We start from the raw sequence: 51411 nt of genomic DNA on the forward strand, positions 1-51411 counted from the left end.
CGCGCCGTAGCCGTCGCTACGGCAAGGAGTTCCAACGCCGCATCCGCGGGATGCAGCGCGGGCCGAATGCCTACGGGACTTCTGCAACGGTACACTAGGGCCACCAGACCACGCCGACCCCCAGCCGGGTCGACGTGGCGTCGATGTTGAGACCCCCGACCGAAACCTGTCCGACCTCGACTTCGGTGAATTCGCCGCCGCTGACCCGGAGACCGGCGTCCAGCGCGAACGACTGCTTGACGTACACGGACAGACCGCCGCCCACGGTGAACGCGGCGCCGTTGAAGTTGGTGTCCGGGACATCCTGTCCATCCACCTGGGCTTCGTCCACGCCCACCACCCGTGAGCCGATCGCGGCTTCGAGGTAGGGCACCCAGCGTCGGAGGGAGTTCGCGAAATGGAAGCGGGCTCCAAAGTCGACGTGGGCCATAGACCACTCGCCCGTCAGGTTCGGCGCGTTCTCTGCCGTGACCTGCGCCCCGTCGAGGGCAACGTACAGGGTCACGATACGATTGATCCCGTATCCGAGCTTGAGGCCCAGGCCGCCACCGTTGTCGGCATCCCCGTCTTCCACGGATAGCGATGCGCCCTGGAGCTGGACCCCCAGACTGAAGCCGCGGGTCGTGGATTGCTGGGCCGCGAGCGGACCCGCCGCTAGCATCAACGCGGCGACGAGCAGCGCCGGAAGGCGATCGCATTTCGACATCTTCGTCCCTCGATTCACGTTGGATCTCCGACCAAATCTCGCGCAGGCGGTCGGACTCTGACGATGCCTCTATAGCAGGGTCAGGGCTGGTCGCCGCCAGCCGGTGCCCTGAGCCCGTCCAGCGTCCGTTGCTGGGCCGGCGTCAAGACGTTCTTGATCCTGATGAGCAACTCCAGGTTCGCCTGCTTGATCTCCTTCTCCGTGTCCAGCAAGCGCTCCATCTGATCCAGAGCGCGATCCTGGTCGATGCGGTCCTCTCCGAGCGTCTCCTTGAGCGTCTCGATCTCGTCGAGGAGCTGCCACTGCAGACTCATCACCCGCCCCTGCAACTCCTGGATCATGCGGCTGATGGCGTCCCGTTGTTCGTCGTTCAGGTCGATGGCGCGCCGATGCTGCATGATCAGCTCGGGCGCGTACAGGACCGATTCCAGCGGATTCGGATCTTCCGCCTCCTGCCCCAGGGCAGGTGCTGGAGCCAACCCGACACCAACGACGAACAGTAGTCCGCGCAGCCTTTTCATAGCCGAAATCCTCATGGTCAATTCACTCTGCGAGTCAGGCCCGAGACGCCGAACACCGTCGACACGTCTCCGACGCGAGGAATCGTCGTGACGATCTCGCCGCCGGGTACGGCGAGGAGCGCGTCCGTCGGGGACCGGAATGCCCCCAGGAGCGGATCGCTCGCGTACGCCGTCACAACCTCCTCGAACCCCTCATCCGAGATCGGCGCCCGGCCCACCAGCATCACGGCCGCGGTGGCGGCCGCGGCCAATAGGCCGCCGGTCAATAGCAATCGCTTCGTCCGCACGGGCCGCGCTCGCCGACCTTCAGCCCGGGCCCGGGCCGTCAGGGTCGGGAAGTCGGGCGCCGCCTGCGCGTCCTCCGTGCGGAGCTCGTCGAAGAGCTCCCTGAGATCACGATCCGGTCGCTGGTCGTCCACCCGTCTCGTCCTCCGTCAGAAGGGCACGCAGCCTGTCTTTGCCCCTCGCGTAGTGGGTACGCGCAGATCCCAGTGAAACCCCCATAACCTGCGCCGCCTCGGCAATGGAGAGGTCCTGGTAGAACACCAGGTGCAGCACCTCTCGCTGCTTCTCTGAAACTTCCCCCAGAGCGGCCACAAGCCTGCGGCTCGACTCTGCCCGCTCCAGCCTCGCCTCCACATCCTCCGGAGGGGTCTGGACGTCATCTCGTACGAGGCGCAGAGCGCTCTGGCGGTGCGACCTCGCCCGCCGGTACGACTCCAGCGCGGTTCGGCGAATGACGCCGAACAACCAGGTCTTGAACGCGGAGCGCCCGCCAAAGCGAGCCTGCCCCGAGACCACCCGCAGGTAGGCCGTCTGGAGCACGTCCTCCGCTTCAGATCGGTCCCAGCCGCAGCAGTTGAGCGCCCAACCGTAGCTATCTCCATGCAGCCGCTCCAGCTGGGCTTCCAGCTCGGTCGGTGTCATGCGTCCGACGACCTTTCGGAGTTCGTTCCGCTCCGTGTTCGGTACGTGAGTGACTCCTGGTGCGCATTCATATGACAGCGGCGCCGGCAGACGCTACGCGTGTCAACCCGTCGAGCGCCACCGGGATCGTAGGGCTTCAACGCAGTCGGACACCCGGGATCGAGAGAGATGAACGAGCAACCTGGAGTTGTTTTTCGCGAAAGCCGGCTCGGCCACCTGGCGATGGCCACCCTGCCGGTCTCGCTGCTATTCCTGGCGGCGTCCGTTCCGGCCGCGCCCGTCGCAGCGCAACGTGACTCGACCTCACCCGCCGATGTCACGCTGTCCTTGGTCGTAGGCGTGGAGCGTGACGGCTCGGTCACCGAGGAGTGGGTGGACGTTCTCGGCGTCTTCCACTCCGAGGCCGAGCTGCCGGCGATGCTGGAAGATCGGCACCCGCTGACCGACGACGAAGCCGCCTGGGTGGCGCTGATTCGCAGTCATGAGGGCACGTGGTCGAGCGCCGTCGATTCCCTGCGCGTACCGTTCGGCTCCGTCGCGCCCCCGCCGAGGGTCCTCGTCGTCATGGGCAACGTGGGCGGCCAAGACGGCTTCGCGCCGTCGGACACTACAATCGCCTTCGACGTGCGCCGCCTGGCGAAGCTTTACGGGGGAGCCGCCGAGGCGTCGAACGCCAACCGCATCGACAGGTTCTTCGCCCACGAGTTCACCCACCTCCTGCACAAGGCATGGCGCAAGGAGCATCCGATCGACCTGGTTACCCCGCTGGACCGGGCCCTGTGGGAGTGCCTCAAAGAGGGAGTCGGCAACTACAGGTCGCTGTCCGCGCGTTGGGTGACCCCGCGGGGGGACCTGACGACGCGAGCGCGGGAGACGCTCGACAGACTCCAGATCGTTTTCGTCGAGAGGCTTGCGGCTCTGGAGCACGCCTCCGACGAGGACGCCGAGGCGCTCCTCGAAGGCCTGTCGATGGGACCGTTCACCGAGAAGTGGGGCGCGCTCACCGTGGCGCTGTGGCTCGCCCAGGAGGCGCGCGGAGAAGACATCCTCCTGAAGCGGTGGATCGACGCCGGCCCGAGTGGCATACTCACGCTGGCCGGCAAGTACCTGCCGGAGGAACTCGAGGCGCGGATGCCGCGACCGCGGCGGTAGGCTTCGCGCCCTCTCCGGCGGTTTACGAAAAACGCTTCGGGAGGGTCCCGAATGGGCGCTGAACGGCAGCCGAAGGACTGGTCGAGCACGGTCGCCCTGGTCGCCAACCTGGCGATCCTCGTCGGCCTGGTATTCGTGATCGTGGAGCTGCGGCAGAACCAGAAGAACCTGGACGCCACGGTGCAGATGTCGCTGGCTTCCGCCTACCAGGAAGTCGCTAGCAGGGCCGTCGAGAACCCGCAGTTCGCCGAGACCATCTTCCGCATGTTCTCCACCCCCGACAGCCTGACGGAGGTCGAGCTGGTACAGGCGATCAACTGGACCAGCGAGTGGGCGGCGATCGTGTTCGCAGCGAGCGAGCTGAGGGCGACGGGTGCGATCAGCGAGGAGACCTGGCTACAGCACGCTTCGAACTTCTCCCTCTTCCTGAAGGACGACTGGTTTCGAGACTTCTTCCGAGCTCAGTTCGCGGTCTCGTACCCGGCTGAGTTCATGGCCGAGCTGGACAGCCTCGCGGCGGTGACTCAGGGGCACTGAACGAACATCGCGAGCCGGCTCCCCCTGCCCCTCCTCGGCTGGCCGCACAATCGTCAGGTGGATAGGTTTATGGAGCCTAGCGAGCCGACCCCAGCTTTAGGAGATACCCATGATTCGATCCGCCCTGGCCACCATCGCCGTGCTGCTGCTGTTCCCCCTCGCCCTCATGGCCCAGGACGACCAGATCGCGAGCGCCATGAGCGCCGGGCCTGCGTCGCTGTCCGCCGACGCGACGATCCTGGACTGGGAGATGAACACGCTGCGCGAGGGCACCAACGGCTGGACGTGCCTGCCGAACAACGCGGCCACGGAAGGCAACGACCCTTGGTGCGTGAACGACGCGTGGCTCGACTTCCTGCACGCCTACATGAACAAGACCGAGCCGACCTACGAGAAGGTCGGCATCGGGTACATGCTCATGGGCGACACTCCGGTCAGCAATACGGATCCGTACGCCACGGAGAAGACTTCCGATGAGGACTGGGTCGTGGGCCTGGGGCCGCATCTGATGATGCTGGTTCCCGACCATTCCATGTTCGACGACCTGTCCACCGATCCTTACAACGGCGGACCCTGGATCATGTGGCCCGACACGCCATACGCACACATCATGATCCCGCTCGGTTGGGACGCCGAAGAAGGCGAGTAATCGGCATCCGGACGCGTGAATCACGCGGGGCGGTCCGGTGCGGGCCGCCCCGTTTTTTTGCGCCCCTACCCCTCGCTTATCGAGCGAAGGTACTCCCGGTCCCACGCGGCGATCACGCTTTCCAGCTCCGAATAGGGGCCCGGCGTGTAGGCGCGTGAGGAGATGCCCTGCTGCGACAGGGCGCTGACGTCCCAGTCCTGCTGGTTGGTCATGTTCCAGAACTCCACCGCGCCGCTCGGGTCGAAGTCCGGCGCCGCCATCGCGTCGGGGTGGAAGAGCCAGTCGCAGACCACCCGCGTCCGGTCCGTGGCCAGCCGCTCTATCCGGTGGATCAGCACGTAGTCGGGGTGCAGGCTCAGCAGCATGCTCGGGTAGATCGTGTAGTACTGGACCTGGTTGAGCGCCTCGCCGCTCAGGTCCCCGAGGGAGGGCGCGCACGTTCGTCCGCTCATGGTCATGCTGCCGCCCTCGATCGCCATCCGCATGGGGCCGCCTAAGAACGGCCCTTCCTCCAGGTCATTCGAGGCGTTCCTGAAAGGGGTGAGCCGGTTCAGCGCCGGGTGGAGGCTCGGACAGTGGTAGCACTCCGAGTAGTTCTGGAAGATCAGCTTCCAGTTGGCGGGGATCTCGTAGGTGATGCTGTGCGCGATCTCCAACTCGTCCATCGTCCACGAGCCGAACTTGCCGATCAAAGGCGCGAAGGCCCGCTCGAAGGGCGCGGGGTCCCGCGCCAGGTTGACGAAGACGCAGCCCTCCCAGGTCGCCACCGCCACGGGCTTGAGCGGGTAGTCCTCCCGGCAGAACGACTCGACCTCGTCCATGAACGGCGCGCCGACGAGCGCTCCGTCGAGCCCGTAGGTCCAGGCGTGGTAGGGGCACTGGATGGACTTCGAGAGCTGGCCTTCGGGCTCGGTGAGCAGGCGCGTCCCCCTGTGCCGACACACGTTGTGATGCGCGCGCAGCTCACCCGCGCCATCCCGCAGCACGATTACGCTCTCCGACTCGACCTCGCGCAGGAAGTAGCTGCCGGGGCCAGCGAGCTCGCTCGTCCGCCCCACGTAGATCCAGCGCAGGAAAAAGACGTTCCTGGTCTCGGCCTCGTAGACGTCCTCGCCCGTGTAGTACCTGCCGGCGAGGGTCTTCGCGTCATGGGCTGTGCGGGTAGACATGGAGTTCACCTGACCACGTGATCGGCGCGGCAATTTGCCGAGAATACAGGCCTCCGGTACACTGCGCCATGCTGAGGATCACCCCCTTCCACGCGCGCACCGCGCGCCTCAGTCAGGCGCAGAATTGGCGCCGCTGGTCGGGCTATCTCGCGGCGAGCTCCTACGAGCTCCGCCACGACCGCGAGTACTGGGCGATCCGCAACTCGGCCGCCCTGATCGACGTCTCTCCCCTGTTCAAGTACGGGATCGAGGGACCGGACGCGGAGCGACTCCTGGACCGCGTCGTGACCCGCGATGTCACCAGGTGCAAGCCGCATCAGGTCCTCTACACGCCGTGGTGCGACGACGCCGGCAAGGTGATGGACGACGGCACGCTGGCACGCCTCGGGGACGACTCGTTCCGGCTCACCTCGGCCGAGCCGAACCTGCGCTGGCTTCAGGACAACGCGCTCGGCATGGACGTGTCCATTCGGGACACCTCCGACGACCTGGCCGCGCTGGCGCTCCAGGGGCCCAACGCCCGCCGGATCCTGCACGACGCGGCCGGCGGGGTCGCCGACGACCTGCGCTACTTCCGGCTCACGAAGGGCGAGATCGGGGGCGTGCCGGTCGAGATAACGCGCACCGGCTACACCGGCGACCTCGGCTATGAGATCTGGGCGGAGCCCGCGCGTGCGGAGGCGCTCTGGGATGGTCTGATGGAGACCGGGGACCGACATCGTATCCTGCCCGCGGGCATGCTCGCGCTCGACCTCGCCAGGGTGGAGGCGGGCCTGGTGCTGATCGGCGTGGACTACGTGCCCGCGCACCGGGCACTCATCGAGGACCAGAAATCCTCGCCGTTCGAGTTGGGGCTGGGCTGGACGGTCGATCTCGGCAAGGACTCGTTCCTGGGGCGCGACGCTCTGATCGCCGAGAAACAGCGCGGGCCCGAGTGGCAATTCCGCGGTCTCGAAGTGAGCTGGGATTCTCTCGAGGCGCTGTACGGCGAGGTCGGGCTGCCGCCTCAACTCCCCGCGCAGGGCTGGCGTTCGAGCGTACCCGTATACAGCGGCACGACGCAGGTCGGCTACGCCACGAGCGGGTGCTGGTCTCCGCTGCTCAAGAAGTCCATCGCGCTCGCGCACCTCCAGTCCGGACACGCCGGGATCGGGACCGACCTGCGCATCGAAGTCACCGTCGAGCACCATCGCCAGAGGGCCGCGGCGCGGGTGGTCGAGACGCCCTTCTTCGATCCGGAGCGAAAGCGCAGCACGCCGGCGATGCCCGGGTGAGCGCGGCCTCGTACGACGCGATCGTCGTCGGCGGCGGACACAACGGGCTGGTCGCCGCGGCCTACCTCGCGCGCGCCGGCAAGTCGGTCCTGGTCCTGGAGAAGAGGCACGTGCTCGGCGGCGCCGCGGTCACCGAGGAGGTCAATCCGGGCTTCAAGTACTCGGTGCTCTCCTACGTGGTGAGCCTGCTGCGGCCCGAGATCATCCGCGACCTGGAGCTGCCCAAGCACGGACTCCGGATCCTGCCGCTGGAGAGCACGTTCACGCCGCTCCCGAACGACGACTACCTGGTGCGCTGGGGCGATCACGATCACACCCGGCGGGAGATCTACAGGCACTCGCCGCGGGACGCCGACGCGTACGACGACTTCGGCAAGCTGATGTATCAGCTCGCGGTGGCCGTCAAGCCGATCCTGGCCACGATCCCTCCCGATCCCACCTCGCTGAGCCCCGGGGACCTGATGGGCTTCCTCAAGCTCGGCAGGCACTTCCGTGGACTCGGCCACGAGCAGTTCCACGCGCTGCACAAGCTCATGACCATGAGCTCGGCCGACTACCTGGACGAGTGGTTCGAGACCGAGGCTCTCAAGGCGACGATGGCGTCGAGCGGCATCATCGGCACGTTCCTCGGCCCGCGTTCCCCCGGCACCGCATACGTGCTGCTCCACCACTACATGGGCGAGATCGACGGGGCCATGCGCGCCTGGGGGTTCGCCAAGGGCGGCACGGGCACCGTCAGCGAGTCGATCGCGAGCGCGGCGCGCTCGCACGGCGCCGAGATCCTGACCGAGGCCGGCGTCGCTCACGTCACGGTGAAGGGCGGCAGGGCCACGGGCGTCGTGCTCGACGACGGCAGGGAGTACTCGGCCCCGGTCGTGGTCTCCGCGCTCGATCCCAAGCGCACGTTCCTCGGCCTGGTCGACGCCAAGCACCTGCCCGCCGACTTCGTGGGCGACATCGAGCGCTTCAAGATCCGCGGCTCGTCGGGCAAGGTGAACCTGTCGCTCGGCGAGCTGCCGAACTTCACGAGCAAGCCCGGGGTGGGCCCGCTGCACAAGGGCGCGATCTCCATCAGCCCCAGCATCGACTACCTGGAGCGGGCGTACGACGAGGCGAAGTACGGTGACTTCTCCAGTCGTCCGTACATGGACATCATCATCCCGTCGATGATCGACGCGGGCATGGCGCCTCCCGGCAAGCACGTCATGTCGATCTTCGTGCAGTACGCGCCGTCGGATCTGCGCGGCGGCTGGGACGAGACGAAGCGGGAGGCGTTCGGCGACGCCGTGATCGACACGCTCGCCCGGTACGCGCCGAACCTTCCGGGCGCAATCCTGCACCGTCAGGTGATGACGCCCTGGGACATCGACCGGGAGATGGGCCTCACCAGCGGCAACATCTTCCACGGCGAGCTCTCCCTGCACCAGCTCTTCTGCCTGCGGCCCACGGCCGGATACGCCGACTTCACGACGCCGCTGCGCAACTACTACCAGGCCGGCTCGGGGACCCACCCCGGGGGCGGCGTCACGGGCGCGTCCGGGCGGCTGGCCGCGCTCAAGATCCTCCGGGACAGGCCCCGATGAGCGGCTCCTACGACACGATCGTGATAGGCGCGGGGCACAACGGACTCGTAGCCGCCGCCTACCTGGCACGCGCGGGCAGGAGCGTGCTGGTGTTGGAGCGCCGAGAGGTGGTGGGAGGGGCCGCCGCGACCGAAGAGGTGTTCCCGGGCTTTCGGGTCGACACCGGGGCGCACCGGGTCGGCGGGTTGAGCGCACGTGTGGTCGACGACCTGGACTTGGCTCGCCACGGACTCGAGCTGCTCGACGCCGACCCGACGGTCTTCGTTCCGGTCTTGGAGGGCACTCCGCTCACGCTCTGGCGCGACGCGCGCAGGACCTCCGAGGCGATCCGGCCGATCTCCCCCGCGGACGCCGACGCGTGGGTCCCTTTCACCGAGTTGATCGGCAAGGCCGCCGGCTTCCTCCAGGCTGCCTGGACCACCACGCCCCCCGACGTGACCGGTGGCGACATCGGCGACCTCGTCGCCTCCGCCAGGCTCGGGCTGAAGCTGCGCCGGCTCGGCAAGAAGGACATGGTCGAGGTCATGCGCGTTCTGCCGATGTCGGTCTACGAACTGCTGGGGGACTGGTTCGAGAGCGACGTGGTGAAGGGCGCCCTGGCCGCGTCCGCCGTGGCTGGGCTGTGCCAGGGGCCGATGGGGGCGGGGACCGTCTATACGCTGCTGCACCACCACGTTGGCGCCCAGCCAGGGGTCATCCGTCCGATGAGGCGCGTGCGCGGCGGCATCGGGCGGCTGAGCGAGGCGCTGGTGGCGGCGTGCACCGAGGCCGGGGCCGAGGTGCGGACCGGCGCGGCGGTCGAGCGCATCGTCGTGGAGGGCGGCCGAGCGGTGGGCGCGCTCGTCGACCGCGCGGAGATCCGCGCCGCGCGAATCGTCTCGAGCCTCGATCCGCGGCGCACGTTCTTCGACCTCATGGAGCCCAGCGAAATGGGGACGGAGTTCGCGCGCAAGGTGAGCAACATTCGTTACCGAGGGGTGTGCGCGAAGGCGCACTTCGCGCTGGGCGGGCTGCCGAACTTCACTTGCCTGCCCGGAGAAGGGCCGCACCTGAACGGCGTGATCTCCATCGGCCCGAGCCTGGAATACGTGGAGCGCGCGTTCGACGCCGCGAAGTACGGCCGCGTTTCGGCTCGGCCGTGCCTGGAGGTCTCGATTCCGTCGCTCGCCGATCCCACGGTCGCGCCGGCGGGCAAGCACCTCATGTCCGTCGTCCTCCAGTACGCCCCCTACCACCTGCGTGAAGGCGCGTGGGACGACACGGCGCGCGCGCGGCTGGGCGACCTCGCCCTGGCAACCCTCGAGGAGTACGCACCCGGCCTGAGCTCGCTGGTTGAGGCGCGGCACGTCATGACGCCGCTGGACATGGAGCGAACCTTCGGGTTGTCCGAGGGGAATGTCAATCACGGCGAAATGACGCTGGACCAACTGCTCTTCATGCGCCCCGTGCCCGGCGCGTCCCGGTACCGCGCGCCGATCGCGGGCCTGTACCTGTGCGGTGCGGGCACGCACCCGGGCGGTGGGGTGACGGGGGTTCCCGGCTTCAACGCGGCGCGGGAGATACTCAAGGGATGACCGGTCGGGCAATACGATGAGGGCGGCGATCGCGTTGCTCCTGCTGGCCGCGTGCGCCGACGCGAGCCCGGCCCCGGATCTGGCTCTGGTAGGCGTCGACGTGATCGACGTGGAGACGGCCTCGGTCGCGCACGACATGACCGTCCTGATCGGCGGTGACCGAATCCTCCGCGTCGAGCGCGCCGGGGAAAGCGGCTTCTCGGAGACCACGCGGGTCCTGGACGGCGCGGGCCTCTACGTGATCCCGGGCCTCTGGGACATGCACACTCACGCCCTGTGGCGACCGGACGTGGCCGACGCCTTCCTGCCGCTCTTTGTGGCGCACGGGATCACCGGCATCCGCGACATGGGCGGTACCATGGAAGAGCTGCACAGGCTGCGCACGGCCGAGGCATCGCCCGACCCGTTCCGGCCTCGGGTCGTCGCCTCCGGCCCGGTGCTCGACGGCCCGCAGCCGATCGACCCCTCGATCTCCCTGGCCGTAGAAACGCCCGAAGAAGCGGCCCGGGCGGTCGATGAGTTGGCCGCGGCGGGCGCGGATTTCGTGAAGGTCTACACGATGCTCCCGCGCGAGGCCTATTTCGCGGTGCTCGAGGCCGCGGCCGCGCGCGGCCTGCCGGTCGCCGGCCACGTGCCCGGCGAAGTGACACCGATTGAGGCCGCCCAGGCGGGACAGGTCAGCATCGAGCACCTGCGCGACGAGATCGACCCACCGCTGTGCGAACCGGCCGAGCCGGGCGACTGCGATCCCGTCATCGGCGCGTTCGGTGCCGCCGGCACTTACCAGACCCCGACCCTGGTCGTGCTCAGAGCCAAATCGGTCCGGGGATACGTCGAGGACGCGGACGCGCCCCCCGACCTCGCGTTGCTGCCTGATGTGGTGACTCGCGAGTGGGAGGCGCTGGCCGGCATGCAGCGCGAGCGGCCGGCGGACTACTTCGCGTGGAGGGGCGGGGTCTTCCGCGACGAGGTCCGGCTGGTCGGCCGACTGCACGACGCCGGCGTCCCGCTGCTCGCCGGGTCCGACACCGGCAATCCCTTCATCGTCCCGGGAGCGAGTCTGCACGACGAACTCGCGTGGCTTGTGGAAGCGGGCCTGACGCCGGCCGCGGCGCTCGCGACGGCTACCACCGTGCCGGCGCGGTTCCTGGGCGCTGCCGATTCGCTCGGAGCAGTGCGCGCGGGTTACGCAGCGGATCTGGTGCTGCTGGAGGCGAGCCCGCTGGAGCACATCTCCGCGACCCGACGCGTGCGCGCCGTGGTGCGGGCCGGAGAGCTACTGACGAGGGAAGACCTGGACGCGGCCATCGAGGCTCTTCGGGCGAACGCAGAGCGGCCCGGCGATGAGGAAGGCGGGGCGCCATGATCAATCCCGAAATGCGCCGCATCATCGCCCCGCTCCCATTCTTGGGCGTTCGAAGGCCCCGGGCTCGCTCGACTGAGTCCGGGGCCTTCGTGGTGCCTCAAGTCTGTGCCTCCTCCCTAGTTCGGCAGGTGACGCGTCAGCTCGAGACTCTTGACGCTGCCCAGTCTCTGTCCGCCGACCAGGATGCGGCCCAGGGTGTCGAAGCCGACCGCGCGCGCCTCATCGACCTCCTGCTGAAGCAGGTATCCGCCGTGCCCGAAGTTGGGGTCGAGCACGCCGGCCGAAGACATCTTCACCACGAGGAACTCGAAGTCGAAGCCAGGCGTCTGCTGGCGTCCGACCACCAGCAGGTCACCCGAAGCGTCTTGCGCCGCGCCGATGAAGCGGTCGGGCTGACCGAAGTCGTACGCGGCGAACCCGCCTCCGGCGAACGCTCCGTCCTGCGTGCCGTTCGGGTTGAGGCGCATCACGTACGCGTCGCCGCTCGACTCGCCGAGCACCAGGATGTCGCCTCCGGGCAGGGTCCTCAGCCCCTCTATCCGGTTGGCCACGTCGAGCCGCCCTGCGACTGCGAACCCCGCGTCGAGCGCTCCGGCCGATGTGTAGCGCAGGATGCTGTTCAACGAAGCAAGCAGGATCCCTCCATCCGGCTGGACGTCGACCTTGAGCGGGCTGATGCCGCCGCTCTCGAACACGGTTCCGCCGATTCCGAATCCGGCGTCCAGGCTGCCGTCGGGGTTCAGTCGCGCTATGCCGACCGGCTGCCCGAAATCTCCGGCGTTGCCGCCGACGATGATGTCCAGGTCCGGGCCGTCCTGGACGAAGCCGATGCCCAGGGGCCTGGAGCTCGAACGAGTGCCGAGCTGTACCTGGACGATTCCGTCGGAATCGAACGTCGGATCCAGCGCACCGCTGGCGTCGAACCGCGCGATCACCCACGGATACGGAAACGTGAAGCTGGAGGCCGCGACCACGATCTTGCCGTCCGGCTGGACTCTGACGGCCTGCCCCCTGACGGAGCCCAGTGCCGTGGTCAGGTCGACCACTCCCGAGCTCCCGAACCCGGCAGCCGGGTTACCGTTCGCGTCGTAGCGGGTCAGGACCGTCTCACCGACGATGACGACGTCGTCGCCGACGACCTGCATCTGCAGGAAGGGGTTGGCGGGGCTCGAAGCCGCGGGCCCTTTCACGAAGCCCTGCCCGGTGGGCCCGAACGCGGTGTCTAGCCGGCCCTCGCCGGTGCCCAGTCCGACGCGGTACGGCCCGGTGCCGTTGGGGTCGACCACCAGCCGGTAGGTGCCGGAAGCCGGAAGCTCGACGACGTGGTTGGCGCTCGAATTGTCAGTGGCTCTGCCCTCCAGGCCCACCGGGAATATCGAGTCGCCTGGAGAAAAGAGGATCAGCTGCGCGGTGCCGCTCGAGCCATCCAGCAGGGACAGGTGGATACGGGCCAGCTGGCCTGCCGTGCCGCTGAACTCGTAGGTGTCGACGAGGGGGAATGCCGGCAACAGGTCCTCGATCACATCGCCCACGCTGATCGCGACCGACCCGCCGACGGTCACGGTGGTGGTCTCGATTCGCGTGTTGTTGGACAGGTCGGGATCGGTCAGCCCCGCGGGAACGACGACCGTCGCCTCCGCCGTCACCGTTTGGCTTGGCGTCGGCAGCGTCATGTCCACGTTCACCGCTCTGCCCGTGGTCATGGACCCCAGCGGGCAGGCGATGCCGCCGGCGATCTCCGTGCAGGACGCTGTGGATGAAAACAGCACCGCATCGCCCGTGAACAGGATTCTGAGGACCGCGCCATCGACCCGAGCGGACGCGCCGCTCACGCCGACGTTCACATTGTACGTGACCACGCTGCCCGGCGTCACGGGGTCGGCGTTGTCCGTGAACAGGTCGATGCTGAGATCGGCCTGCGGGCCGGTCACCGTGATGGAATCCGTCAGCCTGTTATTCGCCGTGTTCGGGTCGGCGGCGTCCGAGACCGGGTCCAGCCATATCGCAAACGTCCCGGTTTCCAGCGGCTCGAAGATGGCCGAGGGCACGGCGGACACCCCGGGGCCGGTGATGTTCGCGATCTTGCACACGACCTCCGCATCGGCCACCGCCGGCGCGGCGGTCACAGTGCAGCCGCCTGGCTGGGCCGCCGCGGCAACGACGTTGCCGAAGAGCTGGTAGGCGACGCCCGCGTTGGGCGCGTCGTCCGGTCCGAAGTTCTGGACGGTCGCCTGAATGATGAGCTGCTCTCCAAGCTGGATGGGGTCAGCGAACTTGATGGCGCTGATGACGGCGAGGTCCGCCCCGCCGGAGCCGCCGATCGTCGTGGTTTCGAGCATGAAGTCGTTGGACGGATCCGGGTCCACGGTGCCGAATGGCACGTTGGCGGTAGCGTTCACGGTCAGGTTGGTTACGCCCGAGTTCGGCCGCATCGTAATCTGGACCTCGTGGACGAGACCCGCAGGCAGGGTCGGCAGCGGACAGGTCGCGCCCAGAACGGTGCCGAAGCACGTCGAATCGCTCGCCGACTGGAAGGTCGCGTCGCCGAGCGGATTCAGCAGCAACGTCGCTCCCTCCAGCGGCTGCTTGGTGGAGGGCGCCGTGCCGAGCGTGATCGTGTAGACGATGTCCTCGCCCACCGCGGCCGGATCCGGGTTGTCGCGGATATCCAGGATCTCGAGGTCTGCGACCGGCTGGACGACCGTGAACGTCTGCGTGAGTCGGTTGTTCGCTAGATTCGGGTCGACGGAGCCACCCCCGAGAGGATCCAACCAGACCGTGAACGTACCGGTGTCCTGCGGCACGAACGCCGCCGCTTGCACGTACGTGAGGTCCTGGCCGGCAAGTGGGCCGATCGTGCAGTCGATCCGAACGTCCGACGGGAACGGCGCGAAGACGTCGACGCACCCCGGGTTGAGGGCGCCGGCGACTACGTTGCCGAATACCTGGTAGGCCACGCCCGCGTCCGGCGCGTCCTCCGGCCCGAGGTTGTATACCGTAGCCTGATAGGTAATCGTCTCCCCGAGTTCGATCGGATCCGCCGACTCCGACACGTCCGAGACGCTTAGGTCGGCGGTCGCGGGGACTCCGATCGAGGTCGATTCGAGCAATGTGTTATTGGCCAAATCCGGATCCACCGTCCCCAAGGGCACCTGCACTTTCATGGTGGCGAGCAGTTCGCTCACCCCCGAATCCGGGCGCATCGTTATCTGGACGTCGTGGACGAGACCGGGGGTCAGGGTCGGCAGCGGACAGGTGGCGCCCAGAATGGTGCCGAAGCACGTCGAATCGCTCGCCGACTGGAACGTCGCGTCGCCGATCGGACCCAACAGCAGCGTGGCTCCCTCCAGCGCTTGCTTGGTGGAGGGCGGGGTTCCGACCGAGATCGAGTACACGATGTCCTCCCCCACCGCGGCCGGGTCCGGGTCGTCGCTTACGTTCAGGATTTCCAGGTCCGCGACCGGGTCCACGACGGTGTAGTCACCGGTGGCGCGGTTGTTGGAGTTGTCGAGGTCTATCGATCCGGCCGAGCTCGGGTCGACCCACACTTCCAGCACACCCTTGGCCTGCGGCACGAAGACCGCCGCCGGCGCCGCCACCGACCCGCCGCTGGCCACCGCGCCCACGTCGCAGTCGATCTGCACCGTGGGGAAGATCGGGAACGGTTCCTCTGTGCAGCCTGCGCTTATGGGGCCCGCGATGACCGATCCGAACGCCTGGTAGTGGACCATGCCGTCCGAGATCGCCTCCGGACCGAGGTTGGACAGCGTCGCCGTGTAGGTCACCGACTCGCCCAGCTCGATGGTGTCGGCGGACTCGGCCAGGGGATGCACCCTCAGATCGGCCGCGGGGAGCAGCTCGGCGCCGACGAACACGAACGAGAAGTGGTCGATCTCCGCTGAGACCGTGTTCGCGACGGCGTCCACGTGGGGAGGCGGCGGCGCGGGAAAGACGCCGTTTATCACGAACAGGCCGAGCAGGTTCTCATCGAAGCCCGCGGGCAGGTCGGCCTCGTCGTAGCCCAGAGTGACCAGGATCGGCTCCTCGAACTGCTGCCCGTCGGGGCCCAGGTCCCATATCGTCTCGGCGATCGGAGTCACTCCGTTGATCGGCTCGAGAGGGTCGATCACCAGATTGGCCGAGAAGCCGCTGACATTGGGTGAGGGATCGATCGAGGATGTCGTCTCGACGATCGACGCCGAGCCGTGACCGTCGAGGTCCTCCCGCGTCGCCGGTACGATCGTGATGTCCACGGGGGCGAGCAGCGCGCCCGCCGGGATCGTAAGCGTGGCGAGCCCGTCCGGGCTGGTGATCGTGCCGCCGTCCGAGTCGATCGTCTCGGCGGCGCATTCCGCCACGGTGTGCGTGAAGAAGGTCGACCAGTTGCCGTTTTCCACGATGGCCGTGCCGGCGCCCCACGCCCCCTCTGCGGATTCGCCGACCTGGGCGAACGCGGCGATGACCGCGTCGAACCCCGAGACCTCGGTGAGCGGGATCTCCCACACCACTTCCATCGTCCCCGGCCCGTGAGCGCTCTTGAAGGGAAACTTCCCGACGCGGGGGTTGCCCTTCTTGTTTACGGGAATGTCGGCGGGAGAGTCGCCCACGAACACGGCCGTGTTCAGGATCGGCCAGGCCGCCGAGGTGCGGTACACGACATAGAGGTTGGCCTCGTCGTTGCTCACCTCGACCGTGCCGACCGGCACGACCTCATCGGCTATCAGCGCCGTTCCCGTGATCTCGCTGCAGACCGCGGGCAGAGCGGGAATGACGGACAGGGAGGGACCTATCTCGCCCAGGTCCCAGAGGTCGGCCGGATCCTGGATCGACGTGGATTCGGCGCAGCTCAGGGCCGCGAGCACGACAACGGCGAGTAGGCTTCGAGGGCGGACCGGCATATAGGGCCTCACGGGCTGGGGTGCGGCTGGCTCTTCCTCCCGGGGAGAGCCTCCGTATCCCTCGGAACGGATTCCGCGCCCGATGGCCGCCAACCCGCGTTTGCCGCTTGCAGGCGCCGCGCCCTACAATCGGAGCGACGAACCGGCTCGCCCTTCCCGCCCCGTGTGTCTCAGGAGGACGCGTGGTCGACCAGACCGGCGATGTCACGCGCTTGGCCCAGCGCTGGAGCGATGGTGACGATGAGGCTTTCGATCGATTGATCGACCTCGTCTACGAGGATCTTCGGCGCATCGCCCACCGGCACGTCCGCGACACCGGCGGAAGCGGCACCATCAACACCACCGCGCTGGTCCACGAGGCCTACCTCAAGATCGGCGGGACCGGCGGCGGGGACTGGCCGGGACGCGCGAGCTTTCTGGCTTTCTGTTCGAAGGCCATGCGCCGCATCCTCATCGACTACGCGCGCCAGCGGCAGGCGGAGAAGCGCGGCGGCGATCGCGTCCAGGTCCCGCTGACACCCCAGTCCGCGGTAGTGGATCGCGACGCGACGGACGTGCTCGCGCTCGACGAAGCGCTGGGGTGGCTGGAGGGACGCGACCCCGCCCTGGCCCGGATCGCCGAGTGTCGGTTCTTCGGCGGACTTTCCGTTTCAGAGACAGCGGACGCGCTGGACATCTCGACCCGCACGGTGGAAAGGGGCTGGGCACGCGCTCGAGCCTACCTGCGCGAAGCGCTCGACGCGTAGCACATGACGCCTCATCACCCCGGCGAGAAACGGATCATGGATTCTTCCCGCAGGCTTATCGAGGAGCGCTGGAGCGAGGTCGACCGGCTGTTCGATGAGGCGCTGGGACTGGCCCCGGAGGAGCGACAGGCGTACGTGGCCGAAGCTTGCGGCGGCGACGTCGCTCTGGAGGAAACGGTCTCACGCCTTGTGGCTTCCGCGGCCGAGGTCGGTAGCGTAGTCACGGGCCCCGGCACCGAGCTTCTTCGCGCGGCGTTCAAGGCCGAAGCGGGCCAGCCGACAGAGCTCCCGGAGGGAACTCGAATCGGCCCCTATCGAGTGCTCGGCCAGTTGGGGCGCGGGGGTATGGCCACGGTCTACGAGGCCGAGCGCGCCGACGGCGAGTTCGATCAGCGAGTAGCGATCAAGGTCCTGCGGGGCATCGACTCCAGGGACGTGGAGCGACGCTTCCTGGCCGAGCGCCAGATCATGTCGTCGCTCGCGCACCCCAACATCGCCAGGCTGCTGGACGGAGGCACCACCGAAACCGGCCTTCCCTACCTGGTCATGGAGCTCGTCGAGGGCGAGCCCATAACCCGCTGGGCCGATCGGCAGCGGCTGGACATCGGCGGCCGGCTGGACCTGTTCATCCAGGCGACGGAGGCGGTCCAGTACGCGCACACGCGCCTGATCGTACACCGGGACCTCAAGCCGTCGAACGTCCTGGTGGATGCCGACGGCCGCGTCCGGCTGCTGGACTTCGGGATCGCCAAGCTGATCGCGGAACACGGCGAAGCCGCTGGCGCGCCCCATACGCGGCCGGCCACGCGCTGGATGACCCCCGAGTACGCCGCCCCGGAGCAGATCCTCGGCCAGCCGATCACCACCGCCACCGACGTGCACGGCATGGGCGTGTTGCTCTACGAGCTGCTGACCGGTCGGCGGCCGTTCGGCAACGGCGGCGGCTTCGAAGTGGAGCGCGCGATCTGCGAGCAGACGCCGACGCTACCGTCGGTGGCCGTGGCTTCATCCGCGGCGGGCGAACCGGCTCCCGACGCGCTGCGGAGGCGCCTCACCGGGGACCTCGACGCAATCGTGGCCAAGGCGCTGCGCAAGGAGCCCGACGACCGGTACGGAAGCGTGCAGGACATGCGCGCGGATCTCGTCAGGCACCGCACCGGTTTCCCGGTCTCGGCGCGGGCAGGCTTCCGGTCCTACCGCGCCCGCAAGTTCCTCCGCCGTCATCGGGTCGGCGTGGCGGCGGCCGCCGCAATGCTGGTCGTGGTCGCGACGGCCGGAGCCACCCTCGTCCGCGAGAACGCCGAGACCGAGCGCCAGCGGGCCCGGGCCGAGACCGAGGCGGAGAACGCCGGACTGGTGGTGGACTTCCTGGCCGATGTGTTTCGCGGACGCAACCCGGAGCAGGCCCCCTCGGATACGATCACCGCGCGGGAGCTTCTCGCCTGGGGCACCGAGCGCGTGGATGCGGAGTTCGGCGACCGGCCCGCGGTGCAAGCCGAGCTTCTGCTGGTGTTGGGGGGAGCACACTACAACCTCGGGCTGTTCGAGGAGGGGACCGCGCTGCTGGAACGCGCCGTGGACATCCGGCGCGGGGAATTCGGCGAGGCGAGCGCGGGAGTTGCCGACGCGTTGCTGCGCGTCGGCGGTTCTTACAGGAACCGGCGGGACTTCGAGGCGGCGGTTTCCCCCCTCCAGGAGGCGCTGAGCATCTATCGGACGTTGCGCGAAACGGACGATCGTAGTGTCGCGAATGCGCTGGAATCGTTGGGACAGGCCCTTCGAGACGCCGAAAGCATCGATTCGGCCGAGGTCGTGATGCGCGAGGCAGTGGCAATCAGGCGCCTGTACCCGGAGGAGGATCTGGAACTTGCCAACTCCCTTCTCAGTCTGGCGTACGTGCTGCGCCGCGCCGGGCGTCTGGATGAGGCGGAGGCCCTGTACGAGGAGGGCATCCCGCGCATGCGAGATCACCCGGATCGCGCGTCCGCTGACTTGGCGATCCACCTCAACAACCTGGGCTACCTCCGACGCGTGCGCGAGGACTTTCCCGCCGCCGCGCTTGCGTACCGCGAGGCCCTGGAGATCCGGGCCCGCCTTATCGGGCGCGGGCATCCCGGCTCGCTTCTGATCGCGAACAACCTCGCCAGCGCCCTGCACGAAGTGGGGCGACGGGAAGAGACGGTCGCGGTCCTCGGGGAGAACGTCACGGCCGCCAGAGAGCAATGGCCCGAGGGGCACTGGCGCGTGGGAAGCGCCCTTGGGGGTCTCGGCAACGCTCTCCTGCGATACGGCGACATCACCGGAGCGGAACCCGTCCTGCGGGCGGCGGTCGACGAGTATACGAGGCAGCTCGGCGCCGAACATGAGTGGACGCAGTGGGCGTCGGGCAGGATCGCAGTCATTCAGATCCTGAACGGCGACGAGGCCGCCGGCCGGGCGTATCTGGACCGCATGCACGCGTGGGCCGTCGTGAGCCGGAAGGAGAATGGCGGCGAGCTGGATCCCAACACCGTCGGCCAGCTTCAGCCATTCCTTACCACGCTGGACGCGGTGGGCCTGGAAGAGGAGCATCGCCGGTTCTCGGCGCTCCTGCCGGACAGCGCGAGCGCGCCGGCCGGAGGTTGAGCCCCGGGCGGCCCTGCAGGAAGACCGACAGCTAGCCCGGCCGCCGAATCCCGTAGTCGAGTCGCACCATGCCTTTGCCGAGCACGGTCGCGGAATTCAGCGCGACCCGGTGCTCGAGTTCGCTCGGCGGCCACAGGGGGATGCCCCTACCGAGCAGCACGGGAATGACGTGCACCTCGATGCGATCCAGGCCGCCGGCGTCCAGAAACTGCCGTTGGACATCCGCTCCACCGATCACCCAGACGTCGCGGGTCTCGCTCCGCCGAAGCTCGGCCACGAGATCGGAGATGTCCCCGGACCAGACCTCGGTGTCCGGTGGCGGGTCGTCCACCGGACGGTGCGACACCACGATCGTGCGTAGGCCCTGGTACACCCAGTCGCCGAATCCTAGGACCTGATCGTACGTCCTCCGGCCGATCACGATCGTGCCGACCTGCTCGATGAACCGCTCGTAGCCGTAGTCGACGTCGCCGAATTCGTCCAGCCAGTCGATGGCTCCGTCGGCCCGGGCGATGTAGCCGTCCAGGCTCGCGGCGATGAACCCCCTGATCTGCATGGCGGACACCCCGAAGAAAGACCGAAGAATTGTCATTATTCAACCAGGGGCGCGGCGGGTCAAGCTTCTCTCGCTCGCACGGTTGATTAGCGTCGGGTGCTCGTCGTGAGCCTTGCGATCACCCCCCGGAGGGGATGAAAGTGATGCCCAGCGCAACGAGACATACCCGCCAGGAGGGGCTCTCTATCTCGCGAACATCGTCCCACGGATCGGGCGAGCGGTCCTCGCTCAATCGGCTTGCGGCCAGCGCGACCACCCACTGGGCTCAACCGGTGGCTGATCGCGCGCGGCGCGGGCCACGCACACATGCACGCGCAGCACTGCGGTCACTAGGATGAGGCCCACGACCATCCAGCTTCTCTGGCTCGCGGGCATGCTCGCGGCGGCCGGTTGGATGGTCTACGAGCCATCCCCGGAGCCGTTCATCGCTCTCACCGCGGGGATCATCGGCTTCCTGTCGTTCGGTAGAGAGCAGAGCCGGCCGGCCGCCGTTTTGGATGAGCCGCCGCCGACCCGGCGTTCGGTAGCCGTGCTGCCGCTCGAGCACCTGGGCACGGACGAATCCGAGGGTTTCCTGGCCGACGGTATGAGCGAGGACATCATCGCCCGCCTCGCGAAGGTCGATGACCTCAGGGTCATATCCAGCAGTAGCGTCATGCGCTTCCGGCACCGACATGTCGACCCGGCGGAGATCGCGCACGAGCTGTCCGTCAGGTCGATCCTCGACGGGACCATCCGACAGGAGGGCGAGAGGGTCCGTGTCGTGGTGAAGCTCACCGACTGCGCGACACGACAGCAACTCTGGGCCGAAAGGTACGACCGCGAGGCTGTCGACAGGTTCGCGCTTCAAACCGAGATCGCGGAGAGCGTGGCAGCGGCGCTGGACGTGGAGCTGGCGCACGAGACGGTGCGGTCGGTCCCGGATCCAGAGGCGTACAGGCTTCACCTGCTCGCGCGATTCCACGCGAACAAGTGGAGTCAGGACGGATGGCGCAAGGCGGTGGAGCATCTCGAGGAAGCGATCGGGATCGACCCGAGCTATCCGGGCCCCAGGTCGACCCTCGCCTACGTGTACGGCATCCGCGCGTACATGCACACGTTCGCGCCCACGGAGGCGTTCCAGCGGGCCGAGCAGGAGGCCCGCCTCGCCCTTGCCATGGACGACCGCGAAACGGAGGCCCACATGGCGCTGGGCCTGGTGCACTACTGGCTCCACTGGGACTGGCAGGCCGCGCTATCGGAGTTGACGCGGGCGGTCGAGTTGAGCCCGGGCGACGCCACCGCCCGGAGCTTCCTGGGTATGGTCCTCGACACCCTGCGCCGCCACGAGGATGCCATGCGTCACCGCCGGCTCGCCTACGAGCTGGACCCGCTCAATCCGCTCGCCGCGCTGAACGTTGGCTACGGGTACATGATCGGGCGGCGGTTCGAGACCGCGATCGGCCAGTTCGAGCGCGCGCTCGAACTGGATCCGGAGAACGCCGCCGCCACCTACGGCCTCGGCATGGTTCAGGCCGACATCGGTGACGTCAATGCGGCCTGCCGCACCTTCGAGCTCGGCATGGAGAAGGTCGACTCGGGATCGGCCATGTACGGATTCCTGGGCTGGGCCTACGCCGTCGCCGGGCGCACCGACGAAGCGCACGCCGTGCTCGATGGACTGCTGCGGGAGGACCGGTGGGAGGCAAGATCCTCGTTCCACGTCGCCATGGTCTACCTGGGACTGGGCGACAGGGATGGATTCTTCTCGTGGCTCGACCGGGCGATGGAGGAGCGCTCGCCGTGGATGGTGTGGTTCCACGTGACTCCCAGCCTGGACGCCGCCGCCGGAGACCCTCGCTACGGGGAGGTGTTGCGACGGCTGCACCTGCCGACTGGGCCTGGGTGATCCCGGAGCCGACGAGGAGGAGGCCGCGCCTGCCATCAATTCTCAGTAGCCGGCGACCTATCTCGGGGCGAACGCAGCGCCTTCAGGACCAGTAATCGTTACGCCGGCGGCCTCCAGCGCCTGGAGCGTCACGCCCCAGCCCCCGAACTGCTCCGTGACGGCCAGCCAGAGCTCGTTGTCGCCCGCCTCGAGCGGCAGGAACAGCTCGTCGTACAGGCCGATCGTGCCCAGAAAGCGATAGTCGCGCGAGGCGAAGGCATCGGACGCTGCGAACAGCGCCCGCCCGTTCAAGTACACACGCACGCGATCGCTGAAACCGATTTTCACGGGCAGCGTGCGCGCGCGATCGGAGCGTAGCGTCAGCGCCGCGATCACCGTGTTGTCGGGGCGGTTGTTGTAGAGCATGCCGATGTTCGCGATGCCGCGGACCTCGGGCTCCAGGGTCGTCCACGTCCGGGCCTCCGCGAAGTCGGCGGCCAGCCGCTCCAGTCCATCGACCGTCTCCTCGGGGAAGGCGTCGGAGACACGCCACCTGGTGACGACGCCCGGCACGGCGTCCGGCGCCTCGGCGCCTTCCCCGCCGGCGAACGCGGGGTCGACGCCTGGCCGCACGATGACGTTGGCGAACCACGCTCCCGCGCCGCTGGTGGCGAGCCCGACTGCGCCCGACGCCGGATCACGCACCAGCTGGGGGAAAACGATCGGGACCCCATCGATCGTTACCTCCGCCCGGCTCTCCCGCACCGCGAGTCGGACGTGCACCCACTCATCGGAGCGTATTTCCGCGGGCTGGACGTAGCGCGCGTCCGCGTAGAGCTGCCAGCTGCTGGTGCGGTTGAATATCGGCTGGTATTGGACGGCGTCCGGCAGCCCGGACAGGTGCGGCCGCAGGTAGATGTGCTCGTGGTTGGCCGGGTCCACCGCGCGAAAGCGAAGCCCGTGAAAGCCGTTGTCCGCGGTCGCGGCGAGGTCGAACTCGATCACGCCGTCCCCGAATTCCGCGTCCTTCAGCCAGGCGACGCCGCCCTGCATGAACAGCGCGTCACGGTCCAGGTGGGCCTCGAAGCGGGACTCGCGTGCCTGCACGTCCCAGGCGGCTTCGTCCATGGCGACCTGGGCCTCCAGCGGCACTCCGAAGAAGATCGCCGCGACGGTGGTCGCGGCCATGGCCAGGACGATGGCGTTCGTCCAGGGCTTGCCAATCGCTTTCATCGTGGGCCGGGCTCCTGACTGGTCGATATCGGGGCCGCCGCGGGGGCGGTGATCCCCGAAGTCTAGGAGCGGGCCCTACGCGCGTATTGGAAAAAGCGGACATCAGAAGTCGTTCGAGATTCGAACTAGTTACACATCGCCTCAGCGGACATCGCGACTCATTCAAATTTTGAACTAGTTGCACATCGCCTGAAGGGCGATGAAGAGCTGGAGCAAATGGGCGACGAAGAGCTGGGGCGGTCGGCCGTGGATTCAGCCGGGGACTGGCTCGGCTCGCCGCTCCGCGTGCAGGCGTGCCGGCGTGGACGCGGTCAGGTCGCGGAAGTCGCGGATGAGGTGCGCCTGGTCGAAGTAGCCGTGGGCCACGGCGAGCTCCGACCAGCGGGGCGCCCCACGTGTATCGGCCACCGAAACCACCCGATTGAGTCGCTCGAGCCTCTGGATTCTCTTGGGCGATGCCCCCGCCACCTCGAGCACGGATCGACGCAGGTGCCTCAGCGACACGCCGATGCGGTCCGCCACGTCCGAGATCCGCAGGGACGCCGAGCGAGGGGCACGTAGCGCCCGCAGCGCGAGCCGGGATATCCGGCCCGCCGGATCGAGCCTCGAATCGGCGTCGCGTTCCCTGAGCCAGCGTACCAACTCGCCCAGCGCGCCGTCCCCGACGAGCGCGCGCTCGGCCAGCTTGTCGAACAGAGAAACCGAGTCGGGGCCCGCAGACGGTCGCCAGGAATCGATCGCGTCCAGGTGGTCCGCCGGGGACACCCCGAGGAGTCTGGTCACCGATTCCGGGCGCAACTCGACGGCCTGCATCACGAGACCGGGCTCCGGCCGAAAGGAACGTACCCGGCTGACCGGCCCGAAGAGTTCCAGCCTCGGCCTCTCCACACCGCCACCATCGGAGCGCACGTAGTGGAAGACGACGGTCAGGCCGGGATACGGCAAAACACGATGCGTGGCGGGCGCGCCGTGGCGCGAAGCCTCGAACGTCCAGATGGAGGAAACGTCTTCGCGCAGATCCCCGGGCGGCGCGAACTCGGCGTATCCGCCGACTCGCCGTCGAGGGGTCAATGGGTCGCTCATCGCCCCAAGCTACCTGGCCGTAGGGTGCCGTGTTCCGGCGGCATGCAAGAGGGGCGCGGCCTCCGCCACGCCCCTCCCCCCACCACAGAGCGCCGCTGCGCGACGCGATCCGACCTGCTAGAAGTCGAAGCGCAGGCGGAACGTCATGTACCGGCCCAGCCGCGGGCCGCCGATGGTCGGCCTGTAGGCGCGGTCGAACAGGTTGAGCGCGTCGGCTGTGAGCCAGATGTTCTGCGCTCCCGGAAGCTTGTAGCCGATGTTCAGGTCCGCCAGGGCGTAGCCGCTCACTTCGCCGATGAACACCGCCGAGTTGAAGGGGAAGCCGTTCACCGCGCGGCCCCTCAGGTTGGCGTTGAATCCGGCCTCTTCGTTGCGGTAGCGCAACCCCAGCGAGCCCTTGGCCGTTGTCGCGTTGAGCGGCACGATCTCCTCGCCCGTGTCGAACTCGTCGTCGTTGACCAACGACAGCGACCCTGACACCTCCCAGCTATCGTCGAGGATGATCGTTGCGGAAACGTCCCCACCCCACATATCCACATCCGCGAGATTCTGGTACGTCAGCAGGATCGCCGCGTCCGACCCGCCGGCCTCCGGGGACGTGATCACGCCGAGCGGGATGCTTCCGAGCTGAGTGGCGATGGCCCCCGCGTTGGCCGGTCCCACGAACGGCGTCAGGTAGGCGGCAAGGTCCGCCCCGTTCAGGAACACGTTCGGCGTGACGTTGCGCAGCGCCGAAATGAAGTCGTCGATGCGGCTGTAGTACGCGTTCGCCGCCAGCAGCACCCGATCCGCCAACAGGCCCTTGTAGCCCACCTCGATGGTGTTCGTGATCGTGGGCTTGAGCGCGGGTATGTCCTCGATACTGCCTGCCGGCTCGAAGCTGGCCGTGGACGGGTTGAGCGTCAGGACTGAAACCCCGACCTGCTGTTCGCTGGGCACGGGCAGCGAGCCCAGTATTGCGGCCAGCGTCGGATCAATCGTGCCCGCTACGGCCACCGCCTCGGCCCACAGTTGAGCCGTCGTCGTCGGGTGGAACTCGCGCGGATTGGAGCCGAACACCAACCCGAAGGGGCTCGTGTGATCGGGCAGCGCGACGCCCTCCCGGCGCTGGAACGCCAATCCGTCCTTGGTGACGCCCTGGGCGCGGATGTCGTAGCGGAACGGACCACCCAGAGGGACGCTCTGTCCGGAGATGTCCAGGAACAGGTTGAGCGTGCTGGGCGTGCCGAACGAACGGTTGAAGGTCAGCCGGAGACTGTTCGCCTCGTCCGGGCTGAACACGAGCGCCGCGCGCGGCGAGTAGACTGGATCCTCCAGCGCGTCGCTCTTGTCCACGCGCAGCGCCGCGACCAGATCCAGCTTGTCGCCGATGTCGGTCTCGGACTGGACGTACCCGCCGAACTCGTTGAACTCGTCGGAGTCCTCGTTATTGCCGTTGATCGTCCCCTCTGTCTGCGGATTGGTGCGCAAGAAGTCGAAGCCGTAGACGAAGCGCTGCCGGTCGGCGACGGCGGTGGCGTTCTGGATCTGCGCCACGAAGAGCGAGGACTTGTCGACGAGCGGCCTACCCGACCTGAGCAGGTAGGAGTCCGAGTTGTCGCTCTTGTTGAAGAAAAGCTGAGCGAACGCGGACTTGTAGAGCGCGCGCACCTGCCCATAGTTGTATCCCCAGTCCTGCACCTGGGCGGCGCCCAACCCGGTCAGGTCGATGCTGTTGCTGGTCTTGGAGTGGCCGCCGGCGAAGATCAGCGTGGTCTCCTCGTCCGGTCGCACGTCGATCCGGCCGTCGACCGCCCAGCGCTCCAGGTCGTAGTCCCTGCCAGCCGCCACGTTGTCGACCGACTCCCGGAGCACGGCCAAACCCTCCGACGTCCCCAGATTGAGGCCCGCGTCGAAGTTGCGGCAAGCCAGGTTGGTGGGGCCGAAATCGGCGAGGCACGCCGCGGCGATCGTCTGCTGCTCCGCCTCGTCGGGATCGACGAAGCGGAAGTCGTCGCCCGAGAAGTACTGGCCCGACACCTTCACGCCGAACCGCTCGCTGGCCCGGTACGCGTAGCGCCCCTCCGCGTGGATCACGCCCTCGTCGCTCGACTCGAAACCGGGGAATGGAATCGTGTCACCGGCAAACACCACATCCGCGCCCGACACGTCGGTCTGCTGTCGGAATCCGCCCCCGAAGGAGATCGCTCCACCCGGGTAGTCGATGGGCGACTTGGTGATCGAGTGGATCACCCCGCTCGAGGCGTTGGGTCCGTACAGAGCCGATCCCGGGCCCAGCACCACCTCGATGCGCTCCAGATCCAGGTTGGTCGTGGGGTTGAAGTGCAGGATGTTGGCGCGCAGCGACGGCACCCGCGCAATTCGGTTGTCGGTCATCGTCAGCGACGCGCCGCTGAAGATGTTGTTGAAGCCGCGTACGACAACGTACCCGCCCTGCAACCCCGTCGGCAGCACATCCACCCCGGGCAGGTCCTTGATGTGCTCGGCGATCGTCGTAGCCGGCTGCTCGGCTATGTCATTCGTGTTCACGACCTCGATGGCGGCGGGCGCCTCGAGCACCTTCTCCTCGGTCTTGGACGCCGTGACCGTTATGGGGTTCAGGTTGAACACCTGCTCCCCCATGGCCACGGTCAGACTCGCTGTCTGGCCGGCCGAAACGGTGACTCCGGTCTCGCGCTGCTCCACCCAACCGGCGCTGGTGAAGACGACCGTGTAGGTCCCGGCGGGGATGTTCGCGATGCGGAACGTCCCTTCGGAGGTCGTGAGGGCGTTGGCGACCAACTGATCGCCGTCGCCCAGCACGCGCACCAGCACGGTCGCGAGGGGCGTCCCCGCCCGGGAGAAGCCGGCCTCACTGGCGGCCGCCCTTACCGTCCCCGCCACCGCGCCCGTCTGGGCGGCCGCGGGGGACACGACGGCGAGGAGGAGCGCGCCTACGACCACAACACGACGAGTGCTAATCATGGCGATTCTCGCTATCAGCGGTTCGTGATGTCTATATGGCCTGCACGAGCACGACGGTCAGGTCGGCCGGAATCGCGTTGTTCGGATCTCTCTCGAGTGTGAAGTCGAACGTCACGTCCGTGGCCGTCCAGACAAAGTTGGGCGGGGAGAACTCAAAAGAAATGTCGACATCCGGGAAGAAGAAGCTCGTCGCGGCGTCGAAGTCTATGCTCGCCGTGTCGTCTCCGGTCAGAGTCAGAGTGCCGCCGATGGGCACATCGTCGGTGGTCTCGGTCAGGGCGGGCGCGTTGAGCAGGCCGCTGAAGCTGCCGTCCGCCAACAGCGTAACCGTCAGCGTCGCGTTGGTCGCCTGGATCAGGTTGGCCGAGAGGGCGGAGTTGCCGTCCGCCGTGAAGGTGAAGCTCAGCACGTCATAGGTCGCCGCCAGATCCGCGAGAGTCACCTCACCCGGCCCCGTGCCTCCGCTGTCGTCGCTGCAGGCGACGACGAGCGTGGCGAGCACCAGTCCGGCTGCCGTGCGACGCTGGATCATGACAACTCCACGATTGAAGCGGGACGATCTCCTGTTGTGGCACGACGACGTGCGACGGCGCACTTCGCTGCAATCTAGTCTTTCGATTGTCGCCTTCGGGGGCAAGGTCCGCCGTCACCGGTCCACCCCGCCGTCCTTCGCTTGCGCCCCGTTCGGGGCGACCTAGCTTGCGTCCGATGAACGCACTGACGGTCCGTAGAATCCCGAAACGCGCGCTCCGCTTGCTGGCGCTCGCCACCCCCTTGGCGCTCGCCGGAACGGCGCCCTTGCCGGCGCGCGCCCAGACCCCGGCGACCGCGGAGGCCAGCCAGTCTCCGGCGGGAGCGGTGTCGGTGCGCTTCGACGCGCCTCCGCCGGACGCCGTGGAACGCGGCGTAGCGCTGCGCAAGCTGGGCACGGCCAGGAGCGTGCTCATGATCGGCGCCCACCCGGATGACGAGAACACGGCGGTCCTGGCGGCGCTGGCGCTCGGGCTGGGGACGGACGTGGCTTATCTCTCGCTCACGCGGGGTGAGGGGGGCCAGAACGGCATCGGCCCCGAGCAGCAGGAGGCCCTCGGACTGCTGCGCACCGAGGAGCTGCTGGCGGCCCGCGACGTGGACCGCGGCCGGCAATTCTTCACGCGCGCGTACGACTTCGGCTTCTCCAAGCACGCCGACGAGGCGTTCCAGCACTGGCCCCGGGAGGCGCTTCTGGAGGACGTCGTCCGGGTGGTGCGCTCGTTCCGTCCGGACGTGATGGTGGCCGTCTTCACCGGCACGCCCGCGGACGGCCATGGCCAGCACCAGGCCTCGGGCATCATGGCGCGCGAGGCGTTCGAGGCGGCGGCGGATCCGGCTCGCTTCCCCGCTGCGGGGGCGCCGCACGCCGCCACGTCCCTGTTCCGGGCTCGTTTCCGCGGCACCGATGACGCGACGCTGGTGCTGCAGACGGGCCTCCTGGATCCGCTGATGGGCCGCTCGCACCACCAGGTCGCCATGGCGAGCCGGAGCGAGCACCGGTCGCAGGACATGGGCCAGGCGCAGCATCTGGGAGGCAGGCAGGTCGCGCTGGACCTGGTGGCGACGCGCGTCCCCGGAGGCGCGCCTACGGCGCTTTTCGCGGGCGTCGAGGACGAGCTGTCTGCGCGCGCGGAGACCGCGAGCGGCTCCGTCGAGGCGCTCCGCGACGCCGTGGCCCCGCTGCGTACCTACGAGGGCTTCGTCGGCGCCGTGCGCGCGGGCGCCGGCAATCCGGCCGCCCTGCTGACGCGGCTCGTTTCGGCGGGGGAGTCTCTGAGCCAGGCGGCGCGCGCGGTGGAGGCGGCCGCTCGCGACGAGCCCGCCGCCGAGGGATTTCTGCACGCCGTTCGGCGCGAGCAGGCGCAGTACGGCCTGGCGCTCGCGCAGACCGCCGGCGTTCGGGTCGACGTGCGCGCCGAGGACGCCACGGTCGTGCCCGGGCAGACGTTCTCGGTGGCCGTCAGCGTGTGGAACGGAGGCTCCAGGCCGATGTCCGTCGACGGCGCCGGCGTCACCGTGCCGGAAGGCTGGGAGGTTTCGCTGCAGCCGGCCGAAGGACAGGAGGCGGAGGGGGAAGACTCGGGGGGCCCAGTGTCGATGCCACCGGGGACCGTGCTGGAGCGTACGTTCCGGGTGGGCGTTCCGGTCGATGCGCCACCGCACTTCCCCTATTTCCTGCTCTCCGCCAGGGACGCGGACCGCTACGTGTGGGGCGACCACCCCAGCGCGGGCGCGGCCTTCCAGCCCGACCCCGTCGGTGGCATCGCCCACCTGACGATCGGCAGGCAGTCCGTGGCCGTGCGCAGGGCGGCCGCGTACGTGGGGGTCGACAAGACGGTGGGCGAATACCGGCGCCCCGTCCTCGTGCTGCCCGGCCTGGCCGTCACGCTGGCGCCGGCGGTGGCGCTGGTGGGCGCGTCGGCTTCGCGTCCGGTGGAGTACACGGTGCGAGTCGACTCCAGGGAGCCGGAGACGGTGCGGGGCGTCGCCGCCCTCGAGTTGCCGGACGGGTGGTCATCGGAGCCCGCCGAGGCCCCGCTCGAGATCGCCTCCGATGGCGCCGGAACCGCCACGTTCAGCGTGACCGCGCCCGCCTCGGCCGGACCCGGAGAGTACGCCGTGGCGGCGTCGTTCGGCACCGCCGACGGCCGCTCAATCACGGACGGCGTGCAGGTCATCGACTACCCGCACATTCGACCCCGGGTGCTCCCCACGCACGCGCGGGGCGTGATACAGGTTCTGGACGCGGCCGTGCCGGAAGGGTTGCTGGTGGCGTACGTGGAGGGGGCGGGCGACGCGGGCCCGGATGCGCTTCAGCAGCTCGGGATCGATTACACCTTGCTCGGGCCCGAGGAGCTGGCCTCGGGCGACCTGAGCCGCTTCGATACCATCGTGTTGGGCATCCGCGCCTACGAATTCAGGCCGGACGTCGTGGCCAACAACGGCAGGCTGCTCGACTACGCGCGCGCGGGCGGCACGCTCATCGTGCAGTACAACAAGTACGAGTTTCCCCGGGGAGAGTTCGCTCCCTATCCGCTGACCATGTCGCGGCCACACGATCGCGTCACGGACGAGTCCGCCGAGGTGACGATCCTGGACCCGGCGCACAGCCTCTTCACCTGGCCCAACTCAATCGGGCGGGGCGACTTCGAGGGCTGGGTGCAGGAGCGGGGGCTCTACTTCGCCGCCACCTGGGACGAGCGCTTCACGCCGCTGCTGGAGATGGCGGATCCGGGCGAAGCGCCGCTCGGGGGGTCGACGCTCATCGCGCCCCTGGGCGAGGGCACCTACGTGTACACCGCCCTGTCGCTGTTCCGGCAGCTTCCGGCGGGCGTGCCCGGCGCCTACCGGCTGCTGGCCAACCTCGTGGCGCTGGGCGCCGACCGGGACGCGTCGTGACTCCGGGCGGGGCCGCGCGCGCCTGGGACGCGGTGGACACGCAGGCGCGCCGTCCTCTACATCTCGCCGTGGTCGCGGGTCTCGCCGTGCTCACGGCGGCGTGCATCCCCGACGACGGCCGCGCGCCGCTCATCGTCTACTCGCCGCACGGGCGGGCGATGCTCGAAGTGTACGAGGCGCGCTTCGAGGCCGCGCATCCCGACATAGACCTGCAGTGGGTCGATCAGGGGTCGCAGGAGATCCTCGACCGGCTGCGCTCCGAACGGGCGAATCCGCAGGCGGACGTGTGGTGGGGTGCGCCGGCGACGATGTTCGTGACGGGCGTCGAGGACGGCCTGCTGACCGAGTTCGAGCCCACCTGGGCGTCCACGCTACCGGACGACGCGCGCGGCCAGGAGGCTCGCTGGCACGGCATCTACCTGACCCCCGAGGTCATCGCCTACAACAGCGCGGCTATCGCACCGGAAGATGTCCCCCGTGACTGGGAGGACGTGCTCGACCCGCGCTGGGCCGACGAAGTCTTGATCCGGGACCCGCTCGCCAGCGGTACGATGCGCACGATCTTCGGCATGATAATGCACCGGTCGATCGTGCGAACGGGCGACACCGCGCAGGGCTACGACTGGCTCCGCCGCCTGGACGCGCAGACCAAGGAGTACGTCCTCAACCCCACCCTGCTCTACCAGAAGCTGAACCGTCAGGAGGGCCTCGTCACGCTGTGGGACATGCCGGACATCGAGGCCCTGAAGCGGCAGGGTGGCTACGACATCGACTACGTCTTCCCCGAAAGCGGCACGCCGCTGCTGGTCGACGGGATAGGCGTGGTGAAGGGCGCGCCGCACCCGGAGGCCGCCCGGGAGCTGGTCGAGTTCCTCGGTTCGACCGACGAGGTGCTCCACGCCGCTGCGAACTTCGACCGCCTGCCCGCGCGCACGGACATCCCCGCCGACGAGCTGCCCGAGGCGCTCCAGCGCGCGCGCGAGCAGATCCGGCCCGAGCCCCTGGACTGGGGGCTCCTGCAGGAGCGGACGACCGAGTGGATGCGCTACTGGGACGAGCACATCCGCGGCCGCGGCTGATCGCGCTCCCGGCCGTGATCCGCGGGAGACGCCGGGACGCGTCGGTTTGGCGCGGTCGACGGTCGGCGCTTCTGGCGCTCGCGGGCGTGCTCTCGTGCGCTCCCGCCCCGGCCGATGAGGTGGTGACAGGCGACGAGGCCAGCGCGGCGTCACCGCCCGCCGAGGCTGGCGCGGCACCAACACCAGCCGAGGCAGAGGTAGCATCGACTGCGGCCCGCGCCGACCCGGACATCGTCGTACCGGGGGGCGCTTTCGGCCCCGTGAGCCCCCACGCGTCCGAGGCGGACATCCTCGCCGCCGTCGGGACGGGGCAATACGAGCCTCGCCTGGCCGAGCTGGGCGAGGGCATGTGCGCGCCGGGCGGCGTCCTGTTCCCCGACTCCCCGGATGAAATCTCGGTCGCGTTCGTGGACTCGACCCGCGCGCTGGTCGCCGAGGCGGTGGCGCGGCGGGAAGGACGCTGGCGGACGGCCGAGGGCGTGCGGGTGGGCACGACCTTGGCCGAGCTACGCGCGCTGAACGGCGCGCCGCTCACGCTCACGGGCTTCAACTGGGACCGCGGAGGGGTCGTGCTCGACTACCACGGCGGCGCGCTGGCGCACTACCGCGACGGCACGGGCTTCTTCGTGGTCCTGCACGCCCGGCCCCACGTGCAGGAGCGAGAGCTGGTAGGCGATCGCGACGTGTCGTCGGACGAGCCGGCGCTCGGCCGATACGACGTCCGCGTGAGCGTGCTGGAGTCTTTCTGGCGTGTCAGCCGCGATTCGTTCGACTGCGAGTTGACGGAGGACGGGTCGTTGAGCCGGATCAAAGGTCGATGAGTCGATGCTGAAGCTCACGGCCGTCTCGAAACGCTTCGGAGAGACGCTCGCGGTGGACCGCCTGGATCTGGAGGTGCGCGAGGGCGAGCTGCTGACGCTCCTGGGCCCGTCCGGGTGCGGCAAGACGACGACGCTGCGCATGATCGCCGGGTTCGAGGCGCCCACCTCAGGGACAGTCACGCTGCGCGGCGAAGACATCACGCGGGCGACGCCGCAGGCGCGCGGGTTCGGCATGGTCTTCCAGAACTACGCGCTGTTTCCGCACCTCTCGGTGGGCGAGAACGTGGCGTTCGGACTGAAGGTCCGTCGGCAGACGCGCGCTGAGGTCGCCCGCCGCGCCGCCGCGGCGCTCGATCTGGTGGACCTCGCGGGCTACGAGAAGCGGCGCGTGCAGCAGTTGTCGGGCGGGCAGCAGCAGCGCGTCGCGCTCGCCCGCGCGCTCGCCCCCGAGCCGCCCCTGCTGCTCCTGGACGAGCCGCTCTCGAACCTGGACGCGGCGCTGCGGGAGCGAACGCGCGCCGAGCTGCGGGCGCTCCTGGAGCGCCTGGGGATGACCGCGGTGTTCGTCACCCACGACCAGGAGGAGGCTTTCGCGCTGAGCGACCGCATCGCGGTCATGCGCGACGGCGCCCTGCAGCAGGTGGACACGCCCCAGGCGCTGTACGGCCGGCCGGCCAACGCCTTCGTCGCGTCCTTCCTGGGGCGCGCGAATTTCCTGGCCGCGCGGGTGGTGGCCGCGGAGGAGGGTGACCCGACGGTCGTGGCGTGCGAGCTGGAGGGCGGCGTGCGATGGAACGCCGTCGCCGCATCCGAGGCCGGCTTCGCGCCCGCGGCGGGTGATGGGGTGCGCCTCATGATCCGGCCCGAGCGGGTGCGCCTGCGCCCGCTGGCCGAAGGCGACTCGCCGCCGCCCGAGGCGCTACAGGGCGAAGTAGTTGGCCGCCGCTACGCGGGCGATCGCACCCACTACGCGGTGCGTACGGGCAGCGCGGAGGTGTCCGCGGTAGCGGCCGACGGCCTGCACGCCCCCGGAGACCGCGTGAGCATCGAGGCCGCGCACGGCGCCGAGATCCGCTGTTTCCCCGCGGGAGCCGGGGAGGACGAGCCCGCTCCCGGGCCGGCGGACGACTGATGCGCCGGCCCCCGGCCAGGCTGCTCGTTCCGGTCGCGGTCGTGCTCCTGTGGCTCGTCCTCTACCCCAACCTGTTCATCCTGGGCGAAAGCGTGTTCGGCGAGGACGGGTTCACGCTGGAGCACTACCGGCGCTTCTTTGCGAGCCGCTCGGAGCTGGAGGCCGCGTGGAACAGCGTGTGGATCTCGCTCGGGAGCGTCGTGCTCGCCGGGGCGCTGGGCATCCCGCTCGCGTTCCTGTTCGGCCGGCGCCCGTTCCCCGGGCGCACGGTGCTGGGAGCGCTCGCGGCGCTACCGGTCCTGCTGCCGCCACTCGTCGGGGTGATAGCCTTCCTCTTTCTGTGGGGCGAAACGGGCTTCCTGACGCGCTCAATACAGTTCGTTCTGGGGCTCGAGGAGGCGCCGTGGAGGCTGTCCGGGGCGTGGGCGATACTGCTCGTGCACGCGTACACGATGTACGTGTACTTCTTCCTGTTCACGAGCGCGGGGCTGGCACGACTGGACAGCGCCTACGCGGAGGCCGGTGCGGCGCTGGGCGCGTCGCGCTGGACGGTCCTGCGGCGCGTGACGCTGCCGCTCCTGGCGCCCTCCATCGGCGGCGCCGCGCTGCTGGTCTTCATGACCTCGATGGCGTCCTTCAGCGCCCCCTACGTGTTCGGCGGAGGCTTCCGCGTCCTCACCACGCAGATCTTCTCCAGCAAGCTCAGCGGCGAGACCGCGCTGGTCGCCGTGGAGTCGGTGGTGCTGGCCAGCGCTTCGCTGCTCTTCCTGTTCATGCTCTACCGCTTCGAGTCCGCGCGCGCGTACACGGGGGCCGGCAAGGGAGCGGGAGGTGGCGGCTCCGCGGGGGTAGCGGCTGGCCCCCGGGACGCGGACGGGGCTAGGTCCACCTGGACGCGCTCGTCCGCCCTCCGGCTGACGCTGGCGCTCGCCCTGGTCGGCTTCCTGCTGCTGCCGCACCTCACGCTCGCCGTCGTCTCGCTGGTGCCGGCCGGAACGTGGACCACCGAGCTTCTGCCTCCCGCGTACACGCTGGACAACTACCGCAACCTGTTCACGCGGGCCGAGCTGCTTCGGCCGGTGGTCAACTCGTTCCAGATGGCGCTGCTGGCCACCGCCGCCAACGTCGTCCTCGCGTTCGGCGCCGCGTACCTCATCGAGCGCCGCCGCTTCCGGGGACGGGGCGCCATGGCCGCGCTGCTGATCCTGCCCTGGGCGCTACCGGGCACGGTGCTGGCGATAGCGTTGGCCACCACGTTCAGCACCAACCAGTGGTGGGCCGGCCGATTCCTGCTGGTGGGCACTTACGCGATCCTGCCGCTCGCGTACTTCATCCGGAACATCCCGCTGGTGACCCGCGCCGCGCAGGCGAGCTTCCGGCAGTTCGACCCCGCGCTCGAGGAGGCCGCCGCTTCTCTCGGGGCGTCGTGGGCTCACGCCATGCGCCGGGTCGCCTTTCCCCTGGTGCTGCCCGGCCTGGTAGCGGGCGCGCTGCTGGCGTTCGTGACCGCGCTGGGTGAATTCGTCGCGTCGATCCTGCTCTACACGCACCGCACGCGGCCCATATCCATCGAGATCCTGTCCCAGTTGCGCGGCTTCGACTTCGGCACCGCCGCGGCCTACGGCGTGCTCCTTGTGGTGCTGATGGCGGGGGTATTCATGGTCGGCTTCAGGCGGGTCGGGGCCGGGCTGTGAGCGACGACGGGCGGGCGACCAATCCCCTGCTGCGGTCGCTCGCCGAGGGCGGTCTGCTGCGCGGGCCGTTCGCGTTCGTCGATTACTGGGCCAACGTCCTTGGCCTGGAAGGCGTATCGCCGGACGACGAGGCGCGCGCCCGGCTGATCCACGACCCCACCTTCCGGCTGGGGATCGATCGCCCCGACCTGGACATCCCCAGGCTGCGAACCTACCTGCTGCCGCTGCTCGCGGGGCCGTTCCTGTTCCTGATGCGCTCCTTCCGCCGTCTGGGGAAGTACGCGTCGCGTTTCGCCGCCGACCCGCCGGCGGCGGTGCGGGCCCTGGACGCGTTTCGACTCGAGCTGCGCCCCACCGCGGACGGCGCCGTAGACGCCATCGCGCCCGACGGCCGCCGGCTGGCGGCGGGGTTGGTGGACCCGTTCCGGGTCGGCGCGTACTGCAGCCTCTTCTGGGCGGTGAACAAGATCCCGCTCGCCGCGCTGGCGTCGACCGTCCTGGTGCTCGTCGCCACGCCGTTGGCCGCCCGCGCCGACCTGCTTCCGCTCGCACTGCGCCTGTGGGTGCCGCTGGGCTTTCCGCTTGTGGCGCTCGGCCTGTGGGCCCTCTATCGCGAGTGGACCACCGCGCTGTTGGGCGCCATGCCGGTCTTGATCGGCAGGATTCTGGTCGCCGCCTTCCAGTCGAACGCTGGCTTGCCGTGGGCCAACCTGGCCGTCGCGCTGGGCGCGATGATGGCGTTCTACGTTGCGGCCGACTGGTTTTTCGTGCCCCGGCCCGTGCCTCCGGCGTTGCTGTTGTACACACGCGCCGGACCCGCGGCGCCGTACGCGCGCGAGCGCGACGCGCCCTACTGGCTGGAGGGGGAGGCCTACTGGGTGTGGCGCTACCTGCTGCTGTCGCCCGCCGAGATCAACAAGTTCTGGGAGCGCGACTGGGAGCGGGTCGAGATCTGGGTCCGCGCGGATGGGCCGAGCGCGGGCGAGTTGGAGTGGGTGGTGACGGATCTGCACTACCGGGAGCTGTGGTTTCCCCTGGAAGGACTGGCCCGCAAAGCGGTCCGCGAGCGAGACGTGTCGGTCGCCCGCGACGCGGTCGCATCCGGCGCGTCGGGCGTATGGCTGGTCGAGGTGGACGCCGACGTGCTGTTCCACTATCCGGCCATACAGGGCGTGACCTTCCTGCCCGACACGGGGACCGTCCCGGTGCGCGGTCTGGGCCACCTGCTGCGCGCCCTCCGGGAGCGCAGAAACGACCCCGCCGCGCGGACGGGGCGGGCGCGCCTCGAAGCCCTGCGGCTCAACCATGGGGTGCACGTGCTCGGCGACCTGCCCGAGCTCATCGCCCCCATGACCGCCGACCGGCTGCTGTCGCTGCCTTGGCGCTACTGGCGATACCCGCTAGGGGCGGCCAGCCGCAGACAGCCTCGACTCTACGGTCGCCTACCCGACCCTGCCCCGCCCGAGGCGGCGGACCGCGCGCTGCAGATCAAGAGCCCGGACTAGTGTGCCGTTGCACACTAGAACTTTTCTAAGTCGGCGGAACCGTGTAATTGTTACGGTGTGTAACGTGCCGGGATCACACCACCTCTGTCCCGATCGGATCCGCAACCCAGGGAGCGTCAACCGATGTCCATTCTCCGCAGGACGGGCCGAGCAACCGCCTTCGTGGTTGCCGCCGTGCTCGCCCCCCTTAACGCCACCCCGACGCATGCCTTGCAGGCGCAGGACGAGGACGCGCCGCACGACCACGGCGACGCTCCAGAGGACTGGATTCCCGAGGCCGTGCACATGGACGCCGAGGCGTCGCCCGAAGCGCTTCTGCTGCTGAACCGGGGCTTCGAGGCGCTGCACAACTTCTGGTACGATGAGGCGCGCAGCACCTTCAGGGCGGCGCACGAGCTTCAGCCGGGTTTCGTGATGGCCTACTGGGGCGAAGCGTTCTCGTTCCACGACCCGTTCGGGCTGGACGGCGGCCGCCCCGACTCCGTTCGCGCCGCTTTCCGGCGGCTGGCCCCGACCGCGCAGGAGCGTAGGGCGCTCACGGCGAGCGACAGCGAGGCGATGTATGTCGCGGCGATGGAGGCGCTCACCGAGGAGGGCGACCAGACGGAACGCCGGCGCGCGTTCAGCGAAGCGCTCCGGCAGTTGGCGGAGGCTCACCCCGAAGACTCCGAGGCGTGGGCGCTCTACGCCATCTCGGTGTTCGGTACGGAGGACAACATCCGCTCGGTTCCGGACGCCCGCGATGAGGCCGCGCGGGCGGCGCGCAGAGTCCTGGAGATCGAGCCGCGCCACCCGGGCGGCCTGCACTACACCATCCACGCCATGGACAACCCGTCGACCGCCGAACGGGCGCTGGACGTGGCGCAGCGCTACGCGGAGGTATCCCACTCCGCTTCCCACGCCATCCACATGCCCTCGCACATCTTCATCCAGCTGGCGCTGTGGGACGACGCGATCGCGGCGAACGAGCGCGCCTTCCAGGCGTCCGAGCTCTGGGTGGAGCGCACCGGACGTAGCGCCGACGACCGCGACTACCACGCGGCGGACTTTCTCCACTACGCCCTGCTCCAGCAGGGGCGCCGGGCCGAGGCCAGGGCGTGGTCCGAGGAGATGCGCAGGCTGCGCCCGGGGACCGATCACTGGTCACCCGCGTGGTACGGCGCGATCTGGGAGGCCAGGGAGCGGGTCGAGACGAACGCGTGGGGGTCCGGCGCGCTTACCGAGTCGGGATCCGAGTGGCGCGACGAGCTGCTGGCCACGGGCGTCGACGCGGCTCGAACCGGAGACCTCGAGCGCGCGCACGAGGTGCTCGCGACGCTCACCGAGCGACACCAGACACAGGTGGAGCGCCGGCCAGGCACCACCGCCGAGCTGCGCTGGCGCATGACCATGCTGGAGCTCGAGGCCGACATCGCTGCCGAGGAGGGCCGCTTCGACGACGCGCACGCGGCGCTCGGGAAGGTCCTGCAGGCCGACGCCTTGCTGCCGCCGCCCAACGAAACGCCGGATCCGCTGATCCCGGTCTACGAGCTGATCGGTGAGACGTTGCTCCGGGAGGGACGGCCGCACGACGCGATCGCCGCGTTCAACGCCTCACTCGAGCGCAGGCGTGGGCGCGCCCGGTCTCTGCTGGGCCTGGCGCGCGCGGGCCGGGCCGCCGACCGGCGCGCCGTCAGCGTCGCCGCGTACGGGGCGCTGCTACGCCAGTGGAGCAACGCGGACGCGGATCTGCCGGAGTTGGCGGAAGCGAGGGCGTACCTGGCGGCGAACGAGTAACGCGCCGCACGAGACAGCGGGGCCGCCCCGAAAGGGACGGCCCCGCGGAGCCTCCTACATGCCGAGCCTGCTCCGGACATCATTTCGGATCAACGCGTAGCCCGGGCTGTTGAAGTTGTTGTATACGACGCTTTCGAGGAGGCTTTGCGCCTCCGCCGCGTTACCTGCGGCCTCGTGCGCCAGGGCCAGGTGATACTGATTGTAGACGTTGTCGAGGTTGGCCTGTGCGTAGTGGCCGATGGACCCCTCATGATCGCCCTGGAGAAGGCTGCTCAACGCCATGAGATCGTGCGCCGGCTCGTTGCGGGTCGGATTCGCGTCCGGCTCCAGGAGAGCCATCGCCTCCTGAGCCCTGGCGGCGGCACCGGCGTGGTCGCCGCCTCGGGCGGCTAGCACGCCCGCCCAGTACGCGTTGTTCGCCTGGGTCCCTCTCATGACCGCGTCGCCTCCCACCACCTCGGCCTGCTCCAGATTGAGCGTGGCGCGCTGATCGAGGATGGCGGCCGCGTCGTCGAGCATGTCGTGGTGCAGCGCCACCTGTGCGGCCGTGGTGAGCGCGAAGACCTTGAGACCGAGCTTGCCTGGGACATCCTGCTCGTCGATCGAGGAAGCCAGGCCCGTAAGCTCACTCACAGCGGCGGCCGGATCCTCCGCGTGCACGCTGACCAGGGCGCGATACACGGCGAAGGACGGACCCTGACCCGCCCTCGATAGCCCGATGGACTGATCGTAGTCTGCGCGGGCGGCGTCGAAGTCTCCCAGGAACGAGTTGACGTGTCCCCGCTGCTGCACGGGTGAAGCGTCCTCGGGAGCCAACTCGTGTGCTCTCGTGTACGCGTCCCGCGCTCCAACGAGGTCGTTTTGAGCCCGCAACGCGTCTCCGAGGAAGTCGTGGCTATTCGGCTCGTCCGGCGCCAGTTCCACGACCCTTCGCATGTTTTCGACCGCTCGATCGAAGTCCTTCGGCTGATTGAAAATGTACGAATTGCCGAGGAACCCGTAGGCGGGCGCGAAGTCCGGCGCGAGCTCCGTCGCGCGTAGGGCAGATGCGCGTGCCTCGGCCATCTGCCTCATTCCTGCCTGGACCCCAGCGAGAATCAGCTGCGCGCGTGCGCTTTCCGGCTGGCCCTCGACCAACTGCTGGGCGAGCCGCAGCTGGCCCTCGCTGTTGTTCTCGAGTCCCTGACGGGTGATCTCGATTTCGAGTCGTTCCGCATCGCTCGCGCCCTCGGCGTTGGCTTCGGCGGCTTCCAGCCCGGAGATGAACTCGTCGGCCGAGTTCGCCGTGTTGGCTACCCGGAGGTGCCCCAGGGCGAAGGATGGATCCGCCTCTACCGCGGCAGCGAAGTGCACATTCGCGTCGATGACGCGGCCCATGTCCAGGGCGTGCTGACCCTCCCGGTAATGGGTCATCGCGGCCTCAGAGGACGACGACAGTGGCATGTCGACGACCACGGTCGTGCCTTCGTCCGTCGCGGCCTGTTCACCGGCGTCGCCGGCGCAGGCCAACAGCGATGAGCCGACCAACAGGGCCAACAGGGGGGTTCTGGTGTTGAGCATAGATTCCTCCTTGTCCGGTATCGGACCGGTCCCTTGTCGCGGCCGAGATCGGGGGTGTCTCCGCGCGCTGGTGGGGCCTGCAACCTGATTGTGGAAAACTCTTTAGGCAATGGGCAGAATGGTCGGCCCGAACGGACGGTCGTCGGGCCCTTCCCCGGGGCCCGCGCCTTGCGGACATTGCGGGCATGCTACCGACTTTTGTGATCATCGGGACGATGAAGGGCGGAACCACCAGCCTCTTCTACTATCTCGCGGAGCACCCGCAGGTCCGCATGGCTTCCCTGCGGGAGTCGGACTTCTTCGTGGCCCGGCGCAACTACGGCAAGGGCCTCGCGTGGTACGAGTCCCTGTACGACGGGCCGGAGGGGCCGTCGATCTTCGGCGAGTCATCGCCCAACTACGCCAAGCGGCAGTTCTTTCCCGGGGTGCCCGAGCGCATGCACGCCGCGGTGCCGAACGCCCGGCTGGTCTACTGCCTGCGCGACCCCATCGACCGCATCGTGTCGCATTGGGTCCACAACGTTTCGCAGGGCCGGGAAAGCGCGTCGCTGGACGATGCGCTGTCCGATCCAGCCGAGAACACCTACGTGCGGACCAGCCAGTACCACTATCAGATCAGGGCGTTTCTGTCGTACTACGGACTGGACGACGTGCTGTTCGTGGACTCGAACGAACTCCGGTCGGATAGGCGGCGGACGCTGCGGGACGTGTTCGACTTCGTGGGCGCGGACCCCGCATTCGAGGCCCCAGCGTTCGATCGGCTGCACCACGTCTCCTCGATCAAGGAGCGGCCGGCCCGCATGGACCGATTCGTCCCCAGCGTGCGGCTGAGAAAGGCGCTGCGTCCGCTGCTGCCGGCCTATCTCGGGGCGCCTCGGCCCATCGAGGACGCCGCGATGTCGCCCGTCGTGCGGGATCGCATCGCTGGGGTGCTACACGCGGACGCCGAAGCGCTTCGCTCGCTCACAGGCAAGAAGTTCGAAGGCTGGAGCGTGTAGTGTACCGTTGCAGAAGTCCCCGTAGGCACACTAGGCACCGCGCCCCTGAAACCTGATTCCGGCGCGCCCGTAGGGATGCCCGCGAGAGCGAATCCGGCTTGTGGAGGATCCAGATCATGTGGCTTTCCGTTGCGCTGGCCATGGCGGCCGCTGCGCCCGTCCAGACACAGCAGGCACCGTCCCACACCGACCGCATGTACGGCGTCGTCACCACGGACGACGGCGACACCTACGAGGGCTTCATCCGTTGGACCGACAACGAGGGTAGCTGGTCCGATTTCCTGAACGGAAACAAGCGCCTGGACCCCGAGCACCGGGACCAGGCGCGCGAGATGTCCGGCCGGCGCTCCCGGGGATTCTCGATCCTGGGCATCCGCATTTCCTTCGACGACGACGGATCCGACCAGGCCTCTTCAGGACTTCGATTCGGGCACATTGCCTCCCTGGAGCGCCAGCGCGGCGGGCGCGCCGAGATCGTCCTGCTCTCCGGCGAGGTGGTGGAGTTCGATGGAGGCTCCTCGGACATCGGCGGCGGTATGGAGCTGACCGTCGAGGATCCCATGCGCGGGACCGTCGAGGTGGACTGGCGCGACCTGGACCGGGTCGAGTTCTCCGACGCTCCGGCCGACGCGGCCCCGCTGGCGCAGCGGCTGTACGGCACGCTACGCACGCAGGAGGGGCATGCGTTCACCGGGTTCATCGCTTGGGACTCGGACGAGATCCTCACCACCGACGTGCTGGACGGCGACGAGAAGGGCCGCGACCGGGAGATCCCGTTCGCCAACATCGGCTCGATCCAGCGCTTCAGCAGCTCGGGCGCGAGGATCACGCTGGCCAACGGCGAAGAGATCGTGCTCAAAGACTCCAACGACGTGGACGACGACAACCGCGGCATAATCGTAGCCGACCCGCAGTTGGGTCAGGTAACCGTGGACTGGGACGAGTTCCTGGACGTCACCTTCGAGCCCGCGCCCGCGGACGCCGCGCCACGCTCTCGCTTCGACGGCGGCCGGCGACTCCGGGGCACCGTGGAGACGGAGGACGGCAGAGAGCTCAAGGGGACCATCCGCTGGGACAACGACGAGGAGTTCACCTGGGAAGCCCTGGACGGCGAAGCCGCGTACGTGGAAATGGACATCGAGCTCGGCAACGTCGCGTCCATCGAGCGGCTGGACGACGACTCCGCCCAGGTCACGCTCCACGACGGACGCACGTTCGAGATGAGCGGATCGAACGACGTAGACGAGCACAACAAGGGCATCTTCGTCACCGACGCGGCGGGGACCGTGACCATGCTCGACTGGGAGGAATTCCGCGTCGTCCGTTTCGACGGCTGAGTCGCGTTTGAACCCCACGGCGCGACGCGGCATCACAGAATGGACCTCCTGACTCTTCGTTAGGCTGGGCGGGGCCCGATAGTGCCCCGTTCGCATCCCCAGGGAGATTGTCATGAAAATCGCCATCGCAGTCCTGGCCACCCTCGCCATCGGCGCCGCGTCACGTGCGGAGATTCATTCCGGCGGCGCGCACGCGATGTCCTTCGGGCTCCAGGATGCCAGTGAGGTGCACACCCTCGCGGTGGGGCACGCCCGGTCGATGGTCGATGGCCCCGTGGCGGCGCTCGAGCGCGCCGTGTCCCTGGAACGGACGCGCGCGTTCGGCTACGGCGATGCGTATCGCGCGGACGAGTGCGACCACCGCGACGTACGCACGCTGCGGGTGGGCGCGAGCGGTGTGGACCTCCTCGCGATCGCGTCCGGAGCCGGCGACCTGCGCGTCGAGGGCCGTCCGGGACTCACCGAGGTGGAAGTGGAAGCCGAATTCTGCGCTTCCCACGAGGACCTCCTGGACGAGCTCGACGCGGAGCTGGTGGAAGGCAGCCGGCGACTGCGGCTCGATACGCACTACCCCGAGGATGGGGACGGCTCCTGGTGGGGAGACTACTACGCGCGCATCAACCTGGTTGTCGCGGTCCCCGCCGGGATGCCCCTGGGAATCGACGACGGCTCGGGCTTCATCGACGTGTCCGGCGTCGGCGCCCTCGTGATTCACGACGGCTCGGGCGCGATCGACGCCCATGACATCAGCGGCGACGTGCGCATCGACGACGGTTCGGGCGAGTTGGTGCTCACCAACGTCACCGGGCGCGTGGAGATCGATGACGGCTCCGGATCGCTCCGGCTCGAGGACATAGAGGGGGATCTGGAGGTCGACGACGGCTCGGGCAGCGTGCGCATCGAGCGCGTCATGGGCGACGTCGACATCGACGACGGCTCCGGCGAGCTGCGCGTTCACGACGTCGGCCAGTCCGTGACCATCAGCGACAGCTCGGGGAGCATCGTAGTACGAGACGTGCGCGGCGACTTCCGCGTGCGCCGGGACGGTTCGGGGTCGATCGACCACAGCAACGTGACGGGCGTCGTGGATCTGCCGCGGCGTCGCTAGGGAGGCGCGGATCCGCGTAGGGAGCGCGCTCGCAACCATTTCGCGGCTCCGGGAGTCTGAAGGATAGATACGGCTGGGCGGCGTCCATGGCCGCATGTTCAGGTCGCAGCCGAAGGGTTACTCGGCGGCGCCTGTTCCGGGGGTTCGGTCATCTTCCTGGGGTGATGGCCGGCCCCCGATTTTTTTTGCGTCGTGCCGGCGCTCAATTGCCGGGCTCGCTAGGCCGGGGGTCCTTCCGGTAGACTTGGACCATGTTGTCCAACGATTCCCTGCAAGGTCGCGTCATTCTCGTCAGCGGTGGGACCGCCGGGCTGGGCCTGTCCATGGCGCGGCGCTTTCTGGAGTTGGGCGGCGGGGTGTCCGTGTGCGGGCGGGACGAGGCACGTCTGAGGGAAGCGCTGAGCGAGTTGCGCGAGACGGCCGCGAACCGGGTCCACGGCTCGGTGTGCGACGTGCGCGACTTCCAAGCGGTCGATGCGTGGGTAGCCGGCGCCGCCGAGGCGCTGGGCCCGCCGGACGGCCTGGTCAACAACGCCGCGGGCAATTTCCTGGCGGCCACCGAGGACCTCTCCCCCAACGCCTTCGACGCGGTCGTGCGCATAGTCCTGCACGGCACTTTTCACGCTACCCTGGCCACCGGACGCAGGATGATCGAGGCCGGCGGCGGCGCCATCGTGAACATCCTGACCACGTACGCGCATACGGGGTCGGCCTTCGTGGTGCCGTCGGCGGCGGGCAAGGGCGGCGTGCTTTCCATGACTCGCTCGCTGGCGGTGGAGTGGGCCACCTACGGGATTCGCGTGAACGCCATCGCGCCGGGCCCCTTCCCCACGGAGGGCGCCTGGAGTCGCCTGATGCCGACACCCGACCTGGAGCGGGAGGCGCTCGCGCGGATACCGCTCGGGCGTTTCGGAGAGCACCCCGAGCTAGCCGAGCTGGCGGCGTTTCTGCTATCCAATGCCGGGGCCTACATCACGGGAGACTGCGTCACGATCGACGGCGGCAGGACGCTCGCCTCGGGCGGCGAGTTCAACTCGCTCGTCTCTCGCCCGCGCGAGGACCTCAAGGCGATCTTTCGGGCGCTGCGGCCGGACAAGTGATGTGGAGCAGCCGCGGCGTCGGCTCTTTGGCGCTGCTCGCGTCGGTGGCGTGTGGCGGCGCACCGCCCAGCGACCCGCTGCCCGATGTGGGGGAGGAGTCGGCCGCCGTCGGCCCACACTTTCGGGTGGCGTGCCATTTCGACTGCGGCGCCGGCGCCGCCGAGGCGTTGGGCGTGGCGGAACTCGCGTGGGCCCGCGCTGCGGAGCTGCTGTCCCTCCCCGACAGCGCGTACCGGAGGCCTCCCGTGCTGCGGCTCTATCGACGCGAGGCCTTTCGCGCCGTGTCGGCAAGATTGGGGGACGGGCGCCTGGAGGAAGCGGGCGCGATCTCGAGTCCGCAAAGGCGAGCCGCGTTCATAGAGCTGCTTCCCCCCGTTTCGCCGGCCGCGCTCGGCCGATCCGGACTCCCGGCGGAGACGCTCAGGCTGATCACTCACGAGGCCACGCACCTGACCATGTCGGCGGCTGCGGAGGGTCCTCCCAGAGCGCCGGATTGGCTCTCCGAGGGGGTCGCGCAGGCGGTCGAGCGATGGGTCGGCCGCGAGCTCGACCTCTACCCGGGGGACGAAGGCCCACGCCTGGCGATCCAGACGTGGCGCGCGTATTCGCTGCTGCGCAACGGGTTGCTGCCCCGCGCCAGTGAGCTACTCGTCGAGGGCCGCGACGAAGTCCGCACTCCCTTCGACTACGCGGTGCGGGCGCTCTTTTTCGCGTACCTCGCCGAGCGCGAGCCGGACCTCCTGGGGTCGCTCACGGCGTACGCCGCGGCGCGGCTCGGGGCGGACGACTTGCCGGACTCGTTGGCGGCGCTGGTGCGTGCCGGCAGCGACCGCTTCGGCGAGCTGGACGGGGGCTTCGCCGACTACGTGATGGACGCGGCGGCGACCGGGCGGCGGCTGGAGCTCAGAGGCTTCGCGGGAGGACGGCGTTTCCCCCACGCTGGCCTGCCGCGGGGCGCCGTCAGGGTCCTCGCCACCCGGCCCGCAGCGGCCGGCCGCTATGCCATCGTGGGGTCACTGAGCGCCGCGCGGGGCTCTGACCGGCAGGCGGCGGTGGGAGTGATCGTGGGGAACTCCGGGGGACGACGCGTACTCGTGGAATTCGCCCGCGACTCCGTCGCTGTGCGGCTGGAGGAAGCTCGCGCCGGCGTGGTGACGGCGTCGCGGAGCGTCGCCAGCGCGGCCGCTCCACGTACCGACGGCACGCTGCGGTTTCGCATCGAGGTGGCGGAAACCGAGGTCTCGGGTCTCTCCTCCATCACCGTCCGGTTCAGTTCGGTCGGCGTCGGCTCCGACGCGGGTGGGGCGTGGCTCGACGGCCCGCTGGTGGCGCGCGTAGCGGGCTTCGACCCACGCGGACACTGGGGCGTCTACGCCGCACCCGGCTGGGCCGGCGTATGGACGGACCTGCGGCTGGAAACCGAGGACTGACCGGCCCACCCTCCCGCACGACCTCCTACGGCAGGTCTTCGCTCAGGATCAGCAGGCCGGAGACGTTGGTGACCAGGGCTCCCTCGAACTCCCCGCTCGCCGCGACCCTCACCGACATCGTCTCGATGACGGCCGCGCCCACCACCGCGTCCTCAGCGCCCAGGACAGGCACTAGCGCCTCGTCCGCGGCGAGCTCGGCCGCCCGGGACGCGGACCCCAGCCGCGGCCCCGAGTCGTCCGGCGCGGCCTCTTCCGACTGGAACGCGCTCGCCAACACCGCCCGGGTCGCGGCCTCCAGATCGATCCGCATGGGCGTGCTGCCACCCTCCAGTCGCACCTGCATGTCCGCCAGGACCGCAAACAGGCTGTCCCCCGCCAGGCGGCTTCCCCGCCTGCCCGCCGCGCCTCGCTGGAAGGCGCTGAAGCGATAGAGCGTCCCGCCGGGGACGCCCGGAATTCCGCGCGGCTCTCTGGGCGAAACGAACAACTCGACGAAGCGCTCGCCGTCGACGCCCACCGTTCCGGCTCCCCACAGCAGGCCCGCGCGCTCCAGGTGCACCAGCACCGGCTCGCTCACCACCCCCTCCAGCGCTCCTTCGCCGAAGTGGTCGCGCAGGTAGCGAACGATGTTGGCCGCGGACTCCTCCTCGTCGCTCGGCGCACGCGTCGTGGCGGAGGTGTCCGCCGCCGCCGATTCGATGCCTGGAGCCAGCTCGGCGAGCCGGGCTCTCTGACTGCGCAGCGCGGACGCCGGCGCACCCCATGGGCCGACGGCCGACACCAGCAAGAGGAAAGACACCGTCAGGGGGATCTCGCGAAGCAGGGGCGGCTTGTGCTTCAGGGAACGGACTATGCCGACGATGGCCAGCGCGCCGAGGCCCGCGATCGCCATCATGCGCACGAAGCGAAACTCGGTCCAAGCATACTGCTCTACGCGAAGCCAAAGAGCCCAACCGCCCAGCGCGACCAGCGGGATCGCCACCCACGGGTAGACGCGCACGATGCGCGCCGCCAGCGGGGGCTCCTCCAGCCAGTGGAACGGCTCCAGGACGAGCGCGCCGATCAGCCACAGGGCGCCCGCGACGAGCACGAGCGGGGACACCAGGTTCTGCGGCACTTCCTGGAGTACCGCCATGCGGACCATGTAGGCGTACAGGATGCCCGTGTAGACCAGCAGCAGAGGCAGGAGCAGATAGAGGCCCAGGCGCCGCGCGCGCACGAGGGCCAACTCGCGGTCCACCTCCACCTCGGCGGCCAGCTCCGGCGCGCCACCCGCCATGGCCCACGTGCCCACCCCTATGACGACGAACGAAAAGAGGTGCAGGTAGGTGTCGACGTCGGCGGCCGACAGGTCGAACAGCGTATCCACCGCGGCGATCGCGACCGACAGGCCGATGGCCAGCAGGATCGCCATGCCGTAGACCGTCGTCACCCGGGTCAGGACGCGCAGGGAGAAGATCCAGAACCGTCCCCGCTCCTCTGACAGTGCGTTCCACGGGGTCTCGGCGACCGCTCGATCGCGCGAACGCGGCATCAGGATGGGCACGAGCGCCAGCGACGCGGCGGACGCGCCCACCAGCAGCCAGCTGCGCCACGCCTCGGCCAGCACCATCTGGAAGAAGAACGCGCCGTAGAGCGACCCCACGGCCAGCGCGAACGCCGTGATCAGCCAGCGGCGGCGCGCGGGTATGGCGTCGGCCGCGCGCAAGATGCTCGCCCCGAAAGTGGGGAACAGCGCGATCGCGACCGCGATGCCCAACCGGGTCCACGTCTCCAGGACGTCCGCGTTGTCGACCGCGATGGCCCAGGATGCCGACGCCGCGATGAGCCAGCCCATCGCGACTTCGACCGGTGCGTAGCGGAGAGCGGCGCGTGCGTCGGCCGCGTAGGCCTGTAGGCCGGCGAGAATCCTGCTCATGCCACCTCCCGAGACGAAGGGCGATCCCCACGGGACGCCCTCCGTCTGCTCACCGGCAGGAGGGCTTTAGCGCCAGGCCGCCGGCAGCCTGCGTACGACGACCTGTGCCACGTCCCACTCGTCCCGCTCGATATACGCGGCACGTCCATCGGACGCGAACGCCACCGGCACGGTCGTCCCCGCCGGTAGCGTGCCGCGGTACGTGCCGTCGGCATCGATCACGTCGATCGGCCCCGCGTCCACGCCCGCGTCGGGCGCGCGAATCACCCAGATCCTGCCACCCGGCAAGGTCTCGATATCCTGGATCGCCGGGACGGTCTCGGCGAAATTCATGTTCTCGAGCGCCCGCCTGATCATGGCGTCGCTGGCTGAGCCCCCCACCGAGGTGCTGCGATTGCCGTTGTTGGCCTCGACGCGGATCATCCCCTGCCCGCTGGACATGGCCTGTCGCCGCTGCTCGCGGGCCGCCTCGCGATCGGCCTCGGAGACGGGCCGGGCCTCGATCGGCCGAGCCAGCCGGTGGGACACCTGTCCGTCCGGGGACACCACCGTGATGGCGTACTCCACTCCGTTGGAGACGATCAAGCCACCGCCGGGCAGGACGGCCCAGTCCACGTCGGGCGCGAACACGGGCGGCGCCGAAACCATCACCGTGCGGTTGTCCGCCGATCCGCTGGTACGTACCTGCATCTGCGGCGCGTCGGCCTCGTAGACCACGCGGGCTTCGCTCCCCTCGGCGAGATCGTGATGCAGGATGGCCTGCTTTTCGGACGCCCCTCCACCCGGACCGGGGCCGCCGCCTCCGAACCTGAAGCGCGCCCCCGGCACGACGACGCCACCGCCCGAGTGGTAGTGCATTTGCCGAACGAACGGCCCCACGGCGGCGCCGAACAGCACGTTGCGTTCGAATTCGCCATCGCGAGTAAAGATGCTGAAGGCACCGCGGCCGACGTCGGCCACGACGATCTTGCCATCGGCGGTGAGGGTCAGGGCCAAGGGCTGGCCCAACTCGCCGGGACCCTGGCCCTTCTTGCCTATCTGCCGCACGAAGGACCCGTCGCGATCGAACACCTGCACGCGCCCGTTGTCGCGGTCGGCCACGTACAGGTAGCCGTCCGTGTCGAACGCGACCGCCGCGACGTTGGAGAACATCTCGTGATCGGCGCCCTCCGCGACGCCCACCGACCAGAGATCTTCGATCTGCCCGGCCAACGCCCGGTCCTCACCAGGCATGTCTACGGTCTGCTGCCCGGCAGCCGCCGCTGGCAGTAGCACGAGGGCCAGCGCCTGCGCCGACCCGGCCAACCGTTTGAGGAACGGCAGCATGTCCTCTTCCTCCCGTGATCGGGTGTGATTGCCCAGCGAACGGCGGTGGGATGCGGGAACCCAGCCGAGGGGTTGCCCGGGGCGTCCGGCCGGTGGTGTTGATCGGTCGATGATCGGGGTCGCCCACTCTGGTCTCTACTATCCCGCCTACCAGGAGGCGACCCGTGCAGACCGACACGACGCTCGCGTTGCTACGTTACCCGTACACCCACCTGGAGCCGCTGCGCGCCGCGGATCCTTGGCCCTCGGAGTGCGGCTGCCTCGTCGTATGGCGGCTGGAGGACGCCGCCGCGCAGCAGGCGGACATGGCGTACGTCCTGACCCGGCCGGCTTTCCTTCCGCTCGCAGTGGTGCTTCCACCCGCCGACGAAATCGAGCCCGCCGTGCCGCTGATCGAGGAGCTGCCTTCCCTGCGCCCGCGCATCGTGCTGCCTACCAGGCGCCTGGTGACGCCCGACCGCCTCCGGTACCTGCTGGCCCAGATCCCGCCCAACGTCCCGCGGTCCCTGGTGGACCACCTCCGCTTCCGCAGCCTGCTGCCCACGCTGCGCGTGCGCGAGGAGGTGACGCGCATCATCGAGCTATCGCCCACCACGCGGTCCATCTCCGCGCTTTCGCGCCGCATGTACACGTCGCGGCGCACGCTGGGGCGCGTGTTTTCCGGAGCGGGCCTACCCGCACCCTCCCACTGGCTCCAGTTCGGGCGACTGATGCACGTCGTCGTCCAGATCCAGAACTCGGACCGGATACCCATCAACAGGATAGCCATGCGGGCCGCCTACCCGGATGGCTTCACCATGAGCAATCAGATGAAGCGGTTGCTGGGCGTACGCCCCTCGGACGTGAGAGAGCGGCTGGGTTGGGAGTGGGTGGTGGAGTCCTGGATCCGGTCGGAAATGCAGCGCGGAGGCATCGATGCCGGTCGATACCGGCTCAACTAATGGGCGTCAGAAGCCGGCCATCGCCGCCTCTTCCGGCGTAGGCTTCGGAACCAGCGCAACGGCCTTGGTGATGATGTCGCCGTCGATGACGGCCTGGACCACGTCGGGATCGAACTGCGTGCTCGAACACCTGTCCAGCTCGTCTCGCACGGCGTCCTGGCTGAGCGCCTTCCGGTACGGACGATCGGACAACATTGCGTCCAGCGAATCGCACATCATGATGATGCGCGAGGACAGGGGTATTTCCAGCCCCGCGACCTTGTCCGGATACCCCGTGCCATCGAACCGCTCGTGGTGATTGCGGACCCCCCGGATCACCTCGTCCGGCAGGTTGGTCAACTCGCGCAGCAGCTCGGCGCCCTTGACCGCGTGGGCGCGAATGATCTCGTACTCCTCGTCCGTAAGAACCCCGGGTTTGCGAATGATCTGCGCGAACGTAGGCTCGATCTTGCCGATGTCGTGGAGCAAGGCCGCAGTTCGGATGTCCTCGATCTGCCGCGACGCCACCTTCAGCTCCTCCGCAATCCACCCGGCCAGCGTGGACACCCGAATCGAGTGCCCCGAAGTATACGGATCACGTGTTTCGATCGTCTTGATCAGGACGTTGAGCAGCGCCCGGTTGGCGTGCTCCAACTGACTCTTGGAGATGTACGAGTACCTGATCAACAGCAGCGGCAGAATCACCAGGAGAATCCCGAACCAGGACAGCTCCCAGTACAAAACCGCCGTGATCAGCGCGATGGGGCTGACGAGAAAATCGTACAGCAGGTTGGCCCCCGTGGCGCCGAACACCTTCTTGGCGGCCTCGCCGACCGGCATTTCCT

At 68.9% G+C, this 51411-nt stretch carries 38 protein-coding genes; 23 read left to right on the plus strand and 15 right to left on the minus strand.

The annotated features are described in order from the left end of the window. Positions 1–94 precede the first annotated feature (94 nt). From ABFS34_03855 to ABFS34_03870, 4 genes are all read right to left on the minus strand, one after another. Positions 95–706 carry an outer membrane beta-barrel protein gene (locus ABFS34_03855; GenBank protein ID MEN8374559.1) on the minus strand — a complete coding sequence of 204 codons (612 nt, stop codon included), beginning with the start codon at positions 704–706 and terminating at the stop codon, positions 95–97. An 80-nt stretch (positions 707–786) separates the two neighbouring features. Then, positions 787–1242 carry a periplasmic heavy metal sensor gene (locus tag ABFS34_03860; GenBank protein ID MEN8374560.1) on the minus strand — a complete coding sequence of 152 codons (456 nt, stop codon included), beginning with the start codon at positions 1240–1242 and terminating at the stop codon, positions 787–789. A gap of 2 nt (positions 1243–1244) precedes the next feature. Next, complete coding sequence (locus tag ABFS34_03865; GenBank protein ID MEN8374561.1) at positions 1245–1646, minus strand: hypothetical protein; 402 nt, start codon at positions 1644–1646, stop codon at positions 1245–1247. Continuing rightward, positions 1621–2154 (minus strand): RNA polymerase sigma factor, encoded by a 534-nt coding sequence (locus tag ABFS34_03870; protein MEN8374562.1) that lies wholly within the window; start codon positions 2152–2154, stop codon positions 1621–1623. The genes ABFS34_03865 and ABFS34_03870 overlap by 26 nt, the downstream gene beginning before the upstream one ends. Before the next feature lie 168 nt (positions 2155–2322). On the opposite strand from ABFS34_03870, the gene ABFS34_03875 reads away from it, so the two are divergent. From ABFS34_03875 to ABFS34_03885, 3 genes are all read left to right on the plus strand, one after another. Further along, on the plus strand, positions 2323–3306 hold the full coding sequence (locus ABFS34_03875; protein ID MEN8374563.1) for a hypothetical protein: 984 nt from the start codon (positions 2323–2325) through the stop codon (positions 3304–3306). A gap of 51 nt (positions 3307–3357) precedes the next feature. Continuing rightward, on the plus strand, positions 3358–3843 hold the full coding sequence (locus ABFS34_03880) for a hypothetical protein (GenBank protein ID MEN8374564.1): 486 nt from the start codon (positions 3358–3360) through the stop codon (positions 3841–3843). 109 nt (positions 3844–3952) lie between these two features. Next, entirely contained in the window at positions 3953–4492 is a 540-nt protein-coding gene (locus tag ABFS34_03885) for a hypothetical protein (protein MEN8374565.1), read from the plus strand. 65 nt (positions 4493–4557) lie between these two features. On the opposite strand, the gene ABFS34_03890 is transcribed toward ABFS34_03885, so the two are convergent. After that, positions 4558–5661, minus strand: coding sequence for an aromatic ring-hydroxylating dioxygenase subunit alpha (locus ABFS34_03890; GenBank protein ID MEN8374566.1), 1104 nt, complete (start codon positions 5659–5661; stop codon positions 4558–4560). Positions 5662–5729: 68 nt separating this feature from the next. On the opposite strand from ABFS34_03890, the gene ABFS34_03895 reads away from it, so the two are divergent. The 4 genes from ABFS34_03895 to ABFS34_03910 are packed head-to-tail and all read left to right on the plus strand — an operon-like array spanning position 5730 to position 11458. Continuing rightward, positions 5730–6935 (plus strand): aminomethyltransferase family protein, encoded by a 1206-nt coding sequence (locus tag ABFS34_03895; protein ID MEN8374567.1) that lies wholly within the window; start codon positions 5730–5732, stop codon positions 6933–6935. Continuing rightward, positions 6932–8518, plus strand: coding sequence for an NAD(P)/FAD-dependent oxidoreductase (locus ABFS34_03900; protein MEN8374568.1), 1587 nt, complete (start codon positions 6932–6934; stop codon positions 8516–8518). The genes ABFS34_03895 and ABFS34_03900 overlap by 4 nt, the downstream gene beginning before the upstream one ends. Next, complete coding sequence (locus ABFS34_03905) at positions 8515–10092, plus strand: NAD(P)/FAD-dependent oxidoreductase (GenBank protein MEN8374569.1); 1578 nt, start codon at positions 8515–8517, stop codon at positions 10090–10092. The genes ABFS34_03900 and ABFS34_03905 overlap by 4 nt, the downstream gene beginning before the upstream one ends. 16 nt (positions 10093–10108) lie before the next feature. Beyond that, positions 10109–11458, plus strand: a complete 1350-nt coding sequence (locus tag ABFS34_03910; protein MEN8374570.1) for an amidohydrolase family protein — start codon at positions 10109–10111, stop codon at positions 11456–11458. A gap of 116 nt (positions 11459–11574) precedes the next feature. Here ABFS34_03910 and ABFS34_03915 read toward each other — a convergent pair whose 3' ends face one another. Continuing rightward, complete coding sequence (locus tag ABFS34_03915; GenBank protein MEN8374571.1) at positions 11575–16320, minus strand: hypothetical protein; 4746 nt, start codon at positions 16318–16320, stop codon at positions 11575–11577. Positions 16321–16538: 218 nt separating this feature from the next. Between ABFS34_03915 and ABFS34_03920 the strand changes: the two genes are divergently transcribed. Both ABFS34_03920 and ABFS34_03925 read left to right on the plus strand, forming a co-directional pair. Continuing rightward, positions 16539–17102 (plus strand): ECF-type sigma factor, encoded by a 564-nt coding sequence (locus tag ABFS34_03920; protein ID MEN8374572.1) that lies wholly within the window; start codon positions 16539–16541, stop codon positions 17100–17102. Between the two features lie 36 nt (positions 17103–17138). After that, complete coding sequence (locus tag ABFS34_03925; protein ID MEN8374573.1) at positions 17139–19727, plus strand: protein kinase; 2589 nt, start codon at positions 17139–17141, stop codon at positions 19725–19727. Between the two features lie 31 nt (positions 19728–19758). Here the strand turns inward: ABFS34_03925 and ABFS34_03930 are convergent, their stop codons facing one another. Next, complete coding sequence (locus ABFS34_03930) at positions 19759–20319, minus strand: dihydrofolate reductase family protein (protein ID MEN8374574.1); 561 nt, start codon at positions 20317–20319, stop codon at positions 19759–19761. 298 nt (positions 20320–20617) lie between these two features. Between ABFS34_03930 and ABFS34_03935 the strand changes: the two genes are divergently transcribed. Further along, a complete protein-coding gene (locus ABFS34_03935; protein MEN8374575.1) occupies positions 20618–22171 on the plus strand; it encodes a tetratricopeptide repeat protein in 1554 nt (517 codons plus the stop codon). A gap of 57 nt (positions 22172–22228) precedes the next feature. On the opposite strand, the gene ABFS34_03940 is transcribed toward ABFS34_03935, so the two are convergent. The 4 genes from ABFS34_03940 to ABFS34_03955 form a co-directional block, all read right to left on the minus strand. Next, positions 22229–23383: a family 16 glycoside hydrolase gene (locus ABFS34_03940; protein ID MEN8374576.1), complete on the minus strand. Its 1155-nt coding sequence runs from the start codon at positions 23381–23383 to the stop codon at positions 22229–22231. A gap of 252 nt (positions 23384–23635) precedes the next feature. Continuing rightward, entirely contained in the window at positions 23636–24466 is an 831-nt protein-coding gene (locus ABFS34_03945) for an AraC family transcriptional regulator (protein ID MEN8374577.1), read from the minus strand. 117 nt (positions 24467–24583) lie between these two features. Next, positions 24584–27430, minus strand: a complete 2847-nt coding sequence (locus ABFS34_03950; GenBank protein ID MEN8374578.1) for a TonB-dependent receptor — start codon at positions 27428–27430, stop codon at positions 24584–24586. Between the two features lie 31 nt (positions 27431–27461). Continuing rightward, positions 27462–27962, minus strand: a complete 501-nt coding sequence (locus ABFS34_03955; protein MEN8374579.1) for a hypothetical protein — start codon at positions 27960–27962, stop codon at positions 27462–27464. A gap of 176 nt (positions 27963–28138) precedes the next feature. Between ABFS34_03955 and ABFS34_03960 the strand changes: the two genes are divergently transcribed. The 7 genes from ABFS34_03960 to ABFS34_03990 all read left to right on the plus strand — a co-directional run bounded on the left by ABFS34_03960 (position 28139) and on the right by ABFS34_03990 (position 38869). Then, positions 28139–30862 (plus strand): PIG-L family deacetylase, encoded by a 2724-nt coding sequence (locus tag ABFS34_03960; protein ID MEN8374580.1) that lies wholly within the window; start codon positions 28139–28141, stop codon positions 30860–30862. Then, entirely contained in the window at positions 30859–31941 is a 1083-nt protein-coding gene (locus ABFS34_03965) for an extracellular solute-binding protein (protein MEN8374581.1), read from the plus strand. Before ABFS34_03960 ends, ABFS34_03965 begins: the two co-directional genes overlap by 4 nt. Before the next feature lie 14 nt (positions 31942–31955). Continuing rightward, positions 31956–32762: a hypothetical protein gene (locus tag ABFS34_03970; GenBank protein MEN8374582.1), complete on the plus strand. Its 807-nt coding sequence runs from the start codon at positions 31956–31958 to the stop codon at positions 32760–32762. 4 nt (positions 32763–32766) lie between these two features. Further along, positions 32767–33894 carry an ABC transporter ATP-binding protein gene (locus ABFS34_03975; protein ID MEN8374583.1) on the plus strand — a complete coding sequence of 376 codons (1128 nt, stop codon included), beginning with the start codon at positions 32767–32769 and terminating at the stop codon, positions 33892–33894. Continuing rightward, positions 33894–35588, plus strand: a complete 1695-nt coding sequence (locus ABFS34_03980; GenBank protein ID MEN8374584.1) for an iron ABC transporter permease — start codon at positions 33894–33896, stop codon at positions 35586–35588. Before ABFS34_03975 ends, ABFS34_03980 begins: the two co-directional genes overlap by 1 nt. Next, positions 35585–37093: a hypothetical protein gene (locus tag ABFS34_03985; protein MEN8374585.1), complete on the plus strand. Its 1509-nt coding sequence runs from the start codon at positions 35585–35587 to the stop codon at positions 37091–37093. The genes ABFS34_03980 and ABFS34_03985 overlap by 4 nt, the downstream gene beginning before the upstream one ends. A 123-nt stretch (positions 37094–37216) precedes the next feature. Continuing rightward, positions 37217–38869 (plus strand): hypothetical protein, encoded by a 1653-nt coding sequence (locus ABFS34_03990; GenBank protein MEN8374586.1) that lies wholly within the window; start codon positions 37217–37219, stop codon positions 38867–38869. A gap of 54 nt (positions 38870–38923) precedes the next feature. Here ABFS34_03990 and ABFS34_03995 read toward each other — a convergent pair whose 3' ends face one another. Further along, positions 38924–40429, minus strand: coding sequence for a tetratricopeptide repeat protein (locus ABFS34_03995; protein MEN8374587.1), 1506 nt, complete (start codon positions 40427–40429; stop codon positions 38924–38926). A 185-nt stretch (positions 40430–40614) separates the two neighbouring features. On the opposite strand from ABFS34_03995, the gene ABFS34_04000 reads away from it, so the two are divergent. The 5 genes from ABFS34_04000 (at position 40615) to ABFS34_04020 (ending at position 46402) form a co-directional block, all read left to right on the plus strand. Further along, positions 40615–41427 carry a sulfotransferase gene (locus tag ABFS34_04000; protein ID MEN8374588.1) on the plus strand — a complete coding sequence of 271 codons (813 nt, stop codon included), beginning with the start codon at positions 40615–40617 and terminating at the stop codon, positions 41425–41427. Positions 41428–41543: 116 nt separating this feature from the next. Continuing rightward, complete coding sequence (locus tag ABFS34_04005; protein MEN8374589.1) at positions 41544–42764, plus strand: hypothetical protein; 1221 nt, start codon at positions 41544–41546, stop codon at positions 42762–42764. A gap of 112 nt (positions 42765–42876) precedes the next feature. After that, on the plus strand, positions 42877–43872 hold the full coding sequence (locus ABFS34_04010) for a hypothetical protein (protein ID MEN8374590.1): 996 nt from the start codon (positions 42877–42879) through the stop codon (positions 43870–43872). Between the two features lie 251 nt (positions 43873–44123). Continuing rightward, positions 44124–44972 (plus strand): SDR family oxidoreductase, encoded by an 849-nt coding sequence (locus ABFS34_04015; GenBank protein MEN8374591.1) that lies wholly within the window; start codon positions 44124–44126, stop codon positions 44970–44972. Further along, positions 44972–46402 (plus strand): hypothetical protein, encoded by a 1431-nt coding sequence (locus tag ABFS34_04020; GenBank protein MEN8374592.1) that lies wholly within the window; start codon positions 44972–44974, stop codon positions 46400–46402. Before ABFS34_04015 ends, ABFS34_04020 begins: the two co-directional genes overlap by 1 nt. Before the next feature lie 25 nt (positions 46403–46427). Here the strand turns inward: ABFS34_04020 and ABFS34_04025 are convergent, their stop codons facing one another. Both ABFS34_04025 and ABFS34_04030 read right to left on the minus strand, forming a co-directional pair. Further along, positions 46428–48320, minus strand: a complete 1893-nt coding sequence (locus ABFS34_04025) for a DUF4153 domain-containing protein (GenBank protein MEN8374593.1) — start codon at positions 48318–48320, stop codon at positions 46428–46430. Positions 48321–48386: 66 nt separating this feature from the next. After that, on the minus strand, positions 48387–49646 hold the full coding sequence (locus ABFS34_04030) for a 6-bladed beta-propeller (GenBank protein ID MEN8374594.1): 1260 nt from the start codon (positions 49644–49646) through the stop codon (positions 48387–48389). A gap of 164 nt (positions 49647–49810) precedes the next feature. Between ABFS34_04030 and ABFS34_04035 the strand changes: the two genes are divergently transcribed. After that, the gene (locus ABFS34_04035; GenBank protein ID MEN8374595.1) at positions 49811–50587 is read left to right on the plus strand and encodes an AraC family transcriptional regulator; all 777 of its coding nucleotides are present in this window, start codon (positions 49811–49813) and stop codon (positions 50585–50587) included. A 6-nt stretch (positions 50588–50593) separates the two neighbouring features. Here ABFS34_04035 and ABFS34_04040 read toward each other — a convergent pair. Then, on the minus strand, positions 50594–51411 hold an 818-nt coding region (locus tag ABFS34_04040; protein ID MEN8374596.1), incomplete at its 5' end, for an HD-GYP domain-containing protein.

Source organism: Gemmatimonadota bacterium, from assembly GCA_039715185.1.
Taxonomy (GTDB): Bacteria; Gemmatimonadota; Gemmatimonadetes; order Longimicrobiales; family RSA9; genus DATHRK01.

What these genes read in the sequence shown, in the direction of transcription:
- ABFS34_03895 (MEN8374567.1), top strand. Translation starts at nt 5,730, where the DNA reads ATGCTGAGGATCACCCCCTTCCACGCGCGCACCGCGCGCCTCAGTCAG.
- ABFS34_03950 (MEN8374578.1), bottom strand. Translation starts at nt 27,430, where the DNA reads ATGATTAGCACTCGTCGTGTTGTGGTCGTAGGCGCGCTCCTCCTCGCC.
- ABFS34_03955 (MEN8374579.1), bottom strand. Translation starts at nt 27,962, where the DNA reads ATGATCCAGCGTCGCACGGCAGCCGGACTGGTGCTCGCCACGCTCGTC.
- ABFS34_03975 (MEN8374583.1), top strand. Translation starts at nt 32,767, where the DNA reads ATGCTGAAGCTCACGGCCGTCTCGAAACGCTTCGGAGAGACGCTCGCG.
- ABFS34_03990 (MEN8374586.1), top strand. Translation starts at nt 37,217, where the DNA reads ATGTCCATTCTCCGCAGGACGGGCCGAGCAACCGCCTTCGTGGTTGCC.
- ABFS34_03925 (MEN8374573.1), top strand. Translation starts at nt 17,139, where the DNA reads ATGGATTCTTCCCGCAGGCTTATCGAGGAGCGCTGGAGCGAGGTCGAC.
- ABFS34_03855 (MEN8374559.1), bottom strand. Translation starts at nt 706, where the DNA reads ATGTCGAAATGCGATCGCCTTCCGGCGCTGCTCGTCGCCGCGTTGATG.
- ABFS34_04020 (MEN8374592.1), top strand. Translation starts at nt 44,972, where the DNA reads ATGTGGAGCAGCCGCGGCGTCGGCTCTTTGGCGCTGCTCGCGTCGGTG.
- ABFS34_03870 (MEN8374562.1), bottom strand. Translation starts at nt 2,154, where the DNA reads ATGACACCGACCGAGCTGGAAGCCCAGCTGGAGCGGCTGCATGGAGAT.
- ABFS34_04010 (MEN8374590.1), top strand. Translation starts at nt 42,877, where the DNA reads ATGAAAATCGCCATCGCAGTCCTGGCCACCCTCGCCATCGGCGCCGCG.
- ABFS34_04000 (MEN8374588.1), top strand. Translation starts at nt 40,615, where the DNA reads ATGCTACCGACTTTTGTGATCATCGGGACGATGAAGGGCGGAACCACC.
- ABFS34_04005 (MEN8374589.1), top strand. Translation starts at nt 41,544, where the DNA reads ATGTGGCTTTCCGTTGCGCTGGCCATGGCGGCCGCTGCGCCCGTCCAG.
- ABFS34_03880 (MEN8374564.1), top strand. Translation starts at nt 3,358, where the DNA reads ATGGGCGCTGAACGGCAGCCGAAGGACTGGTCGAGCACGGTCGCCCTG.
- ABFS34_03905 (MEN8374569.1), top strand. Translation starts at nt 8,515, where the DNA reads ATGAGCGGCTCCTACGACACGATCGTGATAGGCGCGGGGCACAACGGA.
- ABFS34_03935 (MEN8374575.1), top strand. Translation starts at nt 20,618, where the DNA reads ATGAGGCCCACGACCATCCAGCTTCTCTGGCTCGCGGGCATGCTCGCG.
- ABFS34_03940 (MEN8374576.1), bottom strand. Translation starts at nt 23,383, where the DNA reads ATGAAAGCGATTGGCAAGCCCTGGACGAACGCCATCGTCCTGGCCATG.
- ABFS34_03945 (MEN8374577.1), bottom strand. Translation starts at nt 24,466, where the DNA reads ATGAGCGACCCATTGACCCCTCGACGGCGAGTCGGCGGATACGCCGAG.
- ABFS34_04015 (MEN8374591.1), top strand. Translation starts at nt 44,124, where the DNA reads ATGTTGTCCAACGATTCCCTGCAAGGTCGCGTCATTCTCGTCAGCGGT.
- ABFS34_03885 (MEN8374565.1), top strand. Translation starts at nt 3,953, where the DNA reads ATGATTCGATCCGCCCTGGCCACCATCGCCGTGCTGCTGCTGTTCCCC.
- ABFS34_03890 (MEN8374566.1), bottom strand. Translation starts at nt 5,661, where the DNA reads ATGTCTACCCGCACAGCCCATGACGCGAAGACCCTCGCCGGCAGGTAC.
- ABFS34_03960 (MEN8374580.1), top strand. Translation starts at nt 28,139, where the DNA reads ATGAACGCACTGACGGTCCGTAGAATCCCGAAACGCGCGCTCCGCTTG.
- ABFS34_04030 (MEN8374594.1), bottom strand. Translation starts at nt 49,646, where the DNA reads ATGCTGCCGTTCCTCAAACGGTTGGCCGGGTCGGCGCAGGCGCTGGCC.
- ABFS34_03995 (MEN8374587.1), bottom strand. Translation starts at nt 40,429, where the DNA reads ATGCTCAACACCAGAACCCCCCTGTTGGCCCTGTTGGTCGGCTCATCG.
- ABFS34_03930 (MEN8374574.1), bottom strand. Translation starts at nt 20,319, where the DNA reads ATGACAATTCTTCGGTCTTTCTTCGGGGTGTCCGCCATGCAGATCAGG.
- ABFS34_03980 (MEN8374584.1), top strand. Translation starts at nt 33,894, where the DNA reads ATGCGCCGGCCCCCGGCCAGGCTGCTCGTTCCGGTCGCGGTCGTGCTC.
- ABFS34_03910 (MEN8374570.1), top strand. Translation starts at nt 10,109, where the DNA reads ATGAGGGCGGCGATCGCGTTGCTCCTGCTGGCCGCGTGCGCCGACGCG.
- ABFS34_03875 (MEN8374563.1), top strand. Translation starts at nt 2,323, where the DNA reads ATGAACGAGCAACCTGGAGTTGTTTTTCGCGAAAGCCGGCTCGGCCAC.
- ABFS34_04025 (MEN8374593.1), bottom strand. Translation starts at nt 48,320, where the DNA reads ATGAGCAGGATTCTCGCCGGCCTACAGGCCTACGCGGCCGACGCACGC.
- ABFS34_03860 (MEN8374560.1), bottom strand. Translation starts at nt 1,242, where the DNA reads ATGAGGATTTCGGCTATGAAAAGGCTGCGCGGACTACTGTTCGTCGTT.